This is a genomic window from Porphyromonas sp. COT-108 OH1349 (assembly GCF_000768755.1).
Taxonomy (GTDB): domain Bacteria; phylum Bacteroidota; class Bacteroidia; order Bacteroidales; family Porphyromonadaceae; genus Porphyromonas_A; species Porphyromonas_A canoris.
Genome location: NZ_JRAH01000031.1, coordinates 230,686 through 288,356, shown reverse-complemented (window position 1 = coordinate 288,356; position 57,671 = coordinate 230,686). Strand labels below are relative to the sequence as shown.

Below are 57,671 nucleotides of genomic sequence, written 5' to 3'. Positions count from 1 at the left end.
CTGTATATCCTTCTTTACATTGGGCTATCTCCTCCGGAGTACCGGTGGCTACGATATATCCTCCTTTATCTCCACCTTCAGGACCAAGGTCTATAATGTAGTCGGCACACTTGATGATTTCCATATTGTGTTCGACCACTATGATGGAGTGCTGCTGTGCGATAAGAGCATCAAAGGTCTTAATCAGCTTATATATATCGTGTACGTGCAAGCCGGTGGTAGGTTCGTCAAAAATAAAGAGGGTCTTTCCCGTATTGGTGTTGGATAGGTAGTATGCCAGCTTGACGCGTTGATTTTCTCCTCCGGAAAGTGTAGAAGAACTTTGTCCCAGTTTTATATACCCGAGACCCACGTCTTGCAGAGCCGTTAGTTTCTCTGATATCTTTTTGCATTCAGTATGGCTTTTGCTGTGTTCCGAGAAAAACTCTATGGCTTGATTGACTGTCATCTCCAACAGATCTGCAATAGAGACATTTTCAAATCGAATCTCCAGAATATCATCCTGAAATCTTTTACCATGACACTCCTCGCAGATGAGAGAAATATCCGCCATGAACTGCATCTCTACCGTGATAGAGCCTTCGCCTTTGCACGCTTCGCATCTTCCCCCTTCCTTGTTGAACGAAAAGTGAGCCGGAGTATATCCCATTTGTTTGCTTGCCGGAAGGAAGGCATATAGCTTTCGGATATCATCATAAGCTCCTACATAGGTTACGGGATTCGAGCGTGAACTTTTCCCTATGGCATTTTGATCCACGTACTCTACTCTTTCGATGTATTCCAATGGAGCATCCACATTTTCACATAGAATGCCTTCCATTGATGCCTGTTCCAGCCTTCTCTTAACCCCTTCGTATAAAATCTCTCTGATGAGAGTACTTTTCCCGGAGCCGCTTACCCCTGTTATTACGGTAAGGATTTGTAGAGGGACATCCACATCTACATGCTTAAGGTTGTGCATGTGTGCTCCTTTTATGCCGATACTGTGCTGCCATATTCTTCTGGTCCCGGGTACAGAGAGTTGAGCTCTTCCGGAAAGATATTCTACTGTATGGCTTCTGCTGGTTTTCGGAAGGGTGTGAGGAGAACCTTGATAGACTACCTCTCCTCCATTTCTTCCCGCATCCGGGCCGATGTCTATAATTTCATCTGCGGATAAGATCACATCTTCGTCATGCTCTACTACCATCACCGTATTTCCTATACTTGTCAACCTGCGGAGAACATCTATCAGAAGGTGAGTGTCTCTGGCATGAAGACCGATGCTCGGCTCATCCAATATGTATAGAGAGCCTATAAGACTGCTTCCAAGAGCAGTGGAAAGATGAATGCGTTGCGTCTCTCCTCCGGACAATGTATTGGATGTACGAGAACAGGTTAGATACCCAAGACCTATATCGACAAGGAACGAAACACGGTTCCGAAGTTCTGTCAAGATCCGTCCTGCCACCTTTTCGTCATGGACGGAAAGCTTTAGCCGGTTCAGGAACTCTTTCAATTCCCAGATGGACATATCTACCAGTTCGGCGATATTCTTTCCACCCACTTGGACATATAGAGCTTCTTTCTTGAGTCGCTTGCCTTTGCAGGTCGGACAAGTCGTTTTACCCTTATATCGTGCCGAAAGAATGCGGTAGTGCATCTTGGTTGGATGATCTTCCAAATACTTGAAGAAGTCGTATATACCCCAAATCTCTCCATCTCCATTCCAGAGTAGATCCTGCTGCTTTGGGGATAGATCTTTATATGCTTTATGGATTGGGAAGTCGTATTTCTCTACTGCTTTCTGTATAAATTCCCTTTGCATCTCCGACATCTTCTCACCTCTCCAACACGCTACGCAGTTATCATAAACGGAGCGATTCTTATCGGGAATGACAAGTTCCGGATCTATGCCTATTATTTTGCTGAAACCTTCGCAGGTCGGACACGCTCCCACCGGAGAGTTGAAGCTGAACATATTATCCGAAGGCTCTTCAAACTCCATCCCGTCTGCTTCAAATCTGTCGCTGAATAGAGCTTCTTGCCAAATCTTGTCGGGGCTCTCCTGATGGAATATCATACAGCTTCCTCTTCCTTCAAAGAAGCAGGTCTCTATGGCATCGGTGATACGAGAGAGTGTGCTATCGTCATATTCCGATACGGCAGAGAGTCTGTCCACTACGATGAATAGCCGGGATGCGTTGTTTATTCTGTTTGAAAGGGAATGGTCTTTGGTATCTTGAATATCCGAGATGCGCACAACCTCTCCATCAAATAAAATCCTGCTGTATCCAATACCCGAAAGAATACCCAAATGAGCCTCCACGGTTCTGCCCTCAGGTATTTTGATCGGAGCCGTGATCATATATCTTGCTCCTTCAGAAAGAGAGTGTTGTATGAACAATAACACATCGGCGGTGCTGTGGCGCTGAACCTCCTTTCCGCTTATCGGGCTGATGGTCTTTCCCACACGAGCATAAAGCATACGCATATAGTCGTATATCTCGGTGGATGTCCCCACTGTCGATCTTGGATTACGGGATGTAACTCTCTGCTCTATCGCTATTGCCGGAGGAATCCCTTTGATGTAATCGCACTCCGGTTTGGACATTTTGCCCACAAACTGCCGGGCATAAGCCGAAAGACTCTCCACATATCTCCTCTTACCTTCTGCATACAGAGTATCGAAAGCAAGGGAACTTTTTCCGGATCCGGAGAGTCCGCTTACGACAATGAAGCGATTTCTTGGTATTCTTAAGGAGATGTTCTTGAGGTTATTAACTCTTGCTCCCGCTATTTCTATGTAGTTGTCATTCATGGAAGGAGTGTTCTATCCATTCGTCTATAACTTTTGGAAAGTGTGCTTGTTCCAAGAGCGATATTTTGTGTGCGACATCATCGGGAGTGTCTGTCGGACTAAGTTCGACCTCTGCTTGAAACAGAATCTTTCCCTTGTCGTACTCTTCGTCTATGATATGTATGGTTATTCCCGACTTACTCTCCTTGGCGGCTACCACTGCTTCGTGTACATGATGTCCGTACATGCCTTTGCCGCCATACGCAGGCAGCAGAGCCGGGTGTATATTCACGATCTTCCCGGGGAATGCAGCCAATAACCATTCGGGGATAAGCAGGAGGTAGCCTGCCAGTATGATGTGTGTTGCTCTCAGAGATTGTAGGAGCATCATCAGATTTTCCGGATTTTGGGTAAGATCTGCTCTGCTAAGCGTATAAGATGGTACGGCAAGACTCTCTGCGCGTCTATGGACATACGCATCTTTGTTATTGGACACAACTGCTACAATTTCGGTCTTACTTTTCTTTTTAGAGGATCGAAAATAACGAATAATATTTTCTGCATTGGAACCACTACCTGAAGCAAAAATGACAAGCCTACTAAGCATATTGATGTTAATTTGAGTTATTTTTGCGCCTTAAGAGTTAAATATAGCACATTTATGCGGTTGATGAGCATAAATATTGCGCTACTAAAACTTTTTTCTCTACTTTTGCAAACAAAGATAGACAGAAAAAAGTATTTATATAAACCTATAATTAAAAGAATTATGGACAGAACAGAATTGGAAAAGAAAGTAGTGGACATTATCGTAGATAAGCTAAACGTTCAAGCATCTGAAGTAACAGCAACTGCAAGCTTCACTAATGATCTTGGTGCTGACTCTTTGGATACAGTAGAACTTATCATGGACTTTGAAAAGACTTTCGGTATCAGCATCGACGATACAGAAGCTCAAAACATCAAGACTGTGGGTGATGCTATGGATCACATCGCAGCTAAGCTTCAAGCGTAAGCACTACGATCTGATCGGAACCTCTTCTTACTTTATTTCCATATAGGCAGAGGTTTGTTTTCTTAATAAAAGGAGAATACTGCATGAACCCACTCCCTCATAATGTCAGGGTATTATAGTGGTGTTTCTGCAGTATTTTCTTTTTAGTAACTTTGATGAGGAAAAGACAACACATTATATTATATACTTAAACAAGAACCTATTAAAATGCAACTAAAAAGAGTCGTAGTTACAGGCCTCGGAGCCATAACACCATTAGGACATAATGTTCCGGAGACATGGGCTGCTGTGCTCAATGGAGAATCTGGGGCAGCACCCATCACGCTGTTCGATGCAAGCGAGTTTAAGACAAAGTTTGCCTGCGAGGTTAAAGGCTTTGATCCTATGAGCTATTTCGACAGAAAAGAAGTGCGTAAGTATGATAGATATGCACAGTTTGCCCTTGTTGCTGCGGATGAAGCTGTCAAGGACGCCGGAATAGATATAGAGAAAGAAGATTTGGATAAGGTTGGAGTCATTTTCGCTGCCGGTATTGGTGGTCTTCGTACATTTGAAGAAGAGATCATGCAATACGAGCCCGGAAAAGCTCCTCGCTTCAGTCCTTTCTTTATCCCGAAGATGATAGCGGATATTGCGGCAGGTCATATCTCCATGAAGTATGGTTTCCGCGGTCCCAACTTTGCTACGGTAAGTGCTTGTGCATCCTCTACCAATGCCATCTCCGATGCCTTCAACTATATCCGTTTGGGTAAGGCAAACATGATTGTGGCAGGCGGATCGGAAGCCACTATCTGTGTATCCGGCGTTGGAGGTTTCAATGCACTTCAAGCCCTTTCTACCCGCAATGATGATCCTAAGGGTGCATCTCGTCCGTTCAGTAAGTCTCGTGACGGATTTGTCATGGGCGAAGGAGGTGCAGTGCTTATCCTTGAAGAGTTGGAGCATGCCTTGGCAAGAGGAGCGAAGATCTACGCTGAGGTTGCCGGAACAGGGCTTTCCGCAGATGCTCATCACCTTACTGCTTCTCACCCGGAAGGCTTGGGAGCAAAGTTGGTAATGAGGAACGCTTTGGAAGATGCAGAGCTTAAGCCGGAAGACATAGACTATATAAACGTTCACGGAACAAGTACTCCGGTCGGAGACGTTTCGGAAGTAAAGGCTATACAGGCAGTGTTCGGCGATCATGCTTATAAGCTCAATATCAGCTCTACAAAGTCTATGACAGGACACTTGTTAGGGGCTGCAGGAGCGATCGAATCTCTTATCACCGTTCTTTCCGTAAAGAATGATGTTGTACCTCCTACCATAAATCACGAAGCGGGAGACGAAGACGAAGAGATAGATTATAAGCTCAACTTCACCTTCAACACCAAGCAAGAACGCCCTGTTCGCTGTGCTCTTTCAAACACCTTTGGCTTTGGAGGACACAACGCCAGCGTGATATTCAAGAAGTATAACTCTTGACAAAAAGATACAGAAGCTCATGATTTGTAGTTTCTTAAAACGTAAGATAAGGCTTCTCAACCGTTCGGCAGGGAAGCCTTACTTACGTTTAGAACAGCTTATCGGGTATAAACCTCGAAATATCAAACTCTATACCACGGCATTTACGCACAGATCTGCTTCAAGGGGCAAAAGGCGTGAGAGTAATGAGAGATTGGAGTATCTGGGAGACTCCGTCATATCTCTTGTTGTCGGGCATGCGCTGTTTGACCTCTATCCGGAGGAGTCCGAAGGGCAGCTTACCTCGTTGCGTTCTATCCTGGTCAATAGGAACAATCTCAATCATGTGGCTCAAAAGCTGGGGCTGGAGCATTATCTCCACTCCTCCAAGGGGTTGGACAAGCAAGGCAGTGCCGCTCTCGGAAACTGTCTTGAGGCTTTGGTCGGAGCCATCTATCTGGATAAAGGGTACGATGCCGCCCGTAAGTTTGTCCTCAAACACGTTGTCATAGATGTCAAGAACATAGAGAAGACCTCTGTGAAGGAAGAGAACTTCAAGACGGAGTTCATCATCTTCATGCAGCGAAACAAGATAGACTATGAGTACCGCGATTTGGACTCATTCGTCGATCCCAATCTCGGACTGATGCACCGCTGTGCCATCTTCACCGATGGGCGACAAAAGCCTTTGGCGATAGGGGTGGGACACAACAAAAAGATAGCTCACCAGAATGCTTCAAAGGATGCAATAAAGCTGATCAAGAAGTATCAGGAAGATCTCTCTCTCTTGCAGGATCATCAGCCGCAAGCCTCCATCCACTAACTCCGTGCGAACGATGTTACTGCTCATCGGGTCAAAGTCTCTGCTCGGAGGGAACAGAGCTTTTGTATAGAGCGTTTATGAAGATGATCTGAACCTGTTCACAAGTTTACTTGAACCTATTCGGTACTCCCGATAAAGCTTATCGGAAAACAGCATCAAGTTTTGGTTGGTACAAATCAAGCCTTGAATGGTGGAAATCAAACTTCGATTTTTAGAAATCAAAGTTTGATTTTTCTTTTTTACCCTATATAGAAATTGTTTTGAACCTGTTTGGGAGATCTTTTTATAGGCTTCAATGCCATTTTATATGTTTGCATTCCGTGATCCGAAAGAGATCTTAGCGGAAGCCGACCTTAAACATGATGCCGAGGTAGGAGAGAGAGGTGGGAAACATAACCGGAGAGATGAGAGGTGTGGTAAGGTCTCGGTCATAAAAGAGCCTTACCGAGAAGTCGCTTCCCAAAGCGTACTCCACAGCTGTTTTCAGGCTATGCGTCCGCAGTCCTTGCGTTGCTTCCGGGCTCGAAAAGAGCATGTCGGAAGTGTTGTTCTGGCGAAGATAGGTCCAAGAGAGCTTTTCGGATCGGCGGTAAGAGAGATGGAAAGACAGCTCTTGCTTTTGCGGCTTCAGAGAAGGAAGAAGTCTGAAAGAGACTTTGTTCAGTCCGGATACTCTGTAATCGAGAGACAGATGCAGCTCGTTCTGCGCACTCTCTATCACTCGTCCCGATGAACCCGAATAGAGAAATCCTTTTCCGGTGTTGTATTGGAAGATGCAGGTGAAAGAGTTGAAGAGAGAAGCATCCACCCCGATAAGGGGGAAGAAATCCGCTTTCACTTCGTACCTCTCCGGAGCAAGGGCAGGAGCTTTTATTGTCGTAGGATATGCCCGGATGTCCGCATCTGCTCTGGTGGATAGACCTCTGTAGCTGTGCCGTAAAGAGAGCCGTTGAAGCCATCGGGAGGAGCCGTCGAGAGGGAGTTGCCACCTTATCTCCCAAGAGGGCAGAAGGGGTATGGAGGACACGGTGGTGAGTTCTTCCGGAATTTGATGAGACTTCAAAAAGAGAATCGAGGAGCTTTGTGTAGAAGTGTGTCGGCGAAGAGCCGGACTACTGCCCTGTGTGTAGAGATCCTGTTTGGTATCGAAAGCGGAATGCAGAAGAAGATCTATGGATAGTCCGTTCCACGGGGAGAGCTGTGCCGTAAGCGTCTGTTCCTCTCTGTAATAGAGTGTGGCGGGTGAGCTGTGCGTGGCTCCTTGCAGGAGATTTCCGCCATGCAGAAGTGCGTCTCTGAATTTGGAGCTGTGTTCCAATCCCAACAGATAGGAGAATATGGGAGTACGGCTTCCGGTGTCGTCCCGGAGCTGCTCTCCGAAGAGTCCTCTCACTTTGGGTTTCAGGTGCGGATAGTGAGAGGAGCTTTGCCACTGTTTGTGGAGGATGAACCTGCGAATGGTATAAGGGAGACTGCGCCAAAAGGATTTGCCGGAGCCGTTGCCTCTGCTCCATGAGACTTCATCTTTAGGGAAGATGGCTCTGTAAAGTACTTCGGCAGACAGCGTTGCCGACAATTCCGTTCGAGCATTGCCGGAGAGCTGATGCCCCGAAAAGAGCTTTTCCGACCGGTTTCCTCTCTGCCATGAGGCGGAACTGATGTGGCGCAGAGAGCCGTGAACCGATCGTTTGAGCCACTTGATCTCTTGGAGAGGCAGTGTGTACGCCATCTCGGTAGCGGTAGTGTGCATATAAGGATCGCCCCACTGTTTGATCTCATGCAGTACAGAGTCTCTCCACACATCGTAGTCTGCTTTTGCAAAATGGCGATTCACTCTCAGATATGGTTCCCGTATGAGTGCCCGATGACCGCTTTCCCACTTCCAGAAGAGCCTGGGCGAGAGTTGCCACTCCAGCTTAAAGTCCTGCATCCAATCCCATTTATGGTGTAGACGGATGGGGGGTAGAAGCTGTGTTCTTGCACGCTCCTGCTGTTCGCCGTACAGCCTTTCCATGCTGTTTTTATAGAACAGACGAGTAGGCCACACTTGTAGAGACAAGGGGGTAAATGTTTTGCGTGGGGCGATATAGTCGTACTCCAAGGAGAGCTTGGCGTGCTCTCTGTTGTCGAAAAGAGAGAGCGCATTTTCCGCCGTATGCCTTTGAAGAAAAAAGGAGAAGCGAATGTTGGACGGGTCGTAAGGCATGGGACTTTTGCTTCTCAGCTTCCAGCCTATATCGGGAGCAGAGATTGTCGTGAGCAACACTCGCTCCGATGAAATCTTTTCAGATGCTTCGTTGGTGCGTATGTCCCCCTGTACCGGATCATATTCGGGTGTCGAGTGTACCCTGCTTTGGCGTATAAAGAGAGGAATGGAGAGCTTCCAAGAGGCAGGAAACAGCTCTCCTGCTTGCAGGTTGGCACTCCACTCTTTTTCTCTTTTATGGCTTCGGTCTCTACGGCTGTACATTTCATTGATAGAGCCGAAGCCGGGTGTCCGCTCTCTTGCACGGAAAGAGACGTTGCCTATATTACCGAGAGAAAGAGAGCTATCCAGCTCCATACTGCTTCCGGAAGATAGAGAAGAGCCTTTCAGACTCCAATGGTTGCACCACAACTCTATATCTTTTGGGGTGGCAGAGGCGTTTATAAGACCGATAAAGACGGTACGGATGTTTGCGAGGTTCGGATTTCCCTTTACCCTGTAAACGGCTTCTCCTTTCTGTTTGGCATAGGGAGTGTTGATGGAGATTCCGTTTGAAACCAGTGCGGTATTGCGTTCGGCTTTGAGCTGTGTCCACTCTTCGAGTAGAATATCCACATAATTGGCTTGCGGCCAGACGGCTTCTCTGTCGGATGCGGAGTTGTTATTGTACTTTCCGGGAGAGGTTATCGAAAGGGGACTTTCGTATTCGTAATAGTTCTCGGAGTGGTCGTCCCCTATTCTGAACGATAAACGTATATCTCCGGTTCCTGCCTGCTCTATTGCCTCTTTGAGATTTTCTGCGTGGGTGAAGAGGGTGAGCCTTTCGTAATCTCTCAAATCTGTGGAGAGCGTTCTGTAAATACCGGAAATGGCACCCGGTTCGAGATTTTTTATTTGCAGGGCAAGCGCTTTCTCATCAGGCACATAGGTGGTGTGCACACCCTCTTCGCGCTCTCTCCAAATGCCGGGCGGAGAAATGTAATTAACAGGTAGGCGACCGGAGTCTTCCTCTATGCTTACACGGCTGACAGCCGAAACGGCGGATGAAGATTGTGTGCCCGACTCGGAAAGAACAGAGGCAGCCCTCCATTCGGATTGGGAGAGCTTCCATCCCGTAAACCTCAGGTGGATCTCCTCTTCAAATCCGGTGATGGAGAGACGAACGAACGGAATGTGACGGAAGTCGGAAATGTTGCCGACCAACTCGCCATAGGACTTGAGAGGAATCTTGATTTTATACCAACGAATATTTTCTTGGCTTCCGTCAGGCAGTTTTACCGGAGTCTCCACAAAGCTTTCTACATAAGCTTCTCCCGAAGAGAGAGCCTGACGAGAAAGAGGAATGGTGTAGCGGAAAAAGCTCTCTTTATCGAGCAGAGAGTGATTCCCGTCCAGATCTTTGCTGTCGGGATTGAGAGTTGCAGCCAATGCCCTGCCGGACGGATCGTAACCGGGAAGGGAGTTTCCTTCTGTTCCGTTGATGTACTTATGCCGAAACAGAAGAGACGTTTGAGGCAGTGAAAGCCAGAAAGGATCAAGAGGAGAGAGGTATCTGTCCCCGGATGGAGAGTGGAGCCGAGAGAATGGGTAGAGCATCTCTTCCCGAAGAGCCTGTTGGGAGAGGCTGTTTTTCCATGCCTGTAAAAAAGAGGCATACAGCGGATGACTCTGCTCTTCCTGCGAGCTGATGCCATTCAAGCCGACATCCTGAGCCTTGACCTCATCAAGGTTTTCAAAGTTGAATGCTTTGGTCTGAATGCGTCCCGTTCCGGCTTTGCCCCATACGGTGGAGATAAAAGGTTTATTGGGGTTTTCGGGTGTGGGGAGTAGATTTTCTGCTCCGATAGTACCATCTTTGAGAATATCTTCCGAAATCTGTCCGAGGTCTATGACCAACCGTCCGGAGCCATACTCTTTGTCCGGCTTTCCGACATAAGGATCCATCATCCAAAACTCCATGTACTCGATATTTTCTTCTTCAAAATCGGAGAAAGGAAGACGTTGAATGATACTTGCCCACTGCTCTTTGGGAGAAAATGAGTCCGGATTGAGATTGTAACTGCCTCGCTCCATCGGATAGAAAGAGAGGTTCAGAACAGGCAGATAAGAGGTAAGAGTTTCGGTATGACGAGATGGAAAGAGTTCGCTGACATTTACTTCTCTTTGAAGATGAAAGATGCCGGGATGAGCTCCTTGGGGTAAAGGGTAGCCCGCTTCTCTCCATTCGTACTGCAACATGGGGTCTATTCTATACCATGAAAGGTGAGATCTGGTATAGTTTTGCTTAACGGGATCCAAAAGTTGCTGCTGTAAAAAGGGAGCCGAACCCAGATGCCATGCTTCGGGATAGGTGAGATCTATGTAGGGAGTAGGGGTATCAAAGTCGTCTATGATGATTTCTCCATTTCTTCCTTTCAGTCTGCTCCACAGTTTGGCATAAGAACCTTTTACGGAGAAGCGAGAGGGAGCGTCGTGTGTCTTGCCACTGATGCGCTCTATCCAGGCATGAACTTTCGGGAGATCCGTATCGTAGCGAAGAGAGAAGCCGAGCATGCGATTTTCCACCTCTTCCTGTCCCAAATAAGTTCGGGATAGTGCGCTCTCTTCATCGTAGTGGAGCAGTGAAGAGGTCAAGGAGAGACCTTTGACGGGAGCCCATCGGGCTTCCAATCCGATGAGGTCTTTCTTCTTCTTGAACCGCTGTGCCGGATCGTCTATATTGACCTCTACCGGAAGTTCTGCTTTGAGAATGAGCGGATTTGTAATATGTACCACTCCGGAGAGATAGTCTACAGTGTAGTCTTTATGCTCTGTCAGAGGTCTTCCTCCTGCTGTTACCCTTACGCTTCCTTGAGGGATATTGGTGGCTCCCAACAATATTTCTCCCGTGCCTCCACTTCGTTCATAATATCCTCGGAGAAAGAACCGGTCTTTCTCTTTTTGCCGCTTTGCCACGGTAAGAGTGCTGTCGTAGAGTGCATGATAGGCATAGGGGGAGGAGCCTCCCAGCAGTTGCTCCAAATCTTTACCGAAAGGCTCCAAGAGGGGAAACAAAAGAGAGCCTGTCTCTTTTATGTAGGATATATCCGTGAGCAGGTCGGGTATGCCGTCTGTCCCTTGTGTGCCGTCCGGTTTGGCAAAGTCCAGCTTGAGAAGAGTAGCCAAGGAGAGTTGGTTGATAAAGCGACTCTCCACACTTTCTCCATGTGGCATTACGAGAAGATCCACCTTTACTTTCTCCGGTTCTACTCCTCCCCCCGGAGTGAGAGTGTATATGTTCTTCAGCATCAGAGGATAAGTGGGATGGTTGGGAGACTTATCCCATGCCGATAGAAGCTGTCCCACTATGACGGAAGATTTGTTGGCAGATGAGATAGATCTCTGTCCCACCTCTTCGCCTCCGTTTTGATGGCGATACCGAAAAGATACAGCGAGCAGTTCGTCCGGAGCAAGAGCTCTTTTTAGAGAGAGTATGCCGAGTAAGGGATGGAGGCTGTACTCCGAGGGCATCATTCTTCGAGCATTTCTAATCACGGAAAAGCTCTGTGGATCTTCCGATGAGAGGATGGCTTCTGCCTCTTCCACCTGTTTGTCTTGCAGTGTCGCTTCATACTTTTTTATCAAAGAGGCGCGCATCTCTCCGAGCTTGGGAGTGAAAGCGACAATATCTCTTACATCCTCCATGACAGTATAACGATTGGTAATCCATACTTCTACCTCTTCCACCGTGTAGGGAGAGGAGAGTATCGGAATAGAATGCATTGCATCGGGAAACGCATCTCGGAATGCAGGAGAGAGAAAGAAGTGCTTTCGAAAATCGTAGTCGGAAGCTCTTAAAGAGAAAGAGTGTCGCTCTTGAGAGGCGTTCTCCCTGTGGATTGTTCGGCTCTCTCCTTCCTGTCTGGAGGCAAAAGCCTCTACTTCCAAGTGTCCTATATTCCAAATAGAACGCAATCCCATGAGGTTTCCCATGGGAAGGATCAGGGTGTTTTCGCTGCGAAAGTCAAAATATCCTGCATCAAGACTCCTCAAGGGGTCGTTTTCAAGTCCCATATACTGCAACTTGAGTAAACGTTGCTTGCGAGCAAAAGGGGAGCTGTTATTGAATCCGACTTGCAGTTTTACCCTGTCTTTAATACCTGCTTCAAGTATAAGGTCAAGGTTGTTTTCAAAATTAAAGACCCTCCTCTTGCGTAAATGCATGGGGAGGGTCGGATTGAGATTTTCTATTGTTTTTATTCCTGTCGCTACTCCCGCATTTCCAAGTGGTCGGATATAAAACTTGGATTTGGAAGCAGATACCACAAGAGTATCGGTCTGAGCAGTAAGCGGCAATGAGATACAGAACAAAGCTCCCAAAGCCAAGAGTGTGCGTCTTAAAAAGCGCAATGGATATTTATCTCTCTTACTGTCCCACACTTGATTTTGTTTTTAGAGCATCGTGAGCCCTTTCTTTATTTTTTCGTTCAGAGAAAGCTCCGGATATTTCTTGAAAAGCGTATCTACCACCTTCTTGGCAGCGGCACGAGGGTAGCCGAGAACGACAAAAGCACTTACCGCTTCCTCTTTTTCTGCTTGTGTTTCTGCTGTATCTACATCTTCTATCACTTCTGCCGTTCCAATAAACTGTTCTGCCGGAATGATTCCGGTGATCTTATCCTTCAGGTCAAGAATGATTCTTTGGGACGTTTTAGCTCCTATACCTTTCACTCCTTTCAAGGCTGCATCGTTGCCTAAGGAAATGTGTCGGGAAAGTTCTCCCGGAGAATAGGAGGATAGTATCAGCCTTGCTGTGTTTGCTCCAACTCCATTTACCGTGATAAGCAGGCGGAAAAGCGCTCGCTCTTCGGGCTGAACAAATCCGAAAAGATCGTGTGCGTCTTCTCGAATGATCTCATGGATGTAGATTTTACTCTCTTGAACTTTCTGGAGAAGATTGTAGGAAAAGAGCGAAATATGTACTTCATATCCTATGCCGGAGACTTCAACCACCGCAGTAGTCGGATGTAGGGATGTTATGGAACCTTTGATGTATTCGATCATATAGATGAGATAGCTTAGAGATTACAGGATATAGCTTACTTCTTTGAATGCAAATTTACGTCTGACATCGGTTGTCGGATCATACAGACGCAACATACCATCCACATCTACACCTTCTACGAGTAGCTTAAGAGTCCCCTCGGCTGTTTCAAACTCATGCAGACGTCCATCTTTTCGATAGAGAAGATTGTTGTATTCGTCCCTCGGAGAAACAAAATCTACCTTCATCTGTCGCCATATCTTGATGATCTCTTCCGTGCATCGTATCATAAAAGAGTAGATATCCACCTCTTTTCCATCTTCTCTTTCTATCAGAATGGAAGTGGCATTGGGTGCATCTTTGGGGTCGAACAGGAGTTGGTTGATATTGATACCGATACCCACTATCGCTTGTTTGAATTCGGAACCTTCCCACTCATTCTCAATGAGTACTCCGGCTACTTTTCTATCCTCTACAAATATATCATTGGGCCACTTGATAGATACTTTCTTCCCTCTTGGGATATACTCTTTTATAACTGTTCGTATAGCTAAAGAGGTAAATACTGAAATATCAAAAGGGTGAAACTCTTCTCGTCGCTTGCTGCTGCGGAAGAATAAACTCATTGTTAGATTCTTTCCCGGTTCCGATACCCATATATTCCCTCGCTGACCTCTTCCCTCTGTTTGGTTGTCCGTGTAGACTACCTGCCAACATTCTGTATCCGGATGCTCTTCCAAATAAGCACGCAGATAGTTGTTGGTAGAGGTGGTAGTCTTAAGATAAATAGGGGTTGGCATTGTCTCTTTCATAGTCGCTTTCTTTATTCTGATTTTCTTCTTCTTATGTATTTGCTTCCTGCAAAACCGATGGTTGCCACCATGAGTAGCAGGATAATCCAGCCGGCAACAGATGCTATCCGCTCTGTTGTGTGAACAGAAGCAGGATCGAACCACATCTCAATGGTATGCTCCCCTGCCGGTATGGGTAATGCTCTCAAAATATAGTTGGTTCGTAACAGCTTCGCAGTCTCTCCGTCTATGGTAACATTCCAGCCATCTTTATAAAATATTTCGGAAAAAACAGCTAAGCCATCTGCTTTGTTGCTAGTACGATACACCTTTCTGTTCGGGAGCTTGCTTACTAAAGATATGGTGGCCGTGCTATCTGTCTCAAAGCTCTTCTTCCCTTTTAAGTCTTGCAGGTAAGTCTGCTCTATGACGGCAACCTCTCTCAGATTATTTTCTCCGATAGCCTTAAACTCTTCATCGGCTCCTTTTACCTCTTTTATAGAGGAAATAAACCAGCCATTACCATAAGCAAGAGAATCTTCTACCACGCTTAGTCCTCGAAGAGAATCGGGTAGAATGTAGTATTTGGTATTGAGAGCTCGCAGAATATTTCTATCCATCTTGGAGAGGTAACTCTCTATAAGATCCTGATACCGCTGCAACTTCGCTGCATGATAGCCTCCGACAGAGTTGTGATGGTAGCTTGTTGTGGCATCGTTGAAGGTGTTTACAGCCAAGTTCATTACCCTATAATCGGTCGTGTCTTGCAGGATATACTTGTCTGCTTCGGTTTTAGCATAGGTTTGCTCCATTAGTCTGTTGGCATCATGATACTTCTCGTCGTTCAGGTAACGCTTATCCACGCTCCAAAGATCGACAATCGCCAATATGGTAACGGCAGCAACGGTCAGTGTTTTATTCAGCTTGCCATAAGCCGATGCCACCAAAACACTCATAGCTAAAAGGGAGAATATTACAGCTCTCCAAGCATCTGCGGTGAACAGAGCCTCTCGGATATTTCTGAGTTCTCCAACCGCGATCTGAAACTCTTGGCTTTGCGCCATATAGGGAGCTAATATTCTTTGCTCCTCATCGCTTAAAAATCCGCCATATAGTCCGGGAAAGAGAGCAAAGATAAGAGCTACTCCGCCTGTCAATGCCGCTGCGATAATATACTCGTTCTTGTATGTCTTGAGTGCTTTTGGGGTCTGCATCCATTTCGTAAGTCCTAAAATGGCAAGAAATGGTATGGTAAACTCGGAAACGACAAGTATGGATGATGGTGTCCGGAACTTGTTATACATCGGGAAATAGTCGATGAAAATATCCGTCAGCCACATCATATTATGTCCCCAAGAGAGCATCACGGTGAGAAGAGTTGCTCCTGCCACAGCCCATTTGACAGGTCCTTTGACAATCAAAAGCCCAAGAAAGAAAAGAAAGAGTACGACAGCACCGACATATACGGGGCCTGCCGTGAAGGGTTGATCACCCCAATATCTGTTTTGTTGAGCAACAAAAGGTCTGTATGGCTCTTGTACCTCCGATAGCATATCCCTGTTCGATGTTCCGATCTGAGTAGAATAGCCTCCTTTGGCATCCGGTATGAGGAAAGTAAGCATCTCATCTATACCATAGCTCCACTGCGTGATATAAGCTTTGTCAAGACCTCCGGCTGTGGTCGTGTGCACTTGTTCGTCATCTGCTTTAGGTGTTAGTTCGCTACCACCTCGCATAGTCTCCTTGCTGTATTTATAGGTATGGTAAAGATTGGTTGCATTTGTCGCCACTCCTATAAGTCCTCCAACAAAAGCAAGCAGAGTAGCCAAGAGGAAAGGCTTCCACGCTTTAGACCTATAAGCTTCTACCGCCCATCCTATCACCAGAGCCAGCATTAGAAAACCAAAGTAATAGCTCATCTGTATGTGATTGGAGTAGATCTGTAAGGCGGAGAAGAGGGCTGTTACGAATGTTCCAAGCAGCCATTTCTTACGCTTATAGAGTAGCACCAATCCGGCTATTGTGGGTGGAATATACATGAGAGCAAGTAGCTTCCATATATGTCCGGCATCTATAAGGATGATGAAGTAGGATGAGAATGTCCACATTACTGCTCCTGCAAAAGAGGAAAGCCTTTTCACTCCCCATGCACGCATGAAGATGTAAAACCCAAGAAGCATAGCAAAGAGCAGATAACTATCTCCCGGCATCAGATCAAAAGGCTTCTTCAGCTTGTAGAGATCACCTATCGTCTTCAGGTTTGATGCGGATGGATATGTCGGAGATATCTGATACATGGGCATACCACCGAAGGCACTCTCTGTCCAGAGAGAGTTCTCTCCTGTCTCTTGCCGATATTCTCTTACATCTTGAGCCATACCGGAAGCTCCTAATCCATCCATTTGGAAAAGTATTCTTCCCTCTACATTGGCAGGGAAAAAGTATAGGAACGCTATACCGGCCATGAGAAGAATAAGTGCTGCCGATATTAGCCAGGGACGTTTAAGGAACTCTTTTATATTCATATTGATATTGTCTGTTTTAAGTCTGAAGTGAAAAGGGAAGATATAAATTTTATTCGTAAAAATTCTTTTCGTACCTCGTGAAATTTTCTTTTCTCTTTATCAGTCGTTGCCAAAGTGCATGAAGAAAACCTGTGCCATATCCGTAAAGCTGGATATAGCTGGTGCATATTGCTTTAAGTCCGATACTTAGAGAGCCTGTTCTGTACCATGCGGCGATCATTAAGGCTGCCATGTAAGCAAAGATTGGAAGCAACCACCAAGACGATATGGTTACAGCCAAAAGAAGTAACGCCAAATGTCCTAATACAAATAGGGTCGGAAACAGGTGTACTGCTTTCAGTGTGCCGGGATGAAGCATGGAGAGATTGATGCGTGCGATACCGCTGTTGTAAACTTGCTTGTAGAACTGTCGGTATGTGCTTCTGCGTTTATGATAAAGCCATATTGAAGGATAAAAAGCAGAATGATAGCCTGCACGAAGGACTCGTATGCTGAAGTCTATATCTTCCCCAAAACGCAAATTTCCAAAGCCGTTTACTTTTTCAAATGCTTCTCGTGAGACTCCCATGTTGAAGGTACGAGGATAAAACTTATCCAGCTTTACACTCTTGCTGCCACGTATTCCTCCTGTTGTGAGAAAAGATGTCATGCTGAAGTCTATTGCTTTCTGCAGAGGTGTAAACTCCTTCATGGCTCTATCCTGTCCGCCAAAAAGATCGGCGCTTTCTTGCTTTATCTCTTTCAGGAGATTTTCTACGTATTGGGGAGGAAGTATTGTGTCTGAATCCAAGAATACAAATATCTCTCCTTTTGCAACCGATGCACCATGATTTCTGGCTCCTGCCGGCCCTGTATTCTTCTGTACAAGATAGGTGATATCTAAACTTTTCTGCCAGCGTTCTATTATATCTTTTGCCGGAGATGATGAGCCATCTTCCACAACCACAACCTCCCAAATGTTTTGATGGGGTATGGACTGCCGGGAGAGAGAAGCAAGTAGTTCTTCTATCTCATCCGGTCTGTTGTAGAGGGGAATTATAAAACTTATCATCCGGTTTGCTGTTTGAAAAGACCTCTGTTACTTATCTAAAGAGACTATGCTTTCTTCTACGGGAGTAAGCAGATCTACTCCATCATCGGTAATAAGGTAGGTGTTTTCCATACCTACCGGGCCAATGCCGGGGAGGACAAACTTTGGCTCTACCGCTATGGTCATTCCACTTTGGAAGGTATCCTTGCTTTTACCGGTGAGTACAGGCTGTTCGTTAATCTGAATACCCATGCCATGTCCTACGAATTTCGCTTGAAACTCTGTACCCATGAATACTGACTCAAGTTGCTCCTCCGCTACCTTTTCCTGTGCGTGCAGATAAATGTCAGCCACCGAAGAGCCATGTTTTGCATGATGTTCAAAGAAACGACATATATTACGAGCTACTTCATGAGCATGATAAGCTCTATCGGGAAGTGTTCCAACGGAGTAACTTCTTGTGATGTCTGTATTATAAACAGAATAGTTCCCTGCAAGATCCACCATTACGGAGGTGTTCGGTCGTATTATTCTATTCGTTGCTCCCATTGGCATAGCAGGTGTTCCCACTCCTCCCATTGCAAAATCGTATGGAGCCGGAGACTGAGCATTGTCTCCACTGATAACGTTCCCCATAAAGATTTCCATTCTTGGACCGTAACAACGGAACGTTCCGATGCTTCCACGGAGTCGCATAGCTCTTTCTAACTCTATTTGCAACTCCAACTCCGTCATCCCTTCCCTGTACAGGCGAGGAACATCTTCGTATATCTTACAATGTACAAGAGCACTTTCTCTCATGACTTCTATCTCAAATGGAGTCTTGACCATTCTTGCACGGAGCATGATTCCGTTTGCACTTATAGGAGAAACCTTACCGGTTACAGAGAGCTTGGAGAGTCTGCAATACTCGGAAAAGGATAACTCCTCCTGCTCCAAAGCTGTCCGTTCAGTGATAGCAAAGCCTTTTTCTTTCAGGATGTCGGGAATCAATTCCGGTTTTCTGACGCTGTATCTGCAATTTTCCGGCAGTTCATCGAAGGCTTGAGATGGACGCTCTATGAAGAAGACAGGCAGTTCCAACTCTTTATGCAGATAAGCATAGCCCGATACCACTGTTCCTGTGAGATAGATCATGTTGGCATTTGCCCGGATAAGTATAGAGTCTATCCCATTGTTCGTTAGCTCCTGAGAAGCTGTAAATATTTTGTTTAGTCTTAGCTTGAGTTCCGCTAAAGAGATATACATACAGAGTTTTCTTATTTATGTTCGTTGTAAAACACGAAGTTAGTAATATAAACTCAGATATAAGTTGTCTCTTTTGCTTATATTTGCCCTGTAAGGAAGCTATTAAAAATCTTACTAAAACGGAGAGAAGAGATGGGCATAGAACAAATACAACAATACATCTTCCCGGTTCTGCTACCGGTTTTGTATTTTGGTTTCTTTCTTTTTGACAAGAATAGCAGGAGGTATCTGTGGGGAATATTCTCTTATGCGGTGCTTGTTGCCTTGCTTATAGTATTACCTTATTACAGCTCTTTGTGGGTAACATCTGCTATTTTCTGTGTCGTTGGTTTGGGGTTGATGCTTCTGTCTCTCTTTGTTTTTGGCATAGATAAGGAGAGGTATGTGCGTATCATGGGCAAGAAGGTATCGGTCATGAACTTTTTTGCTCTCTTCCTGGTTATCACAATAGTCTTAGCCTCACGTTCCAACGTGCCATCCTATATTCCCAGCTATGTCCTTCCTATTCTTTTTATCTCAATGGAGAGGACGTTTTGTGTCTTTCACCGAAGGGAGAAAAGAAGAAAAAAGAGTTCCAAAACGAAATAAAAAAGCAAGCCCACTGTTTCTGCTGATACAGTGGGCTTATTTTTTGATATTAAAGATTTATGATAGCTCTATCTTCCGAACTCGTCTTTCGTGTCTTCCGCCTTCAAAGGGAGTTTTAAGGAAGATGTCCAAGATCTTTTTCGCCTCTTCTATCGTAATGAACCGGGCAGGAAGAGAGAGGATGTTGGCATCATTGTGCTCTCTTGCCAAGCGAGCGATTTCAGGTATCCAGCAAAGAGCAGCACGCACATTGGAATGCTTGTTGGCTGTCATGGAGATACCATTGCCCGAACCGCAGATGGCAATGCCTTTGCTCAGATTCCCCTGCTCTATCTCCTTTGCAAGAGAGTGAGCAAAGTCGGGATAGTCGACACTCTCATCACTATAAGCACCAAAATCTTTAACTGTGTATCCCATAGTTTGGAGTATCTTCTTCAATTCTTCTTTCAAAGTATATCCGGCATGATCACAAGCCATGCCTATCATTGAAGTAGCCATGCGATCTCTTTATTTACCAAGCAGGTTCTTTACTTGTGTATAAACATTTTGCGCTGTAAAGCCAAGCTTTTCGTCCAACACCTTATATGGCGCAGAGAAACCGAAAGAGTTCAGTCCCCATACCGTTCCGTGGGCTCCGACCAGACCCTCCAATGTAACGGGCAGACCTGCGGTAAGACCGAAGCGAGGTACATTCGGAGGAAGAACTTCCTGTCTGTAAGAGTCGCTCTGATTCATGAACACCCCTTCCGATGGAACGGATACCACATTGGCATGTATCCCTTCTGCTTCAAGAAGCTCTGCTCCTTCCACAAGAGTAGATACTTCCGAGCCGGAAGCAAGCAGGATGATGTCCGGACTTTGATGCCCTATAAGCGTATAAGCTCCCAATGCTGTTCTACGGGCTTTAGCGTAGTCGCTATCAGGCAGATTCTTTATATTTTGACGGGAAAGGATTAAAGCCGTCGGTGTTTTGGTGTTGTTCATTGCCAGCTCCCATGCCACCGTTGTCTCGTGTACATCTGCAGGACGAAGAGCAAGCAGGGCATTCTGACCCGAATGATTCTTCAACTTTTCCAACAAACGTATCTGAGCTTCTTGCTCTACCGGTTCGTGAGTCGGTCCATCTTCTCCCACACGGAACGCATCGTGTGTCCATACGTACTTGACAGGAAGCTCCATCAGAGCAGCCAGACGTACAGCCGGTTTCATATAGTCCGAGAAGACAAAGAATGTACCGCATGCGGCAATAAGACCTCCGTGCAGTGCAATACCGTTACAGATACACGCCATGGTGAGTTCTGCCACACCACTTTGGATGAATGCTCCTTTATAATTGTCACGAGAGAATGTCGTGCTTTTCTTTAAGAATCCGTCTGTCTTGTCAGAGTTGGAAAGGTCTGCACTTGTTACCATCATGTTTTCCACATGCTGAGCAAGATAGCTCAATACGGTAGCAGATGCAGCTCTTGTTGCTTGATCCGGTTTTTGTTCTATCTCTTCCCAGTTCACTTCGGGAGCCTTGCCGGAACACCATTGAGACAGCTTCTTTGCAAGCTCCGGCTCTGCTTGTTCCCACGTTGCAAAAGATTTTTTCCAATCTTCGGAGAGAGCGATGAGCTCCTCTTTGCGCTTAGCATAGAGAGCTTCCACTTCGGGGAATATTCTGAACGGATTTTCCGGGTCTCCGCCTAAGCTTGTGATTGTTGCCGGGACATCTGCACCTGCAGCACTTAGAGGCTGTCCGTGGGTGGATACCTTGTTTTCAAAAGAGACTCCTTCCGGTCCCACTGCTCCTTTGCCCATGATGGTGCGACCGATGATAAGCGTAGGCTTTCCCGTTGTCGCATTAGCTTCACGGAGAGCAGCACGGATCTGGTTATGGTCATTGCCGTTAATGTCTATCACGTGCCATCCCCATGCTTTGTATTTGGCTGCAACATCTTCAGATGTAACCTCCTCTACCGTTGTGGAGAGCTGTACATTATTTGCATCATAGAACATGATGAGGTTGTCCAAACCGAAGTGTCCTGCCATGCGACCGGCACCTTGAGAGATCTCCTCTTGCACGCCTCCATCGGAGATGAAAGCATAGATCCTCTGACGCATAACCTCTCCGAAATGAGCCTTCATATATTTGGCTGCGATGGCTGCCCCTACTGCATAAGCATGACCCTGCCCAAGAGGGCCGGAAGTATTCTCTACTCCGCGAGCCACATCGAGTTCCGGGTGTCCGGGAGTAACACTTCCCCATTGGCGAAACTGTTGTAGCTCTTCCATGCTATACTTTCCGGTAAGGGCAAGAGTGGCATAGAGCATCGGAGACATGTGTCCCGGGTCGAGGAAGAAGCGGTCACGAGCGATCCATTGAGGCTCATTAGGGTTATAAACCATAAACTCAGAGAAGAGAATATGAGCAAAGTCTGCTCCGCCCATAGCCCCACCGGGGTGTCCCGATTTAGCTTTCTCTACCATGGAAAGAGCTAAGACACGAATGTTATCTGCTGCCATTGCAGATGAGGTTTTCATTTCCATAAGCAATATAAGGTATGCGTGTTATATTTAATACTGATACAAAAATACAAATAAGAGGGGATAATTTCAATTCGATTATCGTCTGTGCAATAAAACGATATTCTCCACGTGATGGGTGTGAGGGAACATATCTACCGGCTGTACACGCTCCACGCTGTAATGAGAGTCCATTATTGCAAGATCTCTTGCCTGTGTGGCAGGATTGCAGCTTACGTACACGATGCGTTCCGGAGCTGCACGAAGAATGGTTTCGACGACATCCTGATGCATCCCGGCACGTGGAGGATCCGTAATGATCACATCCGGCTTGCCATGTGTCCGTATAAACTCATCATTGAGAACATCTTTCATGTCTCCGGCGAAGAAGGTCAAGTTGTCAAGCTGATTATCTTCCGCATTGTGCCTTGCATCTATTACAGCGTCTTCGACATACTCTATCCCCACTATTTTTGAAGCGGATTTGGAGAGGAAGCAAGCGATAGTCCCGGTACCGGTGTACAGGTCATAAACCACTTCGTGAGGCTGTATGCCTGCCATCTCTCTTACTTGTGAGTAGAGCTCGTAAGCCTGCTTGGAGTTGGTCTGATAAAACGATTTCGGTCCAACCTTAAAGCGCAACTCCTCCATGGCTTCCATGATAAATCCGGGACCGTAGTAGGTTACCACGTCAAGGTCATTGTAGGTGTCGTTTCTTTTCGGATTGACTATGTAGAGCAGTGTAGTGATTTCGTTTCCAAACCGTTCCAGTATGGCATCGAGAAGTGTCCTGCTCTTCTCTTCGTCTTCTTCGTGAAAGATGACCAGCACCATCACTTCTCCCGTCGAAGAGGTGCGGATAACCAGATTGCGCATATATCCGACCTGCTCTTTAAGATCGAAGAACGGGTACTGACCCGGACGAGCCAGACAAAAATCTCTGACGAATAGACGGATCCGGTTGGACAGGTCTATCTGCAGGTGGCACTCCTCTATGTTGAGCACCTTATCGAACATACCGGGAATGTGAAACCCTAATCCCGCCCGGCAACCAACATCTCCATCGCCGATCTCCTGCATTTCTTCCGCTGTAACCCAACGCTTATTGGAGAAAGTGTATTCCATCTTGTTCCGATACTCGAATATCTCTTTGGAGCCGAGAATAGAGCGTCTGTCCTTAAGCTCTATCTTGCCTATCCGTTCGAGTTGATCATATACCTGACGCTCTTTCATCGCCAGTTGCATGGTATAAGGAACGTGTTGCCACTTGCATCCTCCACATGTTCCGAAATGACGGCAACGAGGTTCGACACGATGCGGAGACGGCTCTAACATTTTCACCACACGCCCTTCAGCAAAAGAGCTTCTGCTCCTTCCGAGCTGTACATCGACCAGATCACCCGGAGCCGTGAAAGGTACAAACAACACCTTTCCATTCTCCAGTCTTGCCAAAGATTTCCCTTCGGCAGCCATCTCTTCTATACGGACGGCTTCCAGTATCTTTCTTTCCTTTTGTCTTTTTCTACTCATCTTCTCTCTTATCTATGGCTTCGCTCTCCAAGGTCAGCACTTCATCGTAGGCTTCCCATTCCGGATCTCGTTCCGCATGACAGCGTATCGGAAAAGTAGGGAAATCGGTTGTGCTTTCGTTGAGAGTCTTTTGAAAAGCCTCTATGTTCCTTGTGTAATACGACCAGCTTGCCTCTCCGTCTCCCGTTGCTTTCAGTACGCAGATGGCAAGTTTGTTCTTCTCCATGGCACGACGAACGGCATCTCCCCATGCTTCTATCGACTTCGACTCTTCTGCCGAGGGGAGTCCTTCCGCATCTTCATCGTACTTCCAAAATATATCCACTCTGACAGGGTACTTCCCGCTTCCTCTATGTTCTGCAATGCCTATACGGCCGTTCACAAAAACCGTCCTGCCATTCTCTCCTTCTGCCAGTGCGAAGAACCATTTCTTACTCAGTTTCATATCTTATTCTGTTCTCTTTTTCGGTGTTGTGCCAGCTGTATGGCGTTCACTATATTTTGCCAAAAGACGTATGCTGCCGGGATCAGCGATGCCAACGGATGTATGTACGTGGTTGCTATCCATATAGCCAATACCGTGTTTTTCTGTGCAAAGCTCTGCCCCACCGTGACGGCATTTCCCACATATCTCTTTCCTATCCATCTTCCGACAGCAAAGCAGAACAGGCAGATCACCAACGCCACGGCAAGAGAAGAGGATATAAAGAAGCCGCTCATCTCTTGATGCTCGAAGAAGAAGCGGATGGTGGTAGCCGCAATTATAGCCAGCGAAAAAGACCATACCAGTATGGAATATTTGCTTGCATGCTCTACCTTGGAATGCAGTCGTGGAAAAAAGTATCTCAACACCCATACGATGGCGAGCGGACCCATTACCATCAACGCCACTTGTGAGATCACGCTGAAAAAGGTCTCCACTGCATTCGCCTCCCGATCGAATCCCCCCACAAAGACCATTACCGGAACAGCCAGCGCACAAAGGATATTGCCCAAAAAGAGATAGCAGGTAACGAAAGAGATATTCCCTCCCAAAAAGTTGGTGATAACACCCGCAGCTGTTGCCGTAGGCGTAAGAAAAATCAGAAGCGCCCCCATTGCCAGCAAATGGTCTACCTTGTTCAGAGCAAGATAGGCTGCCGTACCGCAGATGAGCGTAAGCACCAGCAGGAGCAGATGCACCCATGATGGCGCAAGGCTTTTGGGAGAGATCTTCGTATAGTTGAGAGTAAGCAGGATAAATAGCAGCCACGGCATCAGATACCCCATATTGCTTAAAACGGGATAGAGTATCACGCCTATGAGCATTGCCCAAAGGAGCTGATAGTTTTTGAATGTCTGTATCCAGCCGGTCTGTTTCATCGCTTTGCTTATCCCTGTTCAGGATTGGCAATGCAAAGGTACTCAATAAGGGCTATACCACGAAGAGGAGAAAAAGGTTTATCAATAATTGTTGCTTTGCCTGTGAGCGGATCCTCAAAGAAGATATTAAGCAGCGACTAAAAAGATGAAGCACAGAGAGCTGTATGAATGCAGGAGAATATTTCACAATACCAAGCCATCTCTTAAATCTTCCGAACGGCTTCATAAAGTATTCTTAAAGGATTTATAAAATCCTCCGAAGCTGACCACGCGATGAAATCGAGGCTTGATTTGCAAAAATCAAGACTTGACTTCAGGCATTCAAGGTTTGATTTCCGGAAGTCGAGACTTGATTGGAATTACTAATCCCGTTAAGAGAGAAAAATATATGCTTTCAGCAGGATTTTTTAATCTGTTTAGAGAAGCTCTACAACGCTATCAGAGAAGAGAGAAAGGGGGGAGAGGCTTTTAAGAGAGGGAGTAATGGTCTCATTACTAAAGGTTAAGAGTAGAGAAGATTTGGGGATTGCATTTTTTGTTTCAAAGATTTTTTATTTACCTTTGCACCCAAATTTTACGAAACTATTGTCGCAAACCGCGGCCGTGTATTCTAGAACACCACGTAAAAAACAGGAAAAATGAAAGAAAAAGTATCTGTACCTTTCATGCTGCTCGGCATATTGTTCAATGTTTGCCTTATTGCAGCTAATCTTCTTGAGACTAAGATTATCCACATTGCAGGGCTTGATGTTACTGCCGGACTACTGGTCTTTCCCGTATCTTATATTATCAACGACTGTATCGCAGAGGTGTGGGGCTTCAAGAAAGCCCGTCTCATCATCTGGAGCGGCTTTGCCATGAATGCTTTTGTCTGTATTCTTGGTCTTATCGCTGTGGCTTTGCCTGCGGCTTCGTTCTGGGAGGGAGAGGAGCACTTCAACTTTGTTTTCGGTATGGCACCACGTATTTTGGTGGCGAGTATGACTGCTTTCCTGGTCGGCTCATTCCTTAATGCGTATGTGATGAGTAAGATGAAGGTGGCAACCAAGGGGAAAAACTTCTCCGCTCGTGCCGTTGCTTCCACACTCGTGGGTGAGACAGCCGACTCTCTGATCTTCTTCCCGATAGCCTTTGGCGGTATCATCGGATGGAGTGAGATTATCGGAATCATGGTTTTGCAGATCTTCCTCAAGTCGCTCTATGAGGTGATCATTCTGCCTATCACCATTCGTGTCGTCAAGGCGATCAAGAGAATCGAGGGGATCGATGTCTATGACACCGACATCTCTTACAATGTCTTGAAGATAAAAGACCTGTAACAATGTATCGGGATACGGCTCTTGTCGTCTTCAGTGGCGGTCAAGACTCTACCACGTGCCTTTTCTGGGCAAAGAGAGCATTCGCTCACGTGCGAGCCATAAGCTTCATTTACGGGCAGAAACATGTCAAGGAGATAGAGTTGGCTCGCTCCATTGCCGCAGAAGCCGGCATCCCTCTTGAGGTGAAAGATGTCTCTTTTATAGGCTCTTTGGGTAGAAACTCTCTGACGGACAGCTCTATGAAGATGGATGAAGAGAAGCCGGAGAACAGTGTGCCGAACACTTTTGTTCCGGGAAGAAATCTCTTTTTCCTCTCCATTGCTGCCGTTTATGCACGAGAACAGGGTATCCGACATATCGTTACCGGGGTCTCTCAGACCGACTTCAGCGGCTATCCCGACTGCAGAGACAGCTTTATCAAATCCCTGAACGTTACGCTCAATCTTGCCATGGACGATGAGTTTGTCCTCCATGCTCCTCTGATGTGGCTGGATAAAGCGGAAACATGGGCTTTGGCGGACGAACTGAATGTCTTGGAACTTATACGCCATAAGACCTTGACGTGCTATAATGGTATTCCGGGCGATGGTTGCGGTGCCTGTCCGGCGTGTACGCTCAGACGCAAATGACTGGAGAAGTATCTCTCGAGCAGGAATCCCCGATAGTTTAACAACAGAAAGAGATAAAAAAACGTATGACAGAACTAAAGGATCAACTCTCTCTACTGGGACGCACAACGGAGTACAAGCAAGACTATGCACCGGAGGTGCTTGAGGCTTTTGATAATAAGCATCCGGATAATGACTATTGGGTGCGCTTCAACTGCCCGGAGTTTACAAGTCTTTGTCCTATTACCGGTCAGCCGGACTATGCAGAGATCCGCATCAGTTACATACCTGACATGAAGATGGTAGAGAGTAAGAGTTTGAAGCTGTATATGTTCAGCTTCCGCAATCATGGCGCTTTTCATGAAGATTGTGTGAATATCATCATGAAGGATCTTATTGCTCTGATGAATCCCAAGTACATTGAAGTTACGGGCATATTCACTCCACGCGGAGGAATATCCATCTATCCGTATGCCAACTATGGTCGTCCCGATACGAAGTACGAGCGCATGGCGGAGCAACGTTTGATGACAAGAGAGTGAGCGCAGAGTGATTTTTAATAACTTATGCAAAGAAACAGGGCTGAACTAATATGGAAGTTCAGCCCTGTTTCTTATTTTGTGGGGATATTTAGGCGATGAGTGCGGTTCAAACAATCAGAATGGAAGATCGTTTACATCGCTTTCCAGTGTCTCTATCATCTTGTCCCAAGGGATCGGTTCCTGTGTTTCTTCCGGCTCTTTGTCCTTTTCCGGTTGGGACGAAGCGGATTTGTCTCCGAGAATTTCGATGGAAGAGGCAACGATCATGGGTGTTTTGGAGATCTCTCCTTTATGGTTCGGAGTGCTTTTGTAGCGCAACTTCCCTTCTACCAACAGCAGCTGTCCGGTCTTGACATAGCTCTCCACGAACTTGGCATTTGCCCCAAAGGCGGAGATGGAGTGCCAATCGGTCTGAGGATCTACCTTTTCGTTCTCCTTATTGATGTAGCCTCTCTCGTTGGTTGCAAGCGAAAAGTGGGCACGCAGAGAGGTGAAGTCGTAGTACTTGATCTCCGGATCCGATCCGACGTAACCTATCAGAATGATTTTATTGTAAGTCTTTCCCATAAGAAGTGAAGTCTGAAACATTATAGACTACGGCATAAAGCTCGGATACAACACTCTCTATCGGGGAGTCTGTCCGCTTTTTTCTCATGAGCAGAAGCGGAGTGGGCGACTCTTCCGGGCGGTATGGTGGCTGAAAGTAAGGAATATCTTCCGGCTCGAAGCCGAGTGAGCGGTACAGCTTGATGCGTCTGACAGCGTTCTGACCCGCTTCCGGATGTTCGCATTCCAGTACAATATCTTTGTCCTCATACTCTTTCATCAGGTCGTTGAGTATCTTTGTCCCCAATCCTTTCCCCTGATAGTCGGGCATCACCATGAGATATTCTATATAAAAAGAGCCGGAAAGAGGATAGGACATCACTACTGCCATGATCTCTCCGCCCTCTTTATAAACAGAGATATAACGCTGCCGATCTGCCAAGCTACGGAATGTGCGCCGCTCTTCACGCGGGAAAAGCTCTACATAAGCCCTGACCAGCTTAAAAATCTCTTCGGCAGAAAGGTCTTCTAACTGCACTCTTCTATTTCCATGCTCAAGGCTTCCCATTGTTCTAATGTGCGTTTATGCGTTTCGCTCAGCTTGGAATACTGCTCGAGAAGAGCCGGTGAGGTCTCGTTGCGAGCGAACTTCTCCTCCATGGATTTTAGCTCTTCTTCTTCCTTTTGGATACGCTCCTCCAGCTGTTCCAGCTCTTTTTCCAACTTTCGTACTCTCTTCAGTGTCTCTTTCCGGCGCTGATAATCTTCTTTCCCTTTGGTCGAAATCTCGCCGGTTTCAGCAGGTACACTCTTTTTGACAACCGGAGTCTCCATGCGCTCTTGCAGTAGCTGAAGATAGTAGTCTATGCCTCCGAGATGAGTGATGGCAATGCCGTCTTTGACCTCTATGACCTTTGTTACCAGACCGGAAAGGAAATCACGGTCGTGGGAGACTATGAGTACCGTGCCCTCATAGTTCAGAATGGCTTCTTTCAGAACCTCTTTGTTGTGGATATCCAAGTGGTTGGTCGGCTCGTCGAGAATAAGCAGATTGCCCGGTTCGAGCAGTAGCTTTATCATTGCCAAGCGGCTCTTTTCTCCTCCCGAAAGTACTTCCACTCTCTTTTCGGAGGTCTCTCCTCCAAACATGAAAGCACCAAGAATGTCGTTTATCCTGAGGCGAATGTCCCCTACGGCTATTCGGTCTATGGTGTCGTAGATGGTAAGCTTGGGGTCTAAGAGCGATGCGGCATTTTGGGAGAAGTAGGAGATTTCGACATTGTGCCCCAATGTGATCTCTCCCGTATGGGGCAACTCTCCGAGTATTGCCCGAAGAAGCGTTGTCTTACCTGCTCCATTCTTCCCGACTACGGCAATCTTCTCTCCGCGTTTGATCTCTAAGTTTGCTCCTTTTAGTACATCCAACTCTCCGAAAGAGACCCTTAAATCTTCCACTTTCAGAGGATATGTACCGGAAACAGTGCGCATCGGAAAACGGAAGTGTATGCTTCTGCGTTCGATGCGATCGACCTCTATCCGGTCGATCTTCTCCAATTGCTTCACGCGACTTTGCACTTGAACGGCTTTCGTAGCCTTGCTCCTGAATCTCTCTATGAACTCTTCGGTCTTACGGATGCTCTTTTGCTGATTTTCGTAAGCCCGCATCTCTTGTTCGTAGCGTTCTTCTCGCAAAGTGAGATATTGGGAGTAAGGTACTTTGTAATCGTATATCTTTTTATTGGAAAGCTCTAATGTTCGAGTGGTTATATTGTCTACAAAGGCTTTGTCGTGCGATACTAAAAGCAAGGCGGAAGAGGATTGTTTCAGAAAGTTTTCCAGCCAAACGATAGACTCTACATCCAGATGATTGGTAGGCTCGTCGAGTAAAAGAAGATTGGGTTTCCGCAACAGAATCTTTGCCAACTCTATCCGCATCCTCCATCCTCCGCTAAACTCGGAGGTGGGACGGTGTAAATCTTCTCGGATAAATCCGAGTCCGAAAAGCGTTTTTTCTATCTGTGCCTTGTAGTTTTCGCTGTCGAGGATAGCAATTTCATCGGTCAGATCAGACACTTTCTGGGCTAACTCCATGTATGAGTCGGAAGAAAAATCCTCTCTTTTCATCAACTGTCCGGACAGTGATTCCAGATACGCTTTCTTCCGAAGAATATCACCGAAAACGGTTTCCGTCTCTTCCCAAACAGTTTTCCCCTCTCCGGGAAGGAGGTGTTGGGACAAATATCCCAACACACTCCCCGAAGGAAGAGATACTATACCCTCAGAGGGAGAACGCTTTCCGGCTATGATGTTCATGAGTGTAGTCTTCCCGGCTCCGTTGAATCCGGTAAGAGCTACTTTCTCGCCTGCGTTAATCACAAACGAGACGCCCGAAAAGAGCGTGTCCGCTCCGAAGTAAACAGCTAAATTTTGTACAGATAGCATGTTTGTTTTACTTCTTGTCCAAGATATTGTGCAGACGATTCACCCAGTAAGCATAGTGGCGCTTGCTGTCCTTATCTGCGGCTGTGGCAAGTCTGGACTTGTAAAGCGTTTGTATTTCACGCACCTTTTCGTACATGAGAGCTTGCTTCACATTTGCAGGGATAGTTGCAAATACCGGAATACGGAAGAATGAAGTCTCTCCCTTACCTGCTTGCTCGGCATTGTTATCGCTATGCTTGTGGTTGTGTGTACAGCCATGGCTGCATTGCCATTGAGGCTTGGCGTCTTCCATCAACTCTTCAAATCTTTTCTGTGCAGTTACTACAACCGTAACCTGTCCTGATGAGGTGAGAAGAGAATTAAGAGCAGCGTCTTCGATGTCTCGGTCTATGTCTTGAAGCTTTTTACCTTCGTAGCTCTTGCGGAACAACATACGGACAGCATCGTTTACGTAAGCATCCAAAGAGTAGTTGTTCTTAGGATCTGCCTTGTATCCGTGTGCCACAAAAGCAAGACGGTAGTCGGCAAAGATCTGACCAATAACAGCGCGGGGCATCACATCGTACAGCGCAAGACGTGTTCCGTATTTCAGATATTGTGCCTCAGGGAATAGCCATGAGCGGTAAGTGCGCAGCTGATTGTCCAACCAGTTCATTGCTTGTTTCTGTTTCGCTTTCGGCTCATACGTTACGGCATTTTGGCTGTCGCCTTGTCTGTTTTCAGTATAAATGATGCCACCGAGATGAGGAATAACATGACCTACATGTCTGAAATACTGCATGGCGATAGCATTTTGCACATCCAGTAGATCGTCTGTACGCTCTTTATCTTTTTGCAACCACTTTTCGTAGTTTGCCATGATGAACTTAAGGTTCTTGATAGCAAGATCTCCGGCTTTGATGTGATCGTTGGACAGGTCTTCCATTTGGTCTGTCGGGTCTAATGAGATGATCTGTTGTGCACCGAAGCGATACATCGGATCATGATCTTTGGCTTCTATCCACTTGCGAAGTGTTGCCTTTTCATCTTCAGGATTTTTAGTGCCGGGGATCAGACGGTAGCCGTAATTGATTGCATGGATGTCATAAACACCGAGATTCGGAGGAGTAAGGCGCACACCTCTTTCTAAGTCGCCCGGTTGTGCCACGAAGTTGTTACGTGCATAGTCCATGATACTTGGAGTAGTACCATACTTTTGAGTGAATGACGGACTTCTCAGAGAGTCGATAGGAAAAGAGTAAGATGCACCCATGTTGTGCATAAGACCCAATGTGTGTCCTATTTCGTGAGCAGCAACGTATCTCATAGACTCTGCCATCACTTCGTCCGGGAACTTATCTGTGCGAACTCGCTTGTCTGCAGCGGCTGTCTGAACGAATCTCCAGTCGTGTAGAAGGCTTATAACGTTGTGATACCATATCACATCGGCATTCAGAATCTCACCACTGCGAGGGTCTACATAGCTTGGTCCCATGGCATTTGGTACTTCTGTCGCAGCATACTTGATACATGAGTAGCGCAAGTCGTCCGGGTCAAACTCAGGATCTTCCTGTGCATTCGGGTAGAGCTTAGCTACTACGGCATTCTTAAATCCGGCAGCTTCAAAAGCCGTGTTCCAGTCTTCCACACCATCAAGAATGGATTGTCTCCACTTCTTAGGGAATACGGTGTCCACGTAGAATATGATAGGCTTCTTCACTTCTACCACTTCTCCGCGCTTGTAAGCCTCCATGGCGGCAGAGTCTTTAGGCTCTACTCTCCAGCGGTGAATGATTTGGAAGTTTTCTATCTTATCTTTATCCGTTGTGAAACGAGTGCGATAAGAGCTGAAGTAACCCACTCTGTTATCTTGCAAACGAGACTGCATCGGTTCTCTTGGCAGTAGAACAAGCGAGCGGTGTGTTTCAAGAGTGTAGGCTTGGTCTGTTCTGTAAGACATCAGACTCTTTACCTCGATGTTCTTTGGGAAGTTTTTCACGGATGTTATTCTCGATCCGCCGGGAAGCGGAGCGGTAGGCATCTTCGTACGTGTACCCACCGGAGAGAGATAGCGTTCGCCTCCAACGAAGATTTGAGTAGCGTCTATGAGTACCTTACCATCCTTTGTACCCTTTATCGGGAATACGCGGATGATCGGATCCAAATAGTTTTTCTTGAAAGAGGGAATGATAGGGTCGTTGGCTGCAACCGAGATATAAGTGTTCACCTCGTGCATATAGACGGACTGCTTATCCTTTGTGAAGCGAACAAGGAAAGGATCTGTAACCATCTGTCCTGCCACATGTTCATTCGGGTTGCTCGTTTTAGAGATTCTGTTGGAGAGCAAGAAGTTGTCGTTATTTGTAAAGATCTCTTCCGGCAAAGCAAGATGAAGCATGCCTTTATCGTCCAAATAAGTGGTGAAAAGCCCTTGGCTCTCTTTCGCATCCTTTACCGCTGCCTTAAACTTCTCAGCTTCCGGATCCGGCTTGGCATTCTTAGCTGCCTCTTCTGCGGCTTTTTTCTGCTTTGCTCTCTTAGACATAAAGATTCTGGAGATGCAGCTGCTTTTCTTCTCCTTCTTTTCTGTCTTGGTTTCCTGCCCCTTTTCTTGAGCAAGAACGGCAGGTACGCCCGGTATCGTAACGGATACCACCATCGCTGCCGTCATGGCTATAAGCCATTTGTTTGTCTTCATAAGCGAATTTGTAAATATTGGTTGTTAAGTATTATATGATTCATCCTGTTCGTCGTCCGCATTCGGTCTCAGTATGAGAGTGCCGCAGCGGCTGCAATAGACTGCTTCGGGGTCTTCGGACGGATGTCCGCACGCATAGCAGTAGATGGATGCCGCGGAGGCAGTAGTGCCGTCGGACTGTTTCTTTGTCTTCTTTTCGAGATCTCTTCTGTGCCGTTCGGCTCTTGTGAGTTCAGAGCTGACGATACCTGTCGGTACTGCAATGATAGAATACCCCAACAGCATCACCACCATGGATATAAGCTGACCCGCCCATGTCACGGGCGTAATATCTCCATAGCCCACCGTGGTTATGGTGATCACTGCCCAGTAAACGGATCGTGGAATGTCGTTGAACATCGGGTTCACATCCCCCTCCACAAGATACATGAGAGAGCCTAAGATGGATACCAAAACGACAATAAAGAGCATGAATACCGCTATCTTCGGTGTACTCTTTCGTATAGCTCCGTAGAGCAGATGGCTTTGCTGTATGGCACCACCCATACGAAACACTCGGAACAGACGCAGTAAACGGAGTACTCTGAGCACCAACATGTAGTGCGTTCCTGAGAATGCGATGGCAAGGTAGGTGGGAAGGGTTGAGAGCAGATCCACTATCCCGTAGAAAGAGAAAGCGTACTGCATCACTTTCTTGGAGCAGTAGAGCCGGAGGAGATATTCTATGGTAAAGAGGAGCGTAAAGATCCACTCCAGGACGTTGCACACCTGCTTCCATGGGCTCTCCACGCCGACGCTGGAGTCTATAAAGACTACAAAAACGCTGAGAGCCACCATCACGAGGAGGATCTTATCGAATCGTTTGCCTGCCGGAGTATTTGTCCCGAAAAGGACTTCGTGCAAGCGCTCTTTGCTGTACCAGGCTCCTGCTGTGTGTGCTCTCTTTTGTGGCTCCGGATTGGGAGCGGTATTGTCGGACATTTCTCTCATTCTCACCGGTGCCGATCCTTTATTGCTTTTAACTGCATTGCGGATTGGCTTTTTATCGTTCAAAGATAAATATTTTTAGTCTATTGATGAAAAAATAATCACTAACTTAGAGTCCTGAAAAAGTGTTGTTTTATCTCCTTTTTCGGTTGCTTTTGCCCATCATCTTCAGCCCCGAAACGGGAACAATATTCTCCTATGGATTTTCACAAGAAAGCTCTTTACAGATATATCGTGGTATTTGCCCTTCTTGCGGCAGCTTTTTTTCTTGTCATTATGATGCGTATGCCGCAGTTTGCGATCACGATTTTGCTCTATCTTTCCCTCATTGTCGCTGTTTCGATGCTATGGCCTGTGTGGAAGTGTAAAATCAAGAGTCTGTTCAAGATACCGCTTTTCTATCTGTTGTTTCTCTTTTCTGTCGTTACGATGTTCCTTACCGATCAGATCACTCTCCAGATGATGGCGATTCTTTTTACTCTTTTAGACGGAATGTACCTCTTCTATATGGAGGTGGAAGGGGCTAAGAAAAAGGAGTAGCAACAGGCAATTTTTATATATTTCATCCCGCGCGAAATTCTCGTTTTACGGCTTTCTCTATTTTGATTTCTGCCTCTGTTTTCAGAGCCGGGAATTGTGTTAAATTGGGGCGACTCCATTAACACTAATTTTGATACTTGTTCATCCAAAACGCTAAACGAGCATATTCTTTCGGCTTAACGTGTTTAATTTTTCAATGAACACGTTTACCGATTTCATTTAATACGTTTATGGCTGTTTATTAACCAAAATTATGCCCATGAATCTGTCCAAGAGGAAAAAAGTTCGGGAATCGGGCTCTTTTATATTCTGTTGGTTATGAATAGAATACGGACTTTATGCTTCGTGATGACCTGAAAAGAGGAGAAAGCGGAGGGGAAAAATCGCCTTCCCGGACGGCTTGCGTCTTTGTATAAAAACTACCTAAAAATTTCTCCAATGATGTCCGCCAATCACTCCGGCAAGAGAAAAATATGAGCTGAAAAGAGAGAAAGAAAAAGTTTAGAGAGAAGAGGGGGTAGAGCTTGTAAGGGTAGGTTTGCAGTCTATAATCTTCACGCCATAGGAGTGGCAGGCTATGCCGTTGGGAGAAAAGTCGAATCTCACAATAAGTGAGGTCGATTCCTGCTCGCCTTTCTGGTCAAAAACGAAGTTGCCCAAGCTGTAACAGATATACTTCTCTCCGCTTCTGCGGATCGGTTGGAGCACGTGCGGATGGTGCCCCACAATGATATCCGCTCCTGCTTGTAAAAGGGTTTGAGCATCCCTTACCTGCTTTACGGAGGGACGTGTCCGGTACTCTGTCCCCCAATGTACCACTACTGCGACATAGGTTTTCGGGTTTCTGCGTTTGTACTTCCGTATCGTTTCGGAGAGCTTGGGAGCACTATGCTGGCATATTCCCGCCTTTTGGGGCAGAGGGAACCAGCCTTCCAACGGGATGAGTACCGTATTGAAGAGTGCCACTTTTACCTCTCCTTTACCGATGACAACAGGGGTGGAGCGTTCGGCATCCGTGTATCCGTAGCCGAGCGGAGCTATGCCCGATGCTTTGAGATGCCTGTAAGTGTCTCGAATGCCTCCGATTCCCTGATCGTTGGTATGGTTATTCGCCATCGCGGCGTGCGTGATACCTGCTTTTGCCAGAGCCTTTGCCCACTCCGGCTCTCCTCGGAAGATGAACCGCTTGTTTATCGGTGTGCGAAGAGTGGTTAAGGGGCATTCCAGATTGATCACCGTGGCATCCGCCTTATAAAACAGAGGAGAGACCGATGAGAAAAGCTCATCGATCCCTCTTCTTTCTATCTCTTTCCTTACGCCTCTATCCAGCAGGACATCGCCCGTAAAGAGTATGGAGAGAGTCTCCTCTCCGGATGTTTGGGCTGCTATTGCCATAGAGGCGGAGAGCAGCAGGCATACTATGTTCAGGATGGCTCTTGTCAGCATCCGGAGCTGTACTGTTCTCTGTCGTCAGATTTAGGAGCTTTGCCCACCACGAGAGGCTTCATCCAATCCGGTATGCCCGGAGCTTTCTCCTCTTCAAGTAGTTTTTGCCACTCTTCATCAGTGAGTCGCTCGTTGAGCGGACGCACAAACTCATAGTAGCTGAAGGTGGCACCGCGTGTGAGATAAAGGAATCCGTCTATCTCCACTACGACATAGATAGGATTGACATAGCCTGTACCCACGTGCAATACACCTTGTTTGTTACATTCCAGTACATTGCGAGTATAGATGTCTGCCACAACCGCAACGGAGCGATCGGGACCTTTTACATAGGTCCAGGAACTAAAGAACGTTCCCGGATCCAATATGGACAGGGTGTAGTCCTCTATGTAGCTTCCCAAAACCCCTATCATCAGGTGCTCGTTTTCTGTCAGGTTTTCTCCTGCAAGCTCTTTCTTGGTTACATCTATGAGGAACAGGATGTGTCCTTGAAGCTGATCTGTTTTCGACTCTAAATCTTTGGTAAGACAGTTGTGCTTCTCAAGCAACGCTTTCGTTACATCCAGGATCTCATTCATCTTCTCCCAGAAAGGAAGGTTGGGCTCTACATATCCTTTGACGTAAGGGTCCGGAAGACCGCCTCCACCGCATTCGGCAGCAACCGGTTGCTCTCCATAGAGAATGGCATCGTGCTTCAGCTCTGCCCATGAAGCCAATGCTGTGTTGAGATTCTTGTATCCCCACTCCTTGGTCTTCATGAAGTCCGGAACATTTTTGTCCATACGTACCATTGTAAACAGCGATTCCAACCATCTGTTGTATAGCGGTGGTTCTGCGGGTTTGTAGGTGCGGAATTTCTCTTTAAGGCTATCCAACTCGCCGGAGTAACCGCTCCACATCTCCTCTTCTTTATAGAAGTTTTTCAGAATATCCTCTGCTTGCGTCAAGCCGTTAGCAGCGAAAACATCAAGGCCTTTAGGGAATGCTCTCTTGCTGTCAGGGGTTATATCCACCAATTCTTGCAGGATCTCGTTGTCGGGGAGATAGCGTTGAGGCATGAAGTTGATCTTATCATGGCAAGTAAGTTCTATCTTCGGCGAAATCTTGTTCTTCTGTAATGCAAGAGATTTCATCTCTTTACGGATTGTGGCAATGCCCTCTGCACTTAATGCTTCACCCATTTTTGAGATGTTTTTCTTACGCATGATACCGACAACATCCATGACGGAGAGGTTGTCCGACTCACCTACAAGGAATACCGTTTGGCTATACATGCCGTCATAGAGGGCTTCGATAGATTTGCCTTCTCTGGTTTTGCTGCCTCTTAAAAGGATCGCTTGAAAGAGTGTTTTCTCAAAGTCTTCATCGCCATCGAGGCAGAAGTAGGCAACTTGCAGCCACATCATTGCACGGAAATAGGCTTTGGTCTGCTCCGAACGTGTATAATTGCCCCTTGGTTTGAATAAATCGAATGGGAAATCCGCACCTGTGGCAAGAAAAGCCGACATGGAGCTTTTCTCTTTGAGTATATTTTTGATCTCTTCTGCTACGGCATTTTCATATTTTTCCGCTACCGGCAGTTTTTCTCCCGTTAGAAGATAGTACGGAATAGCGTAGAACGCTGCGGTGTATTCTGCCAGTGCTTTTATTTTCTCTTCTCCCGTCTCCTTTGAAATGCGTGTGGCATTTCTGTACATGCTTTCGGAGATTTCTGTTATGGCAGGTATGAAGATCTCTTTTTCCAGAGACTTCAGCACATAAGAGAAGTACATGTGGAAGGTTTGCAGGAAAAGATCGGTGGTGATAAAGCTTGGGATGTTCTCATAGTCGTTCTGTTCGTACAGGTGGAATAGCTGTTCGTGCGTGCCGTAAGCGATGGTAAAGTTAAAAGCATCGAGGTTCTTCATGAACAGGGAATCCACTTCGTAAAACTGCCGATCGTTTACGATCATTTCGGTATTGCCCAAACGAAGATTGCCTTTGACTATATATTGCTCTTTTTTAAGCTCCTCTATCCGCTTATCGACTCTGGCTACAAAAGCGGCTTCTTCGGGTGAGAGCGTGATGTCGCTGTACTCTGTCGGGAAGTGTGTGCCGTTCTCTTCGGACTGTTCAAAGAGCTCTTCGTACAGTTTGGTGTACCAGTCCGTGTTGTTGGAGAAGAATCCGTTGATGTTTGCATCCATGAAGTAGAGTCCGTGAATAGCATACGGATAGTTTCGCAATAGCAACAATTCCTCCATTGTATAGGCTTCGATCTCTTGATTAAGGTCTAATGAGCGTGGCAGCATAGAATCCCCAAAAAATGGGACACTCTTTTCCGCCGGAGTCTCTCCGCTATTTTCTTTTTTTGAAGTACATCCTCCGATGGCAATGACAAGTATCAGACAGATGACAGATGCTAATTTTTTCATGAGGTTATAGTTTGAAAATGTATGTTTAAGCCGTTTGTTGTTTGGGTGGTATGGGGCAGAAACTCTTTCTTACAAGATCTTTTTTGCCTCCTCTTCCGTTATCTCTCGCGCGATGTAAGAAACAAATTTGAGACCGAAGCCCCTCCACTGATATTCTGAAACCAAATAATTGCCCGAAGGCTCCTGCTCTATCGTTCGCACACGAGCAGGAGAACAACTCCTGTCCACACGGAAATCGTACAGCGGTCCACCCATTTTGGAACCGAGCCAAAGGGGACGGACATAAAGATTGTCTGCAATGCGATACAAGAACAGACGCTTACGCACAACAGGGTCGAATCTTGTACTTTTCTCCACCCCCACTACTATCTCCGGAGTGGAATCGCCCCAAATATCGCCGTAATCGAATCTGTAAACCGGATAAGGGAGATTCCACGAGGAGCGATTGCCTCTACAGTTTACCATGTGAAGCTTGTAGTTGGAGTCTGTGATCCTTTCCAAGTAGACCTGTGAGCGTCCCCGTCCCTCTCTCCAACTTACTCTGTCTGCCTGCCGACCGCATGAAGCAACGAGAAGAAGCATCAAGAGAGGCAACATTGTATGGATAGTTCTGCCCATTGTATGTGTTGTGTGGTGTTTCGATACAAATATAGATATTTTACTGCTTTCAATTCGGGTTATCCCTTTTTTTGTATCTTAGCGCAGCAAACCAATACATCACAAAAGTTTACGTGGACCCTGACGGTAGTTTATCCTCGCTTTTTTCGGCCATAGAGGTAATGCCACTCTCTTTGGTCATATACATTGCAATAGCTATAAGTATTCTGCTACTCTTTCTTTCGGCATTCATGTCCGGCTCCGAAGTGGCATTCTTCTCACTCTCTCCTCAAGAAGTGGAAGAGATAAAGGAGCAAAAACACACCAATGATCATACTCTGGAACACCTTCTGAGAGACTCCGAACATCTTTTGGGCACTATCCTCATCGGCAATAATCTTGTCAATGTGGCTATCGTGATGCTCACTACTTATATCTTTCAGAGTGTTTTCGACTTCTCCGCAGCACCTATGATGGGATTTCTGTTCCAGGTCATAGGTCTTACTTTTTTGCTTCTGCTGTTCGGAGAGATCCTGCCCAAGATATACTGCCAACAGCGTGCGTTGCAGATTGCAAGGTCTTCTGCTCCCGTAATGGCTGTCTTTAAGAAGATCTTCTATCCGCTGAGTAAATTTCTTGTTTATCTCGGATCCATTGTGGGCAAAGGCATTGGGTACAAGAAGTATGAGCTGAGTCCCGAAGAGCTGAACAAGGCTATCCAACTCACCACAGATGCTGAAGAGGAGAAGGGACTACTGACCGAGATTGTAAAATTTTACAGTACCACCGTCTCTCATGTTATGACACCTCGCATGGATATGGTAAGTCTTCCTTACAATACACCTTATGACGAGGTTCTTTCATTCGTGAAAGAGAACGGATATTCCCGCATCCCGGTGTACGAAGAACGCATTGACAACGTGCGCGGCATCCTTTATATCAAAGACCTTCTTCCTCATCTTTCCGAGCCTGCCACCTTTGAATGGCAGAAGATCATAAGGGAAGCATTTTTTGTACCGGAGACAAAGAAGATCGACGATCTCTTGGAGGAGTTTCGCCGTCAGCGGATGCACATGGCTATTGTCGTGGATGAGTTTGGCGGTACATGCGGTCTTGTTACGCTCGAAGACCTTCTTGAGGAGGTTTTGGGTGAGATCTCCGATGAGTATGATGAGGAAAGCAAGCCTTACAAAATACTGAATGACGGTTCGATCATCTTTGATGCCAAAATCTCTCTTACCGATTTTCTCAAGGTAACAAAGATTACAGACCCCGATATATTGGAGCAGGGAGAAGAGGTCGATACCTTAGGCGGTCTCATCTTGGAGGCTAAAGGAGATTTTCCGGTAAAGGGAGAGACAATCTCCGTACCGCCGTACAACTTCATGATATTGGAGATGGGACGGAGACGTATATCCAAAGTAAAATTCTTCCAAGACCCTGATGCGGAATAGTCCGGAGGAGAAAGAGAGACGCATTTTCATCACAAAGATTCCGGATGAATCTTTGGGCGAACGCCCTGAATGGCAAGCGTTCAAACATCGGACCGCTCAGCAGATTCTACGGTATGCTTTTCCCGGACTGACGGAACGTTATGCTCACGCGGAGTCGGGGCGTCCTTTTGTTCCGGAGATGCCGGAGTGTCGTATCTCCGTGTCGCACTCCCTGCATCATGTTGCCGTTGCCGTTTCGTTTGCCGAGTCGGTTTGCGGGATAGACATAGAAGATAATCCCGAACGGGCAGAGCGGCTCGCGGAGAAGTTTGTCCATGAGCAGGAGTACGCTTTTATCGAGGAAGGGAAACTCTCTTTCGGCATCTTGTGGTCGGCAAAAGAGGCTGTCTATAAGTATGTGAGCCATAGAGGGCTGACGGAGTTCAAGAACAGAATCATATTGCAGAGAGTCCTTTCCGCAGCACCATTGCGGCTGCTCTTCTTTGCATATACCTCTGCGGAGGAGCCTCCTCTGCTTGTGGAAGCAACGGCGATACCTTTGGATAACGGAGTATTGGTATGGGCGGATAAGCCTGAGAGTGCATCGCCCGGCATCGTTCAAGTACCATTCGAGACAATATCTTCAATCACAGTATAAACTAATACCAAATATTTATCACATGATTTCTGCACAGTTCGACCATTTTAACTATAACGTAACAGACTTGGAGCGCAGTCTGAAGTTTTATGAACAGGCTCTCGGCCTGAAAGAAGTACGTAGAAAAGAGGCATCCGACGGCTCTTTCATCCTTGTTTATCTTGGGGATGGCAAGACCGGATTTACGCTTGAGCTGACATGGTTAAGAGATTGGGACAGACCCTATAATCTGGGTGATAACGAGTTTCATCTCTGCGTAAGAGTTCCGGGAGACTACGATGAAGCAAGAGAGTATCACCGTCAGATGGACTGCGTCTGCTACGAAAACGAATCCATGGGTCTCTACTTCATTTCCGACCCCGACGGATACTGGATAGAAATCCTTCCTCTTAAGAGAGGCTGACCTCTTGTGTAAGCCTTTTTCCCGCACCTTTAAGAAGCCCTTTTCGGAGGGCTTTTTTTATATATTCCATCCCGAAAAATGCTCACTTTTTTCTTGTTCTCTATTTTGGTCGGAGGGGTCATTTCCGGAGCACGACCGGACTGTTAAATTCGCCCCGGTTTGTTAACACCATTTTCGATACCTGTTCATTCAAAACGATAAAGCAGTATATTTTGTCGGCTTAAAGTATTAACCGAAATCAATAAACGTGTTTACCGATTTCATTTAATACGTTTACCGGATTCAATTAACGTGTTTAGAATTTTTTGTTCTATCTGTTGATTATTAGAGATTTAGCCGTTTTTGTGCTTTTGGAGACATAAAAAGGAGAAAATCTGCATTAGGATATGTTTACAGACGAGTGCTCCGATTTTGATTTTTATTAACGCGAATTTGGGGCATGAAACCGCACAAAGAGAGAGCCGATGCCAAATTTAAGATTTTCATTATCTGCTTTATTGTCAGATGATTATTCCTTTTAATGAAATGTTTCATCATAAAACGGCAGAAAAAAGAGACGCCTCAAGAGAGACTTCTCAAGAGGCGTTTTTATATAAAAGCTCCCATCGGAAGGGGGCATAATTCTGACCAAAATCGGAACAAAAAAGAGGTGAAAAAGAGTCTCTCCACTGCTCTTCCAAACTGCTGCCGTTATGCAAGGAAATAGGAGGTAAGCATGGAGGTAACCAACATATAGATAAACATACCTATAAGGTCGTTACTGATGGTGATGAACGGACCCGTTGCTCTTGCAGGGTCGAGCTTGAATCTCTCCAGCATCAAAGGGACAAATGTCCCGAATATACTTGCAAACATGACTACGGAAAAGAGAGAGATGGAGACCGAAGCCATTACGATCATATCTTTGAGATAGAAGTAGTTGTACACAAATACGACCAAAGAGATGATGCTGGCATTGATCAATGAGACGGCAATCTCTTTTGTTACAAGGCTCCAAAGCGATCCCTCCTTGATGGTATTGTTGGCAAGACCTTGCACGATGATTGCCGAAGATTGTATTCCTACGTTTCCTCCCGTTCCCCCGATAAGCGGAATGAAGAGCGGTAGCGTAGGATTGGAAGCAAAGATATGCTCATAACCGCCGAGGATGACGGAGTTGCCTATCCCTCCTGCCATACCTATCAGCAGCCACGGCAGGCGTGCAGCGGTTTGGCGAACGATGTTGTCCGTTGTCTCGATGTCTTGCGTGATACCGGATGCAAGTTGGTAATCCTTTTCGTGAATATCGCGCATCTTGTCCACGACATCGTCCACGGTGATGATCCCTAAGAGTCTGTCTATCTCGTCTACTACGGGAACAGCTACCAAGTCGTACTTTTCGATCACGTTGATGGCCTCTTCTATCGGTTCATTGTCTCGGACGGAGATAGGATCTTTCTTCATCACGTGCTTCACCTTGGCGACGGACGGGTTGGTGATTACCTTCTTTATGGGCAGCACTCCACGCAGTCTCTCCTGATCGTCCACCACGTAGATGTAATAAATTTCATTCAACTCTTCTGCCTGCGCACGCATCTCTTCCACGCACTTGGGCATACTCCAGTTTTCATTTATCACGATCATTTCGGTGGACATGAAGCCCCCGGCTGTGTCTTCATCGTACTTCAAGAGGTCGATGATCTCGCCCGCCTGCTCTACGTCCGCGATGTGAGAGAGGATGTCTTCCTTTTGGTCTTCGTCCAGCTCACGCATGAGATCCACCGCATCGTCGGTATCCATGTTGTCGATAAAGGTTGTGGCGATCTCTTCACTGGAAAGACGGTCGAGGATTTTAGCACGTTCGTCCTCGTCCAGCTCCATCAGCGCATCCGCCGCATCCTCTCCTTCCAGAACCCGATAGACGTACAGCGTCTCGTCCAAAGAGAGCAGCGTGAAAAGCTCGGCAATGTCGGCAGGGTAAAGATCCTTTATAAGCTCTTTTACGGCTGCTTTATTGTCTTGGCTTATCTCTTTTGTTAGCTCCTCTATAAAGCTTTTTTGAAAGTCTATCATAGGTCTGAGCAAGTTTTAGAACCCTGTGTCTCTGCACTCTGTTGCGATAGAATGTGAGGTGTGAGGCGGAGGGTTAGAGTTATGAAATCTTCTACACTGAGCTGCTCCGGGCGTTTGTTGAAAACAGGATCTGCATAGTCGGGATAGTCTGTTCCGAGAAGAGGACGAAGAGAATTGCGCATCGTCTTTCTGCGTTGATTGAATGCCGTCTTGACCACTCTGCGGAACATCTTCTCGTCGCATCCCAACTCTTTCCTGCTGTTGCGGCGTAAGAGTATCACACCGCTCTGTACTTTCGGAGGTGGTAGAAACACTTCGCGTCCGACGGTGAAAAGATACTCGACATCGTACCACGCTTGCAGGAAGACGCTCAGAATACCGTAATCTTTCGACCCGGGAGGGGATGCCAACCGCTCTGCCACCTCTTTTTGGAGCATGCCGCTACATAGCGGGATGTACTCTTTATGCTCTAAAATCTTGAAGAAGATCTGTGAGGATATGTTGTAGGGGTAGTTGCCGATGACGGCAAACGACTCTCCGTCGAAAATGAGGGAGAGATCCATCTGCAAGAAATCGCCTTCGATGATGTCTCCTTCCAGCGAAGGATAGTGCGTTTTGAGGTAAGAGACGGACTCTGTATCTATTTCTGCGACTTTTACCTGCCTTCCCATCCGGAGGAGATACTTCGTAAGCACTCCCATACCGGGTCCTACTTCCAAAATGGGAAGCGGACTGCCGGACATCGTCTCGGCTATGCGGTAGGCGATATCTTCGTCTCGAAGGAAGTGTTGTCCCAAATATTTTTTTGCTCTTACGCTCTTCATCTTATTTGGTATCTTTGCGCAGTAATAAGACAAAATTACAAAAAAGCCGCTTATGCGGCTATATAAAAAGAGATATGACTATAAGACCGGCTTTCAAAAAGAGTCTGAAGGTGTTGCTTCCGCTCTTTCTTGGAATTTTTATTTTTTGGTTGCTCTACCGCGATCTCGAAAAGCAAGAACTCTTGAAGACATTGAGAGAAGATATAGACTATGCTGTGCTTGCTTTCTCTCTGCTATTCGGACTTGCTGCCAATATCTTTCGGGGCATGAGGTGGAACTTGCTTATTCGGGCAACAAACGAGGCTCCCCGCATGGCTCATTCGATACTCACAACATTGGGCAACTATGCTGTGAATATGGCTTTTCCCCGTATGGGCGAAGTGTGGAGGTGCGGAGCGATGTCTCAATATTCGGGTATAGGATTCTCCAAACTCTTGGGGACGCTTCTTGTCGACAGGGTCTCGGATGTTGTGGTGGTAGGGCTGCTCGTGGTGTTGATGCTGGGATACAATTTGGATTTCTTCTCCGGATTTTTCTCTTCTTCCCCGTCAGGTTCAAGCGGTATCCTGGCTCTCCTTTCATCCGTATGGCTGTACGTCGGGTTGTTGGCTTTTATCCTCCTTTGCGGGGTGATCTACTACTTTACCAGAGAGTCTGCTTTTGTGAAAAAGGTCAGGGAGTTTGTCCTGAATGTTTGGAAGGGTATATTGAGTATCAAAGACCTGGACAAGAAATGGCTCTTCCTGCTGTACACGCTCCTGATATGGGCAGGATATTTCTGCTTTTTCTATACAACATTTTATGCTTTCCCGTTTACACGAGAGCTCGGACCGGGGATAGGCTTGCTCACATTTACGATGAGTAGCATTGCGGTAGCGGCTCCCGTTCAGGCCGGTATAGGTGCGTGGCACTTTATGGTTATAGTTACCTTGAGCTCTTTTGCCGTTGCACGGGAGAGCGCGGAGCAGTTTGCCCTCATTGTGCACACCATACAGACGCTGTGGATAACCATTTGCGGACTTGTGGCAATATTCCTCCTGCCTCTCTACTCCTCAAACAAGAGCCGAAAGATGTGCAAGAAAGAGATTTGAAATCTATTATAGAGATAGAAAAAGGGGCTGCATCCGGATGATGTAGTCCCTTTTTTTATGGTAGAGTGAACTTAGTACTTGAAGCTGCTTCCCCCGATAAACTCTCTTAGCAGAGAGGTTGGAGGCAGAGAGCGCAACCCTATCGGCTCGAAGTGCGAAAGCAGATGCAGCAATCTCTGTGCCTCGGCATACTCCGGCTCGATCTGCTTGACGGCTCGAAGTATAGGCTCTGCAATGGGACGAAGAGCTGCCAACTCGTACAGCATGGCACTGTTGAACATAACATCTGCATTCTCCTGGAAGGGGAATATCCACTTCTCTTCTCCTCTTCTTACGCTGTTCCACATGGCAAGTGTATGCACTGCGCTGTGGTTACGATACTTTGAGTCTCGAATGATTCTCCTTATCAGTCTGTTGTCCGAAGTAGATAGAAAGTTGAGACGATCCAGGGTGATGCTGGTAAGTGCCGATACATATATTCTGTAAATCTTCTCTTGAGGGATTTGGGATGTCAGCTCCGGATTGAGAGCGTGAATACCTTCGATGATCAGGATATGCTCTTTCCCCAGTTTCAGTTTATTGCCTTTGAACACTCTCGAACCGGTGGTGAAGTCGAAAGTGGGAAGCTCTACCTCTTCTCCTGCAACGATTTTGGTAAGTGTCTCATTCAGGTATGGCAAATCCAAGGCATAGATACTCTCGAAGTCGTATGTGCCGTCTTCGTTCAGAGGAGTCTCTTCTCTATTGACAAAGAAGTCGTCCAACGAAAGAGTGAATGGGCGCAGAAGATTGGTGATAAGCTGGGTCCTCAGACGTTTTGATGTTGTTGTCTTGCCCGAAGAAGATGGTCCGGCAATGAGTACTATTCTCACTCCTCTTTCTGCATGAAGCGAAGAGATCTCCTGTGCAATATCGGCAATCTGCTTCTCTTGCATTGCTTCTGATACTTGTACAAGCTCTGCTGCTGTGTCTTTATCTCTAAGGAGGCAGTTCATCGGTCCGGCTTCTTCGACATCCAGAGTCCGAAGAAGTTCGATGTGATTCTTGAATGTTTCGAGAAGTTTTGGCTGGTTGGTCTTTTCGTTGATCTCTTTGTGATTGGATCTTTTAGGCAGACGGATCAATATCCCATCCTGAAAAGGCTCTAAGATAAAATCCCAAAGCATACTTGTATTCGGTAGAACGTTTCCGAAGATATAGTCTCTATGACCTTCTATTTCCACTAAAGGCGTGTAGCATCGACCCAATGTCCGTATCATCTCTGCCGTTGATGCTTCTCCACGTTGTTCGAGATACTCTATGGCAGAATCCGTAGGCATGGAGATGATATTTATAGGGAGAGCCCGCTTTATCAGGGATCTCATTTCTTGGCTTAGTGCCTCAACCTCAGAAGCAGTAGGTGTATTCTCTCTTGATCCCCAAGCACAATAATATCCGTTGGATATGGCATGCTCGAAGTCTATTCTCGGGTCTCTTAAGTCCGAAAGGTTTACCGCTGCTCTACTCAATAACGCAATAAATGTTCGGAGATAGGTTCTCATCCCGGACTCTTGAGTGTAGTCCACAAAGCTGATGTTACACTCTTCGTAAAGAGGTTCTGCCAAAGAAACGGTCTTATGATTTATCTGGGCATTCATTATCGGAGCACTCATCGGCTCCATATATTGGTTGAAAATTTCGAGAGGAGTAATCCCCTTCGGAACTGATATACTTCTATTTTTTTGAGATAAAACGATGTTTAATCTGCTATTCATTTCTATACTCGGTTTTTTTTGATTTATTTTGTACAAAGGTAAAGATAGCGAAAAACTTATTTACTACTTCTGCTTCTAATATTCTAAGCTACATAAACATGAATTTTGGTTTTTTTCAAATACTTCAACTCATAGGATCTTTGGGTATATTCCTTTATGGGATGAAGGTAATGAGTGAAGGATTGCAAAAGATAGCCGGAGACAGGTTGCGCAATTTCCTTTCTGCCATGACGAGTAACCGGGTCTTTGGAATCTTTACCGGTTTGCTCATAACTATTTTAGTGCAGTCTTCCAGTGCTACAACCCTTATGGTTGTATCGTTTGCCAATGCCGGGCTTGTTACATTAGGGCAGGCAATCTCCGTTATCATGGGGGCAAATATCGGTACTACCGTTACGGCGTGGGTCATTTCTCTCTTTGGCTTTAAGATAGATATTGCCACTTATGCAGTACCCATCGTTGCTCTCAGTATCCCTTTTATCTTTTCGGGAAAGAGTAATAGGAAGTCTTGGGGAGAGTTTATCATAGGTTTTGCTTTCCTGTTTATTGGCTTGCAGTATCTCAAAGACAGCGTACCGGATCTTAAGAATCACCCTCAAGCATTGGAGTTTCTAAAGGATTATGCTTCCGGTGGATTCGGTTCTACAATCCTGTTTATGTTTATCGGAACCATTCTTACCGTTGTGGTTCAATCCTCCAGTGCAACCGTTGCAATAACACTTATCATGTGTTCTAAAGGCTGGATCTCTTTCGAGCTTGCCACTGCAATGGTTTTGGGAGAAAATATAGGCACAACCATTACTGCCAACATCGCAGCGATCGGAGCCAATGTTACCGCACGTCGTACAGCCATAGCCCACTTGCTGTTCAATGTCTTTGGGGTTCTTTTTGCCCTTATATTCTTTACGCCATTCATTAAGCTGGTTGTCTATATTATTTCCAACTACGGGCCGGGCGATCCAAGAATGCTATTCGATTTCCTTGCAGAGTTAGGTCCGGAACGGGCATCTCTACTGGAGACCGATGTCAGTCAGGTTTCAGATCCGGCTCTTTTGCGAGATATTGAGATGCGGAATACCGGTATAACGGCTGTTTCTTTCGGTCTATCTCTATTCCACTCGCTGTTTAATGTTTTCAACGTCTTGATCATGATATGGTTTGTAAATGTTTATGTTTACATCTGTCGCAAGATTATTCCTGATAAAAAGCAGAAGAGCAAGGGCGAGGAGTTCCAGTTGAAATATATATCGTTCGGTATGCTTTCCACGGCAGAGCTTTCCATTGCACAGGCTCAGAAGGAGATGGCAGTATTTGGAGAGCGCACATCACGCATGCTCGATATGGTAAAAGAGCTGGTTGTAGAGGAAGATGAAGAGAAATTTGCAGAGACCTACAACCGTGTGGAGAAGTATGAAAACATCTGCGACCGTATGGAATTGGAGATTGCAAACTATCTTTCTAAGGTAAGTGAAGGTCGGTTGAGTGCCGAAGGTAAGGAGCATATCCGTAATATCATACGTGCCGTAACGGAGATAGAAAGTATCGGCGACTCTTGCTACAATCTTGCCAAGAACATTAAGCGGAGAGAAGATCATAAAGCCAATTCCACGCCTCAGATGCAAAAGAATATCTTGCATCTTTTGGATCTGAACGCCAAGGCTCTTCAGCGGATGAATTTCATACTATCGAAGTCGGAAGTCCAACCGGATGATGCATTGGAGTCATACAATATAGAGAATGCCATCAATAACTTCCGCAATGATGTTCAGATCAGTAGTCTTGATGAGATAAACTCTAAAGAATATACTTATCAGGAGGGGGTTTACTACCACGACATCATTAACGAAGGAGAACGTTTGGGCGACTATATTCTTAATGTAGTACAAGCAGTGGTAGAAAAGAGATTTTAATCGGAACATTCATGAGCAAAATAGAGATAAGAGAAGCCCGGACAAGGGAGGATATGAAAGCCTTTGTGGCTTTTCCCAGAAAGCTCTACAAAGGCAATCCGTACTTTGTCCCCCAGATCGAGTCGGAAGAATTGGTTACGCTCGACAGCAAGAAGAACCCGGCATTTCAGTTTTGCGATGTGATCTATTTTCTTGCCTACAAAGACGGAGAAGTTGCGGGGCGTATAGCCGGTATCATCAATTATAAATCCAATGAGGTTTGGAACCAGTCCTATGCACGTTTTGGCTGGGTTGATTTCATTGATGATCCGGAAGTCTCTTCCGCTCTGTTTCATGCCGTAGAAGCGTGGAGTCGTAAACAGGGAATGGAGATCATCCACGGCCCTATGGGCTTTTCAGATTTGGATCATCAAGGGCTTCTTGTTCACGGTTTCGATCAGCTTGGAACCATTGCAACTATCTACAACTATCCCTACTATCCCAAGCAGATAGAGGCATTGGGATACCAGAAAGATCAAGACTGGAAAGAGTATAAGATATACGTCCCCAAAGAGATTCCCGAAAAGCATTTGCGTATAGCAGATCTTGTACAGCAAAAATATAATCTGAAAGTGCGGAAGTTCTCATCCGTAAAGGAGATTATGCCATACATAAAGAGTATCTTCTATACTCTCAATAAAGCCTACGCGCATCTGTACGGATTTTCCGAGCTTTCTACGGAACAGATAGAGTTCTATGTCAAAACATATCTCCCGATGTTGCGGATAGAGTTGGTTACGGTTATTACTCAGGAACCGGACGATAAGGTTATAGGTTTTGCCATCTCTCTTCCGAATCTTAGTCGTGCCATGCAGAAAGCCAAAGGGAAGCTCTATCCTATGGGTATTTTACACCTGCTGAAGGCTTTGAAATCACGCCCAAAAGTGGTCGATCTTTACCTCATCGGAATCTTGCCGGAGTATCAAAACAAAGGGATCAATGCTCTCATCTTCCGAGATCTTATCCCTATTTTCCAAAGGCTTGGGGTGGAATATTGTGAAAGTAACCCTGAACTGGAAAGCAATCAGGCTGTTCAGATGCAGTGGAACTACTTCGAGCGTGTACATCACAAGACAAGAAGGGCGTACATTAAAGAGCTGTAGTCTCGAATACAATAAAAAAAAGAAGAGATACTCCAACCGAGTATCTCTTCTTTTTTTTATGTCTTGGAAGGATGAACCGTTACTTCTTGTCGTAGTCGTATGCCCAGACGATGTAGGAAGAGCCCCAGGTAAATCCTGCACCGAAAGCTGTAAGAACCAGTTTGTCTCCCTTTTTAAGATCTTTTTCCCATTCCCATAAGCAGATCGGAATAGTAGCGGAGCTTGTGTTGCCGAACTTGTGAATGTTGATCATCACTTTCTCTTCAAGCTGCTCTTTAGAGAAGCCCATTCTTCTTGCCACAGCGTCTATGATGCGCATATTAGCCTGATGAGGAACCACCCATTTAATGTCATCGGCAGAGAGGTTGTTGCGTTCCATAAGCTCCAGAGTGGTATCTCCCATGGAAGATACAGCGGCTTTGAACACGGTCTGTCCGTCTTGGAACACATAGTGCTCTCTGTTTTCCACGGTGTCTGTCGTAGGACGCTGGATAGATCCGCCTGCCTTGATTGTAAGGTGAGGAAGTCCTGTCCCGTCTGTACGTATGATAGAGTCTTGCAGTCCATACTCCGGAGCGCAAGGTTCTATCAGAGCACAGCCTGCTCCATCCCCGAATAGAGGAGCGGTGGCACGGTCTTGCGGGTCTATGATGGCGGACATCTTTTCCGTACATACCACAAGTACTTTCTTGTATCGACCGCTCATGATAAAGCCCGATGCGATTTCAAGACCATAGAGGAAGCCGGGGCATGCCGCGCATATATCGAATGCGAATGCGTTGGTACAGCCTGTTTCCAGAGCCACACGGCTGGATGTATTGGGTATCGGATAGTCCGGGGAGTTGGTCGAAAGCACGATAGCCTCTATCTCTTTAGGGTCTATGCTGTGTCTTTCGAGCATATCTTTTACGGCCTGAATTGCCAAGTATGAAGATCCGAGCTGAGGATCTTCCAGTTTACGTCTTTCTTTGATACCGACACGAGTCATGATCCACTCGTCCGATGTATCCACCATTTGGGCGATATCATCGTTGGTAACTATTTTGTCGGGAACATATCCGCCTACTGCAGTAATGGCTGCGTGAATTCTGTTCATGTTATTAGTGTTTGGTACATAGTGTAAAAAGAAAGCACTAAGCTACTCAATCTTTTCGAGAAAAAGAACAGATAGCTTAGTGCTTTGGCGGTCGACTTCTATTTATGTCTCAGAATGTCTCCCATTGCCTACCTCTAAAGAGGGTTATAGGTTTTCGCCTTTTTCGATAGCGATACGACCTCTGTAGTATCCACATTCACCGCAGATGGTGTGATATCTATGCCATGCGCCACAGTTTGGACACTTAGCAATTGTAGGTACTACTGCGTGATCATGAGATCTACGCTTGGCTGTTCTAGCCTTCGACTGTCTTCGTTTAGGATGTGCCATAGTCTATTATTTTTATTTGTTCATTAGTTCCAAAAGCCTAAAGACACTCCGTCCGGAGTATCACTCTTCATCAACCTCCCACTCGTCGGCATCCTCCTCCGCTTCTTCAGAGCCGGCGAGATACTTTAGCATCTCCGGATTGCACTCATCAATAGGGTGCTTGCAGGTAAAAGGCAGAGAAAAGAGAACAAGTTCGTACATGATCTCCGAGAGATCAAGCGTACCTTCTCTTTCCGGAATAATGATAAGGTCATCGCCGTTATCCAAATATTCGTCTCCGTACTTTACCACAAGCTCAGACACAGAATCTACATCCACAGTGAGTGGAGCGGTACAGCGATGACAAGCCACAGACACTGTGCCTTGAAAATCAAGCTCCAACTCAAACGTTCCGCCCGCTCCGTGAGCAACGTGAACTATTGCCATGACATCTCCATCCAGGATTTCATCACTCTCCTGCCTCTTCCAAAAGCCCGAATCGAGAGGAAACTCAAAGGTCTCTTCGTCTTGTTTGATGCTCTTGAAAGAGATGGTATATGCGTTCATCCTGTGCCTTGAGGTGTATAAATCTCTGCAAAGGTACAACTTTTTCGTTGTTTGGCAATGTGTCCGTTCAGATTTGTCCGGAAGAGCCTGTCCGAACACCTTTTTTGCCAGGGAGCTTTTATATAAAAATCGGACTCTCTCTTCTCCTTCGCTTGGAGGGCCTTTCTGCCCCGATTTTGGCCTCCGAATGTCTAAGTATGCCCTGAAATTCCTAATAATCAAAAGGATACAAAACCAGCGCATTCTCGGAAAAAATTTTTTCTCAGTCCGTTTGATGGGCACTTTTCGCGTTAATAGGTGTAAATTTTAACGCTCTCTTCTGTAAACGTTTCCTAATAAAGAAATTCACCTTTTCAGGCGCATTTTAGGGTAAAAATGCGTAGTCGGTTGATTATTAGCGTTTTAATGATTCTGGCTAAACACGTTAATCGAATCCGGTAAACGTGTTTAATGAAATCGGTAAACGTGTTCGTTGAAAAATTAAACACGTTGAGCCGAAAGAATATGCTCGTTTACTGTTTTTGCTTAACAGGTATCGGAAATTGTGTTAATAAAACGGCTCCGATTTAACACTTCGGCCGTGCCCTGAAAACGACCCTTCAGATCAAAATAGAGAGACCGAAAAAAGTGAGCATTTTTCGGTATGGAATATATAAAAATGCCCTTTCTCAGAGGTCTGAAAAAAGGCACTTTTTTATTCTATTGTTGTTGGAGCGTTCGGTAGAGTTCGGTCAGCTGAACCGCCGTATGCTCCGGCAAGAATTTTTTGCTCCACTCTTCTCCTTCCGCAATCATCTTTTCTCTCAGCTCTTCATCCTCCAAAGCCCTGTCCATAAGCTGTGCAAGATCGTCGGCATCCTTGGGGTTGCAGTAGAGTGAATGCGGTCCGCCTGCCTCTTCCAAGCAGCTGCCGGTGGCGGCTATCACCGGTATCCGGCTGCAAAGAGCCTCCAATACCGGAATACCGAAGCCTTCATAGAGGGAGGGATAGACAAACAGAGAAGCCCCTTGATACATGGCAGGCAGATCTTGAGAGGGCACTCCTTCGAGGAATATCAGGCGATGTTCCACACCGAGACGGTGTGCTATCTGTTTCACTTTATAGGCATACTTGGTCTCTCTGCCTACGATGACCAGCGGGATGATGCTGTTCTTCATCTTGCTGAGAGCCTCCACGATGAGTCCCGCATTCTTTCTCTCCTCCACCGTGCCTACGGTCAGGATGTATTCCGAAGGCAGAAGGTACTCACCGGTAACCTTGTCTATCTGAAACGGTGTCAGCCTTTTCCTGAAGATTCCGGCGCATCCCTGATAGATGACGCTTATCTTATTTTCGGGGATTTTATAGATTTCTATGAGATCTCTTTTGGTGCATTCGCTTACGGCGATGATGTGTGTGGCTTCCCGGCAAGAGCGTTCGTACTTGTGTCTGTACAGCTTTACATCAACGGGGGAGTAGAACTGTGGGAGCCGCTCGTATATCAAGTCGTGCATCGTAACCACGGACGGGACATCCAGTGTGGTAATATCCGATGGCAGCTCATTGGACAGACCATGGTAGATGGTCATGCCCTTGCCTCGAAGTTGAGGCAGTGCCCCTTTGTTTCTCCAATAGGCTTGGAAGTAAGGCATTCTGTTGAAGATGCTGCTTGGAGGCAGTACCAGCTTCACTTGCGAGTAGGCAAGCAGACTCTCGTACAGCTCCTTCTTGCCCACTTCGGCAGTCGAAAGGAGTTGCGTAACCTCCGGAGCATATCTCGCAAGAGTTTCTACGATGTATCTGCTATAATTACCTAAACCGGTCTGATTCTTTACGATGCGCTTGGCATCGAAGCCTACCACTATGGCGGAATTCTCTTTACTCATGGGATGATCTCGTTTGAAGCAAAGGTAAGAAAACTATTACGTTCGGAAAAACAAAGAGGTTAGAAATCGGAACTCTACAAATCTCTAATCCAAACAGAGCCCGACTTCTAACCTCTTCTCTGAAGAAGTTTATGTTTAGTGTTTTAGAAAACCCAGCTTAAGAATATGAACCATAGCACTATCAGTATGGTTTTGGTGTATATATTCCACTTTTCGGTGCGCAGAATAAGCCCCGTGGGTACCACCGAAAGTGCAAAGAAGAACACCATTACAAGCAGGATGAGGAGGATGATCGGTATAAGGATGAACACTCCGAATGTTCCGGCAAATGTCGGTAGCACGTTATCTACAAGGTGATTGAATGTGTTGCCCATATAGAAGTAGCTGCCAAACATGTGTGTCTTGTACAGAAGGAACGGAAGAGCTATCAGCAGGATGGCTCCGACGGCTACCATTGCCGTGATAAGGATGGTGCGCTTCTGCTTGTTCTCTACCGGGAGTATTCTGTCTGCCTCCTCTTTCAGACGATTGAAGCTTCCGGGAATCGGCGAGGAGCCGCTTCTCTCTTCTCCCAAGCCGGATGAGCTTGCGGATGAAGATACTTTCTGCCAGATGGTATTGGCTGTAACCTCTTCTCCTTCCATCTCAAGAAGTTCGGCGATGCTCTTCGCTTCGTTGATGTAGAACCATACGGCAACGTACAGCACTATGATGTAGTAACTCATCGGAGTGAGCAACAGCAGGAGGGTAATAAGGCGAAGGAAGAGCGGATCTATCTTAAAGTACGAACCGAGTCCGCCAAGCACACCGCCGAACCACCTGTTGGTCGGATGGCGATAGTAGGTCTTTCTCCGCTGACGAGGACGAGACTTCGGAGGTAAAGGGGGCAGAGGAGGCGTTTCACTGCCCGGCTTTTTCTCCTGTTGCGCTTCACTCTCCGGATCGCTATGGATGATCTCATCCACGCTACCCACTCTCTCTATGACGCTTTTAATATCCTCCATGGTGAGTACATACACTCCTTGGCGGGTGTGTTCCTCAAAAAGCTCGGCAATATGTTCTTCTATGTCTGCCACTATCTCCCCCGAAGGATCACTTTTGGCGAAGTGAGCCTCAAGGTTACGGATGTAACTATCCAGCAGGTTATACGCATCGTTCTCTATCTGAAACGAACGCTTGGCAATGCTTACTGTTTCGGTCTTTTTCATCGTCTGTTACTCAGAAATAGGAGGGTTATTAAGTTCTATGCTTTTAGCCGCAAGGCCGTCTACCGCTTTACGTATCTCTTCCCATGCAGGATGCAGTTCGTTCAGAAACTCTTGCCCTTTGGGCGTGAGTCTGTAATATTTTCGAGGGGGGCCCTGAGTGCTCTCAATCCAAACGTAGGATAGCAATCCATCGTTTTTTAATCTCGTCAGAAGCGGATAGAGAGTACCTTCCACCACTATCAGCTCCGTAGCTTTCAGCTGGGTTATAATGTCGTTGCTGTAAGCCTCTTTCTGGCTTACGATGAGCAGGATACAGTACTCCAGTATCCCTTTTCTCATTTGCGACTTTACATTTTCTACTGCTAGCATATCTTTTGTCTGTTCTTGGTATTTCACTGCAAAGATAATACAAATTTGGTATTGTGCAATACAAACTACCTTTATTCTTTAAAATAAATTTCCCGAACAGCTTCGGATAGACCTCTGCAACGGTACGTATGAAAAAGAATTTGTAACTTCCCACGATGAAAATAGAGCACTACACACTCAGTAACGGTATCAGAGTGGTTTTTCTTCCCACCAAAGGAGCCGTGACATACGCCGGTATGGGCATCCGATCCGGTACACGGCACGAAACGGAAGGTATAGAAGGCATCGCTCACTTCGTTGAACACATGCTGTTTAAGGGCACTACCGGGCGAAAGGCATGGCATATACTCAACAGGATGGAAGCCATTGGCGGAGAGCTCAATGCCTTTACCACGAAAGAGGATACATTTATATACACCATTGCGCCTAAGGGTGAGATCAGACGTTCAATGGAGTTGATCGGCGATATATGCTTTCGTTCCACATTCCCCGTACACGAACTGGAGAGGGAGCGAACCGTGGTGATGGACGAGATCAACGTCTATAAAGACACGCCCGGAGAGCAGATCTTCGACGACTTTGAGGCGCTTCTTTTTCCCGGTCATCCGTTAGGCAGAAGGATTCTTGGCACTAAAGAGTCGCTTCTGAAGATGACAAGAGAGGATTGTGTCCGCTATGTCCGGGACAACTTTACCCCCGACAGAATGCTCTTTTTCTGTATGGGACCCACCAACCTGAAGCGTATCATAGAGCTGGGAGAGCGTCATTTCGATCCTTTTGCATCCCTTTCCGAGATCTCTTCGCAGGCTCCTCAAAAGCTCCTTACCTCTTCTCTGCACGAGGTGGAGCGCGGTTCTTATCAGAGTCATGTGGTTCTTGGCGGCATGGGTCCCGATATGTACGACAAAGAGAGGCAGTCTGCCTCTGTCCTGATGAACATCCTTGGCGGTCCGGGCATGAACAGCCGTCTGAATGTGGTTCTTCGGGAGAAGCGCGGATGGGTCTACAACGTGGAGGCATCCCTTACCGGGCTTAGCGATGCAGGCTATTGGCAGATCTATTTCGGTTGCGATCCCGGCTATCGCAAGCGTGCATTGAATCTGGTACACCGGATTTTGGACGAGTTGATGCAGAATAAGCTCTCTCCGGCAAGGCTTCAAGCGGCTCTTAAACAGACAGCCGGACAGCTCTCCATAAGTGCAGAGCAGACAGAGCAAACTTTTCTGTCTCTCGGGAAGTTGTTGCTCTACGACAAAGAGTTTGAACCTTTGGAGGTGATTATAGACAAGATCCGCGCCATCACTGCCGAGCAGATTCAAGCGGCGGCACAGCGGATGTTTGATAAGAATAACCGGTTGGCGTTGGTCTACAACGGCTCCGAACAGACAGAATAGATAAGATGAACAGATTGCTTACACTCTTGTTTTCCATGGCGGTATGCTCTTTGGGAATATGCGCCTCCTGCGACAGCAAGAGCAACAATTCCCAACAGGAAGACAACACAGAGGCTTCCGCCTCCCAGACTCCCATGGCTGTGGAAACTCCTTTCCGTGCAGACAGCGCCTATATGCACATCGAACGTCAGGTCTCATTCGGACCGAGAGTGCCTAACAGTGCGGGACACGCACGCTGCGCAGACTATCTCGTGGAGACCCTTGAGCGTTACGGATTTGCCGTGACAAGGCAGCGCGCAGACCTCAAAGCCTACGACGGTACGGTGCTTAAAGCACAAAACATCATCGCGGAGTATATGCCCGAAAGAGCCAAGCGCATCCTGCTCTTCGCTCACTGGGATACACGCCCCATTGCAGACCATGACAAAGACTCAAGCAAACGCCATCTCCCGATAGACGGAGCCGATGACGGAGCAAGCGGAGTAGGGGTCTTGCTGGAGCTGGCACGCAATATCTCGGAGAACGGATTTGCCAACTACGGCATAGACATCATATTCATGGATGCCGAAGACTATGGTGTACCGGATGGCGTTATGGAGACCGGAG

46 protein-coding genes (2 of these 46 only partly in view) are annotated in these 57,671 nt (G+C 46.4%); 16 read left to right on the top strand and 30 right to left on the bottom strand.

All coding sequences use genetic code 11. The annotated features are described in order from the left end of the window. Both uvrA and JT26_RS07790 read right to left on the bottom strand, forming a co-directional pair. Positions 1-2,800: the 5' portion of an excinuclease ABC subunit UvrA gene (gene uvrA / locus JT26_RS07795; protein ID WP_036848465.1), read on the bottom strand. Its footprint begins 35 nt before the window's first position; 2,800 of the gene's 2,835 nt are visible here — the first part of the coding sequence; the start codon lies at positions 2,798-2,800; the stop codon falls past the left edge of the window. After that, positions 2,793-3,386: a phosphoribosylglycinamide formyltransferase gene (locus tag JT26_RS07790; protein WP_036848461.1), complete on the bottom strand. Its 594-nt coding sequence runs from the start codon at positions 3,384-3,386 to the stop codon at positions 2,793-2,795. The genes uvrA and JT26_RS07790 overlap by 8 nt, the downstream gene beginning before the upstream one ends. Positions 3,387-3,548: 162 nt before the next feature. On the opposite strand from JT26_RS07790, the gene JT26_RS07785 reads away from it, so the two are divergent. From JT26_RS07785 to rnc, 3 genes are all read left to right on the top strand, one after another. Further along, on the top strand, positions 3,549-3,794 hold the full coding sequence (locus JT26_RS07785) for an acyl carrier protein (RefSeq protein WP_036792572.1): 246 nt from the start codon (positions 3,549-3,551) through the stop codon (positions 3,792-3,794). Positions 3,795-4,001: 207 nt separating this feature from the next. After that, positions 4,002-5,258, top strand: a complete 1,257-nt coding sequence (gene fabF / locus JT26_RS07780) for a beta-ketoacyl-ACP synthase II (RefSeq protein ID WP_036848457.1) — start codon at positions 4,002-4,004, stop codon at positions 5,256-5,258. A gap of 19 nt (positions 5,259-5,277) precedes the next feature. After that, entirely contained in the window at positions 5,278-6,060 is a 783-nt protein-coding gene (gene rnc / locus JT26_RS07775; RefSeq protein ID WP_052079481.1) for a ribonuclease III, read from the top strand. A 337-nt stretch (positions 6,061-6,397) separates the two neighbouring features. Here rnc and sprA read toward each other — a convergent pair whose 3' ends face one another. The 6 genes from sprA to JT26_RS07745 are packed head-to-tail and all read right to left on the bottom strand — an operon-like array spanning position 6,398 to position 18,883. Beyond that, the gene (gene sprA, locus JT26_RS07770; RefSeq protein WP_036848454.1) at positions 6,398-12,685 is read right to left on the bottom strand and encodes a cell surface protein SprA; all 6,288 of its coding nucleotides are present in this window, start codon (positions 12,683-12,685) and stop codon (positions 6,398-6,400) included. Between the two features lie 12 nt (positions 12,686-12,697). Then, positions 12,698-13,309, bottom strand: coding sequence for a Holliday junction branch migration protein RuvA (ruvA, locus tag JT26_RS07765; protein ID WP_036848451.1), 612 nt, complete (start codon positions 13,307-13,309; stop codon positions 12,698-12,700). A 21-nt stretch (positions 13,310-13,330) separates the two neighbouring features. Next, entirely contained in the window at positions 13,331-14,101 is a 771-nt protein-coding gene (locus tag JT26_RS07760; RefSeq protein ID WP_036848448.1) for a biotin--[acetyl-CoA-carboxylase] ligase, read from the bottom strand. 11 nt (positions 14,102-14,112) lie between these two features. Beyond that, positions 14,113-16,605, bottom strand: coding sequence for a hypothetical protein (locus JT26_RS07755; protein ID WP_052110462.1), 2,493 nt, complete (start codon positions 16,603-16,605; stop codon positions 14,113-14,115). Between the two features lie 49 nt (positions 16,606-16,654). Then, complete coding sequence (locus JT26_RS07750; RefSeq protein WP_036848445.1) at positions 16,655-17,656, bottom strand: glycosyltransferase family 2 protein; 1,002 nt, start codon at positions 17,654-17,656, stop codon at positions 16,655-16,657. Positions 17,657-17,683: 27 nt separating this feature from the next. Continuing rightward, positions 17,684-18,883 (bottom strand): Xaa-Pro peptidase family protein, encoded by a 1,200-nt coding sequence (locus tag JT26_RS07745; protein ID WP_036848442.1) that lies wholly within the window; start codon positions 18,881-18,883, stop codon positions 17,684-17,686. Between the two features lie 132 nt (positions 18,884-19,015). Between JT26_RS07745 and JT26_RS07740 the strand changes: the two genes are divergently transcribed. Further along, positions 19,016-19,471 (top strand): hypothetical protein, encoded by a 456-nt coding sequence (locus JT26_RS07740; protein ID WP_036848439.1) that lies wholly within the window; start codon positions 19,016-19,018, stop codon positions 19,469-19,471. Between the two features lie 57 nt (positions 19,472-19,528). Here the strand turns inward: JT26_RS07740 and rpiB are convergent, their stop codons facing one another. The 5 genes from rpiB to JT26_RS07715 form a co-directional block, all read right to left on the bottom strand. Beyond that, entirely contained in the window at positions 19,529-19,969 is a 441-nt protein-coding gene (gene rpiB, locus JT26_RS07735) for a ribose 5-phosphate isomerase B (protein ID WP_036848434.1), read from the bottom strand. Positions 19,970-19,978: 9 nt separating this feature from the next. Continuing rightward, positions 19,979-22,003 carry a transketolase gene (locus JT26_RS07730; RefSeq protein WP_152567010.1) on the bottom strand — a complete coding sequence of 675 codons (2,025 nt, stop codon included), beginning with the start codon at positions 22,001-22,003 and terminating at the stop codon, positions 19,979-19,981. 75 nt (positions 22,004-22,078) lie between these two features. Continuing rightward, positions 22,079-23,509, bottom strand: a complete 1,431-nt coding sequence (rlmD, locus tag JT26_RS07725; protein WP_036848429.1) for a 23S rRNA (uracil(1939)-C(5))-methyltransferase RlmD — start codon at positions 23,507-23,509, stop codon at positions 22,079-22,081. Further along, on the bottom strand, positions 23,502-23,954 hold the full coding sequence (locus tag JT26_RS07720; protein ID WP_036848424.1) for a DUF695 domain-containing protein: 453 nt from the start codon (positions 23,952-23,954) through the stop codon (positions 23,502-23,504). The genes rlmD and JT26_RS07720 overlap by 8 nt, the downstream gene beginning before the upstream one ends. Further along, complete coding sequence (locus JT26_RS07715; protein ID WP_036848418.1) at positions 23,951-24,871, bottom strand: bile acid:sodium symporter family protein; 921 nt, start codon at positions 24,869-24,871, stop codon at positions 23,951-23,953. The genes JT26_RS07720 and JT26_RS07715 overlap by 4 nt, the downstream gene beginning before the upstream one ends. Positions 24,872-25,509: 638 nt before the next feature. On the opposite strand from JT26_RS07715, the gene JT26_RS07710 reads away from it, so the two are divergent. The 3 genes from JT26_RS07710 (at position 25,510) to queF (ending at position 27,340) form a co-directional block, all read left to right on the top strand. Continuing rightward, positions 25,510-26,190, top strand: a complete 681-nt coding sequence (locus tag JT26_RS07710; RefSeq protein WP_036790894.1) for a queuosine precursor transporter — start codon at positions 25,510-25,512, stop codon at positions 26,188-26,190. A gap of 2 nt (positions 26,191-26,192) precedes the next feature. Beyond that, entirely contained in the window at positions 26,193-26,819 is a 627-nt protein-coding gene (queC, locus tag JT26_RS07705; protein WP_036848413.1) for a 7-cyano-7-deazaguanine synthase QueC, read from the top strand. A gap of 65 nt (positions 26,820-26,884) precedes the next feature. Beyond that, on the top strand, positions 26,885-27,340 hold the full coding sequence (gene queF / locus JT26_RS07700; protein WP_036790902.1) for a preQ(1) synthase: 456 nt from the start codon (positions 26,885-26,887) through the stop codon (positions 27,338-27,340). A 114-nt stretch (positions 27,341-27,454) separates the two neighbouring features. On the opposite strand, the gene JT26_RS07695 is transcribed toward queF, so the two are convergent. The 5 genes from JT26_RS07695 to JT26_RS07675 are packed head-to-tail and all read right to left on the bottom strand — an operon-like array spanning position 27,455 to position 33,995. Continuing rightward, positions 27,455-27,907: a single-stranded DNA-binding protein gene (locus JT26_RS07695; RefSeq protein WP_052079477.1), complete on the bottom strand. Its 453-nt coding sequence runs from the start codon at positions 27,905-27,907 to the stop codon at positions 27,455-27,457. After that, positions 27,888-28,454, bottom strand: coding sequence for a GNAT family N-acetyltransferase (locus tag JT26_RS10260; protein ID WP_081966414.1), 567 nt, complete (start codon positions 28,452-28,454; stop codon positions 27,888-27,890). Before JT26_RS10260 ends, JT26_RS07695 begins: the two co-directional genes overlap by 20 nt. Beyond that, positions 28,415-30,328 carry an ABC-F family ATP-binding cassette domain-containing protein gene (locus tag JT26_RS07685; RefSeq protein ID WP_036848407.1) on the bottom strand — a complete coding sequence of 638 codons (1,914 nt, stop codon included), beginning with the start codon at positions 30,326-30,328 and terminating at the stop codon, positions 28,415-28,417. Before JT26_RS07685 ends, JT26_RS10260 begins: the two co-directional genes overlap by 40 nt. Before the next feature lie 7 nt (positions 30,329-30,335). Then, the gene (locus JT26_RS07680) at positions 30,336-33,005 is read right to left on the bottom strand and encodes a zinc-dependent metalloprotease (RefSeq protein ID WP_052110455.1); all 2,670 of its coding nucleotides are present in this window, start codon (positions 33,003-33,005) and stop codon (positions 30,336-30,338) included. A gap of 24 nt (positions 33,006-33,029) precedes the next feature. Further along, positions 33,030-33,995, bottom strand: coding sequence for an ion transporter (locus JT26_RS07675; protein WP_235300048.1), 966 nt, complete (start codon positions 33,993-33,995; stop codon positions 33,030-33,032). 195 nt (positions 33,996-34,190) lie between these two features. On the opposite strand from JT26_RS07675, the gene JT26_RS10910 reads away from it, so the two are divergent. Next, on the top strand, positions 34,191-34,532 hold the full coding sequence (locus JT26_RS10910; RefSeq protein WP_036848401.1) for a hypothetical protein: 342 nt from the start codon (positions 34,191-34,193) through the stop codon (positions 34,530-34,532). A 501-nt stretch (positions 34,533-35,033) separates the two neighbouring features. Here the strand turns inward: JT26_RS10910 and JT26_RS07665 are convergent. The 3 genes from JT26_RS07665 to JT26_RS07655 form a co-directional block, all read right to left on the bottom strand. After that, on the bottom strand, positions 35,034-35,978 hold the full coding sequence (locus JT26_RS07665; RefSeq protein ID WP_036848399.1) for a CapA family protein: 945 nt from the start codon (positions 35,976-35,978) through the stop codon (positions 35,034-35,036). Then, entirely contained in the window at positions 35,972-38,392 is a 2,421-nt protein-coding gene (locus tag JT26_RS07660) for a DUF3160 domain-containing protein (protein ID WP_036848396.1), read from the bottom strand. The genes JT26_RS07665 and JT26_RS07660 overlap by 7 nt, the downstream gene beginning before the upstream one ends. 69 nt (positions 38,393-38,461) lie before the next feature. Further along, positions 38,462-39,010 carry a nuclear receptor-binding factor 2 gene (locus JT26_RS07655; RefSeq protein WP_235300045.1) on the bottom strand — a complete coding sequence of 183 codons (549 nt, stop codon included), beginning with the start codon at positions 39,008-39,010 and terminating at the stop codon, positions 38,462-38,464. Between the two features lie 113 nt (positions 39,011-39,123). Between JT26_RS07655 and gldE the strand changes: the two genes are divergently transcribed. The 3 genes from gldE to JT26_RS07640 are packed head-to-tail and all read left to right on the top strand — an operon-like array spanning position 39,124 to position 41,483. Further along, entirely contained in the window at positions 39,124-40,443 is a 1,320-nt protein-coding gene (gene gldE / locus JT26_RS07650; protein WP_036848393.1) for a gliding motility-associated protein GldE, read from the top strand. Continuing rightward, a complete protein-coding gene (locus JT26_RS10255) occupies positions 40,433-41,080 on the top strand; it encodes a 4'-phosphopantetheinyl transferase superfamily protein (RefSeq protein WP_052110432.1) in 648 nt (215 codons plus the stop codon). Before gldE ends, JT26_RS10255 begins: the two co-directional genes overlap by 11 nt. 22 nt (positions 41,081-41,102) lie before the next feature. Next, entirely contained in the window at positions 41,103-41,483 is a 381-nt protein-coding gene (locus tag JT26_RS07640; RefSeq protein ID WP_036848391.1) for a VOC family protein, read from the top strand. Between the two features lie 690 nt (positions 41,484-42,173). Here the strand turns inward: JT26_RS07640 and mgtE are convergent. Both mgtE and rsmA read right to left on the bottom strand, forming a co-directional pair. After that, positions 42,174-43,535 (bottom strand): magnesium transporter, encoded by a 1,362-nt coding sequence (gene mgtE / locus JT26_RS07630; RefSeq protein WP_036848386.1) that lies wholly within the window; start codon positions 43,533-43,535, stop codon positions 42,174-42,176. Further along, the gene (gene rsmA, locus JT26_RS07625) at positions 43,532-44,359 is read right to left on the bottom strand and encodes a 16S rRNA (adenine(1518)-N(6)/adenine(1519)-N(6))-dimethyltransferase RsmA (RefSeq protein ID WP_036848384.1); all 828 of its coding nucleotides are present in this window, start codon (positions 44,357-44,359) and stop codon (positions 43,532-43,534) included. Before rsmA ends, mgtE begins: the two co-directional genes overlap by 4 nt. Before the next feature lie 74 nt (positions 44,360-44,433). On the opposite strand from rsmA, the gene JT26_RS07620 reads away from it, so the two are divergent. Next, on the top strand, positions 44,434-45,450 hold the full coding sequence (locus JT26_RS07620; RefSeq protein WP_036848381.1) for a lysylphosphatidylglycerol synthase transmembrane domain-containing protein: 1,017 nt from the start codon (positions 44,434-44,436) through the stop codon (positions 45,448-45,450). A 71-nt stretch (positions 45,451-45,521) separates the two neighbouring features. Here JT26_RS07620 and JT26_RS07615 read toward each other — a convergent pair whose 3' ends face one another. After that, the gene (locus JT26_RS07615) at positions 45,522-47,204 is read right to left on the bottom strand and encodes a nucleoside kinase (RefSeq protein ID WP_052079467.1); all 1,683 of its coding nucleotides are present in this window, start codon (positions 47,202-47,204) and stop codon (positions 45,522-45,524) included. A 98-nt stretch (positions 47,205-47,302) separates the two neighbouring features. Here JT26_RS07615 and JT26_RS07610 point away from each other — a divergent pair, with 98 nt between their 5' ends. Further along, positions 47,303-49,114 (top strand): Na/Pi cotransporter family protein, encoded by a 1,812-nt coding sequence (locus JT26_RS07610; protein ID WP_036848378.1) that lies wholly within the window; start codon positions 47,303-47,305, stop codon positions 49,112-49,114. Between the two features lie 11 nt (positions 49,115-49,125). After that, a complete protein-coding gene (locus JT26_RS07605; RefSeq protein ID WP_036790932.1) occupies positions 49,126-50,256 on the top strand; it encodes a hypothetical protein in 1,131 nt (376 codons plus the stop codon). Between the two features lie 79 nt (positions 50,257-50,335). On the opposite strand, the gene JT26_RS07600 is transcribed toward JT26_RS07605, so the two are convergent. The 6 genes from JT26_RS07600 to JT26_RS07580 all read right to left on the bottom strand — a co-directional run bounded on the left by JT26_RS07600 (position 50,336) and on the right by JT26_RS07580 (position 55,671). After that, entirely contained in the window at positions 50,336-51,352 is a 1,017-nt protein-coding gene (locus JT26_RS07600; protein ID WP_036790935.1) for a beta-ketoacyl-ACP synthase III, read from the bottom strand. Positions 51,353-51,496: 144 nt separating this feature from the next. Continuing rightward, complete coding sequence (gene rpmF / locus JT26_RS10465; protein ID WP_081964552.1) at positions 51,497-51,682, bottom strand: 50S ribosomal protein L32; 186 nt, start codon at positions 51,680-51,682, stop codon at positions 51,497-51,499. 60 nt (positions 51,683-51,742) lie between these two features. Then, the gene (locus JT26_RS07595; RefSeq protein ID WP_036848375.1) at positions 51,743-52,228 is read right to left on the bottom strand and encodes a DUF177 domain-containing protein; all 486 of its coding nucleotides are present in this window, start codon (positions 52,226-52,228) and stop codon (positions 51,743-51,745) included. A 699-nt stretch (positions 52,229-52,927) separates the two neighbouring features. Next, positions 52,928-54,094: a glycosyltransferase family 1 protein gene (locus tag JT26_RS07590; protein ID WP_052110431.1), complete on the bottom strand. Its 1,167-nt coding sequence runs from the start codon at positions 54,092-54,094 to the stop codon at positions 52,928-52,930. Between the two features lie 143 nt (positions 54,095-54,237). Continuing rightward, a complete protein-coding gene (locus JT26_RS07585; protein ID WP_036790941.1) occupies positions 54,238-55,302 on the bottom strand; it encodes a PspC domain-containing protein in 1,065 nt (354 codons plus the stop codon). Positions 55,303-55,308: 6 nt separating this feature from the next. Next, positions 55,309-55,671, bottom strand: a complete 363-nt coding sequence (locus JT26_RS07580) for a PadR family transcriptional regulator (protein ID WP_036790944.1) — start codon at positions 55,669-55,671, stop codon at positions 55,309-55,311. 155 nt (positions 55,672-55,826) lie between these two features. Between JT26_RS07580 and JT26_RS07575 the strand changes: the two genes are divergently transcribed. Together JT26_RS07575 and JT26_RS07570 are read left to right on the top strand one after the other, a co-directional pair. Further along, positions 55,827-57,065: a pitrilysin family protein gene (locus JT26_RS07575; RefSeq protein WP_036848372.1), complete on the top strand. Its 1,239-nt coding sequence runs from the start codon at positions 55,827-55,829 to the stop codon at positions 57,063-57,065. Positions 57,066-57,070: 5 nt separating this feature from the next. Continuing rightward, a protein-coding gene (locus tag JT26_RS07570) for a M28 family peptidase (protein WP_036848370.1) crosses the window boundary here: on the top strand, positions 57,071-57,671 show its 5' portion. The gene runs 431 nt beyond the window's last position; the window shows 601 of its 1,032 coding nt (coding positions 1-601); its start codon is at positions 57,071-57,073; its stop codon lies beyond the right edge, outside the window.

What these genes read in the sequence shown, in the direction of transcription:
- JT26_RS07790 (WP_036848461.1), bottom strand. Translation starts at nt 3,386, where the DNA reads ATGCTTAGTAGGCTTGTCATTTTTGCTTCAGGTAGTGGTTCCAATGCA.
- JT26_RS07785 (WP_036792572.1), top strand. Translation starts at nt 3,549, where the DNA reads ATGGACAGAACAGAATTGGAAAAGAAAGTAGTGGACATTATCGTAGAT.
- fabF (WP_036848457.1), top strand. Translation starts at nt 4,002, where the DNA reads ATGCAACTAAAAAGAGTCGTAGTTACAGGCCTCGGAGCCATAACACCA.
- rnc (WP_052079481.1), top strand. Translation starts at nt 5,278, where the DNA reads ATGATTTGTAGTTTCTTAAAACGTAAGATAAGGCTTCTCAACCGTTCG.
- ruvA (WP_036848451.1), bottom strand. Translation starts at nt 13,309, where the DNA reads ATGATCGAATACATCAAAGGTTCCATAACATCCCTACATCCGACTACT.
- JT26_RS07760 (WP_036848448.1), bottom strand. Translation starts at nt 14,101, where the DNA reads ATGAAAGAGACAATGCCAACCCCTATTTATCTTAAGACTACCACCTCT.
- JT26_RS07755 (WP_052110462.1), bottom strand. Translation starts at nt 16,605, where the DNA reads ATGAATATAAAAGAGTTCCTTAAACGTCCCTGGCTAATATCGGCAGCA.
- JT26_RS07750 (WP_036848445.1), bottom strand. Translation starts at nt 17,656, where the DNA reads ATGATAAGTTTTATAATTCCCCTCTACAACAGACCGGATGAGATAGAA.
- JT26_RS07745 (WP_036848442.1), bottom strand. Translation starts at nt 18,883, where the DNA reads ATGTATATCTCTTTAGCGGAACTCAAGCTAAGACTAAACAAAATATTT.
- JT26_RS07740 (WP_036848439.1), top strand. Translation starts at nt 19,016, where the DNA reads ATGGGCATAGAACAAATACAACAATACATCTTCCCGGTTCTGCTACCG.
- rpiB (WP_036848434.1), bottom strand. Translation starts at nt 19,969, where the DNA reads ATGGCTACTTCAATGATAGGCATGGCTTGTGATCATGCCGGATATACT.
- JT26_RS07730 (WP_152567010.1), bottom strand. Translation starts at nt 22,003, where the DNA reads ATGGAAATGAAAACCTCATCTGCAATGGCAGCAGATAACATTCGTGTC.
- rlmD (WP_036848429.1), bottom strand. Translation starts at nt 23,509, where the DNA reads ATGAGTAGAAAAAGACAAAAGGAAAGAAAGATACTGGAAGCCGTCCGT.
- JT26_RS07720 (WP_036848424.1), bottom strand. Translation starts at nt 23,954, where the DNA reads ATGAAACTGAGTAAGAAATGGTTCTTCGCACTGGCAGAAGGAGAGAAT.
- JT26_RS07715 (WP_036848418.1), bottom strand. Translation starts at nt 24,871, where the DNA reads ATGAAACAGACCGGCTGGATACAGACATTCAAAAACTATCAGCTCCTT.
- JT26_RS07710 (WP_036790894.1), top strand. Translation starts at nt 25,510, where the DNA reads ATGAAAGAAAAAGTATCTGTACCTTTCATGCTGCTCGGCATATTGTTC.
- queC (WP_036848413.1), top strand. Translation starts at nt 26,193, where the DNA reads ATGTATCGGGATACGGCTCTTGTCGTCTTCAGTGGCGGTCAAGACTCT.
- queF (WP_036790902.1), top strand. Translation starts at nt 26,885, where the DNA reads ATGACAGAACTAAAGGATCAACTCTCTCTACTGGGACGCACAACGGAG.
- JT26_RS07695 (WP_052079477.1), bottom strand. Translation starts at nt 27,907, where the DNA reads ATGGGAAAGACTTACAATAAAATCATTCTGATAGGTTACGTCGGATCG.
- JT26_RS10260 (WP_081966414.1), bottom strand. Translation starts at nt 28,454, where the DNA reads ATGGGAAGCCTTGAGCATGGAAATAGAAGAGTGCAGTTAGAAGACCTT.
- JT26_RS07685 (WP_036848407.1), bottom strand. Translation starts at nt 30,328, where the DNA reads ATGCTATCTGTACAAAATTTAGCTGTTTACTTCGGAGCGGACACGCTC.
- JT26_RS07680 (WP_052110455.1), bottom strand. Translation starts at nt 33,005, where the DNA reads ATGAAGACAAACAAATGGCTTATAGCCATGACGGCAGCGATGGTGGTA.
- JT26_RS07675 (WP_235300048.1), bottom strand. Translation starts at nt 33,995, where the DNA reads ATGAGAGAAATGTCCGACAATACCGCTCCCAATCCGGAGCCACAAAAG.
- JT26_RS10910 (WP_036848401.1), top strand. Translation starts at nt 34,191, where the DNA reads ATGGATTTTCACAAGAAAGCTCTTTACAGATATATCGTGGTATTTGCC.
- JT26_RS07665 (WP_036848399.1), bottom strand. Translation starts at nt 35,978, where the DNA reads ATGCTGACAAGAGCCATCCTGAACATAGTATGCCTGCTGCTCTCCGCC.
- JT26_RS07660 (WP_036848396.1), bottom strand. Translation starts at nt 38,392, where the DNA reads ATGAAAAAATTAGCATCTGTCATCTGTCTGATACTTGTCATTGCCATC.
- JT26_RS07655 (WP_235300045.1), bottom strand. Translation starts at nt 39,010, where the DNA reads ATGGGCAGAACTATCCATACAATGTTGCCTCTCTTGATGCTTCTTCTC.
- JT26_RS10255 (WP_052110432.1), top strand. Translation starts at nt 40,433, where the DNA reads ATGCGGAATAGTCCGGAGGAGAAAGAGAGACGCATTTTCATCACAAAG.
- JT26_RS07640 (WP_036848391.1), top strand. Translation starts at nt 41,103, where the DNA reads ATGATTTCTGCACAGTTCGACCATTTTAACTATAACGTAACAGACTTG.
- mgtE (WP_036848386.1), bottom strand. Translation starts at nt 43,535, where the DNA reads ATGATAGACTTTCAAAAAAGCTTTATAGAGGAGCTAACAAAAGAGATA.
- rsmA (WP_036848384.1), bottom strand. Translation starts at nt 44,359, where the DNA reads ATGAAGAGCGTAAGAGCAAAAAAATATTTGGGACAACACTTCCTTCGA.
- JT26_RS07620 (WP_036848381.1), top strand. Translation starts at nt 44,434, where the DNA reads ATGACTATAAGACCGGCTTTCAAAAAGAGTCTGAAGGTGTTGCTTCCG.
- JT26_RS07615 (WP_052079467.1), bottom strand. Translation starts at nt 47,204, where the DNA reads ATGAATAGCAGATTAAACATCGTTTTATCTCAAAAAAATAGAAGTATA.
- JT26_RS07610 (WP_036848378.1), top strand. Translation starts at nt 47,303, where the DNA reads ATGAATTTTGGTTTTTTTCAAATACTTCAACTCATAGGATCTTTGGGT.
- JT26_RS07605 (WP_036790932.1), top strand. Translation starts at nt 49,126, where the DNA reads ATGAGCAAAATAGAGATAAGAGAAGCCCGGACAAGGGAGGATATGAAA.
- JT26_RS07600 (WP_036790935.1), bottom strand. Translation starts at nt 51,352, where the DNA reads ATGAACAGAATTCACGCAGCCATTACTGCAGTAGGCGGATATGTTCCC.
- rpmF (WP_081964552.1), bottom strand. Translation starts at nt 51,682, where the DNA reads ATGGCACATCCTAAACGAAGACAGTCGAAGGCTAGAACAGCCAAGCGT.
- JT26_RS07595 (WP_036848375.1), bottom strand. Translation starts at nt 52,228, where the DNA reads ATGAACGCATATACCATCTCTTTCAAGAGCATCAAACAAGACGAAGAG.
- JT26_RS07590 (WP_052110431.1), bottom strand. Translation starts at nt 54,094, where the DNA reads ATGAGTAAAGAGAATTCCGCCATAGTGGTAGGCTTCGATGCCAAGCGC.
- JT26_RS07585 (WP_036790941.1), bottom strand. Translation starts at nt 55,302, where the DNA reads ATGAAAAAGACCGAAACAGTAAGCATTGCCAAGCGTTCGTTTCAGATA.
- JT26_RS07580 (WP_036790944.1), bottom strand. Translation starts at nt 55,671, where the DNA reads ATGCTAGCAGTAGAAAATGTAAAGTCGCAAATGAGAAAAGGGATACTG.
- JT26_RS07575 (WP_036848372.1), top strand. Translation starts at nt 55,827, where the DNA reads ATGAAAATAGAGCACTACACACTCAGTAACGGTATCAGAGTGGTTTTT.